The sequence below is a fragment of the Alphaproteobacteria bacterium genome (assembly GCA_004295055.1).
Taxonomy (GTDB): Bacteria; Pseudomonadota; Alphaproteobacteria; order SHNJ01; family SHNJ01; genus SHNJ01.
The window spans coordinates 8,628-65,912 of the sequence record SHNJ01000020.1; the positions used below are offsets into that span (position 1 = coordinate 8,628).

Annotated in this window: 58 protein-coding genes, 1 tRNA gene and 1 pseudogene (2 of these 60 running past the window's edge); 24 read left to right on the plus strand and 36 right to left on the minus strand. The window is 50.4% G+C overall.

The features are described 5' to 3' along the window. A pseudogene (gene glmS / locus EYC62_05090) lies at positions 1-1,415 on the minus strand (glutamine--fructose-6-phosphate transaminase (isomerizing)) (it extends 399 nt beyond the left edge of the window). Between the two features lie 14 nt (positions 1,416-1,429). Then, complete coding sequence (gene glmU / locus EYC62_05095; protein ID TAH34732.1) at positions 1,430-2,770, minus strand: bifunctional UDP-N-acetylglucosamine diphosphorylase/glucosamine-1-phosphate N-acetyltransferase GlmU; 1,341 nt, start codon at positions 2,768-2,770, stop codon at positions 1,430-1,432. 128 nt (positions 2,771-2,898) lie between these two features. Here glmU and EYC62_05100 point away from each other — a divergent pair, with 128 nt between their 5' ends. Genes EYC62_05100 through EYC62_05110 form a run of 3 tightly spaced genes read left to right on the plus strand, consistent with a single transcriptional unit; the run spans position 2,899 to position 7,010 of the window. Then, positions 2,899-3,765 carry a hypothetical protein gene (locus EYC62_05100; protein ID TAH34733.1) on the plus strand — a complete coding sequence of 289 codons (867 nt, stop codon included), beginning with the start codon at positions 2,899-2,901 and terminating at the stop codon, positions 3,763-3,765. Further along, the gene (locus EYC62_05105; protein TAH34734.1) at positions 3,766-4,545 is read left to right on the plus strand and encodes a 3'(2'),5'-bisphosphate nucleotidase CysQ; all 780 of its coding nucleotides are present in this window, start codon (positions 3,766-3,768) and stop codon (positions 4,543-4,545) included. Then, positions 4,545-7,010 (plus strand): disulfide oxidoreductase, encoded by a 2,466-nt coding sequence (locus EYC62_05110; protein TAH34735.1) that lies wholly within the window; start codon positions 4,545-4,547, stop codon positions 7,008-7,010. Before EYC62_05105 ends, EYC62_05110 begins: the two co-directional genes overlap by 1 nt. On the opposite strand, the gene EYC62_05115 is transcribed toward EYC62_05110, so the two are convergent. Next, a complete protein-coding gene (locus EYC62_05115) occupies positions 7,007-7,270 on the minus strand; it encodes a hypothetical protein (GenBank protein TAH34736.1) in 264 nt (87 codons plus the stop codon). The two genes, EYC62_05110 and EYC62_05115, sit on opposite strands and share 4 nt — an antisense overlap. A gap of 194 nt (positions 7,271-7,464) precedes the next feature. On the opposite strand from EYC62_05115, the gene EYC62_05120 reads away from it, so the two are divergent. Further along, a complete protein-coding gene (locus tag EYC62_05120; protein TAH34737.1) occupies positions 7,465-7,797 on the plus strand; it encodes a ferredoxin family protein in 333 nt (110 codons plus the stop codon). A 66-nt stretch (positions 7,798-7,863) separates the two neighbouring features. Continuing rightward, on the plus strand, positions 7,864-8,742 hold the full coding sequence (locus EYC62_05125) for a hypothetical protein (GenBank protein ID TAH34738.1): 879 nt from the start codon (positions 7,864-7,866) through the stop codon (positions 8,740-8,742). Here the strand turns inward: EYC62_05125 and EYC62_05130 are convergent. Further along, the gene (locus EYC62_05130) at positions 8,739-8,933 is read right to left on the minus strand and encodes a hypothetical protein (GenBank protein ID TAH34739.1); all 195 of its coding nucleotides are present in this window, start codon (positions 8,931-8,933) and stop codon (positions 8,739-8,741) included. The genes EYC62_05125 and EYC62_05130 overlap by 4 nt on opposite strands. Before the next feature lie 193 nt (positions 8,934-9,126). On the opposite strand from EYC62_05130, the gene EYC62_05135 reads away from it, so the two are divergent. Beyond that, on the plus strand, positions 9,127-9,906 hold the full coding sequence (locus EYC62_05135; GenBank protein TAH34740.1) for a CarD family transcriptional regulator: 780 nt from the start codon (positions 9,127-9,129) through the stop codon (positions 9,904-9,906). A 224-nt stretch (positions 9,907-10,130) separates the two neighbouring features. After that, positions 10,131-11,012, plus strand: coding sequence for an RNA polymerase factor sigma-32 (locus EYC62_05140; GenBank protein TAH34741.1), 882 nt, complete (start codon positions 10,131-10,133; stop codon positions 11,010-11,012). On the opposite strand, the gene EYC62_05145 is transcribed toward EYC62_05140, so the two are convergent. Continuing rightward, on the minus strand, positions 11,013-11,870 hold the full coding sequence (locus tag EYC62_05145) for a thermonuclease family protein (protein ID TAH34742.1): 858 nt from the start codon (positions 11,868-11,870) through the stop codon (positions 11,013-11,015). A gap of 38 nt (positions 11,871-11,908) precedes the next feature. On the opposite strand from EYC62_05145, the gene pip reads away from it, so the two are divergent. Both pip and EYC62_05155 read left to right on the plus strand, forming a co-directional pair. Beyond that, complete coding sequence (pip, locus tag EYC62_05150) at positions 11,909-12,820, plus strand: prolyl aminopeptidase (protein TAH34743.1); 912 nt, start codon at positions 11,909-11,911, stop codon at positions 12,818-12,820. An 87-nt stretch (positions 12,821-12,907) separates the two neighbouring features. Then, positions 12,908-13,417, plus strand: coding sequence for an acyloxyacyl hydrolase (locus EYC62_05155; protein TAH34744.1), 510 nt, complete (start codon positions 12,908-12,910; stop codon positions 13,415-13,417). A 48-nt stretch (positions 13,418-13,465) separates the two neighbouring features. Here the strand turns inward: EYC62_05155 and EYC62_05160 are convergent, their stop codons facing one another. From EYC62_05160 to EYC62_05195, 8 genes are all read right to left on the minus strand, one after another. Further along, on the minus strand, positions 13,466-14,044 hold the full coding sequence (locus EYC62_05160; GenBank protein TAH34745.1) for a hypothetical protein: 579 nt from the start codon (positions 14,042-14,044) through the stop codon (positions 13,466-13,468). Between the two features lie 236 nt (positions 14,045-14,280). Next, a tRNA-Arg gene (locus EYC62_05165) sits at positions 14,281-14,357 on the minus strand. A 120-nt stretch (positions 14,358-14,477) separates the two neighbouring features. Beyond that, entirely contained in the window at positions 14,478-14,717 is a 240-nt protein-coding gene (locus EYC62_05170) for a hypothetical protein (GenBank protein ID TAH34746.1), read from the minus strand. Between the two features lie 179 nt (positions 14,718-14,896). Next, positions 14,897-15,805, minus strand: coding sequence for a DMT family transporter (locus EYC62_05175; protein TAH34747.1), 909 nt, complete (start codon positions 15,803-15,805; stop codon positions 14,897-14,899). Continuing rightward, positions 15,802-17,874, minus strand: coding sequence for a hypothetical protein (locus EYC62_05180; GenBank protein TAH34748.1), 2,073 nt, complete (start codon positions 17,872-17,874; stop codon positions 15,802-15,804). The genes EYC62_05175 and EYC62_05180 overlap by 4 nt, the downstream gene beginning before the upstream one ends. After that, positions 17,864-20,566 (minus strand): DUF4159 domain-containing protein, encoded by a 2,703-nt coding sequence (locus EYC62_05185; protein ID TAH34749.1) that lies wholly within the window; start codon positions 20,564-20,566, stop codon positions 17,864-17,866. The genes EYC62_05180 and EYC62_05185 overlap by 11 nt, the downstream gene beginning before the upstream one ends. Next, a complete protein-coding gene (locus tag EYC62_05190) occupies positions 20,566-21,450 on the minus strand; it encodes a DUF58 domain-containing protein (protein TAH34750.1) in 885 nt (294 codons plus the stop codon). The genes EYC62_05185 and EYC62_05190 overlap by 1 nt, the downstream gene beginning before the upstream one ends. A gap of 3 nt (positions 21,451-21,453) precedes the next feature. Next, a complete protein-coding gene (locus tag EYC62_05195) occupies positions 21,454-22,371 on the minus strand; it encodes a MoxR family ATPase (GenBank protein TAH34794.1) in 918 nt (305 codons plus the stop codon). 247 nt (positions 22,372-22,618) lie between these two features. Between EYC62_05195 and EYC62_05200 the strand changes: the two genes are divergently transcribed. Further along, positions 22,619-23,614, plus strand: coding sequence for a hypothetical protein (locus tag EYC62_05200; protein ID TAH34751.1), 996 nt, complete (start codon positions 22,619-22,621; stop codon positions 23,612-23,614). 73 nt (positions 23,615-23,687) lie between these two features. After that, entirely contained in the window at positions 23,688-24,905 is a 1,218-nt protein-coding gene (locus EYC62_05205) for a CCA tRNA nucleotidyltransferase (protein TAH34752.1), read from the plus strand. Here EYC62_05205 and EYC62_05210 read toward each other — a convergent pair. Next, positions 24,849-25,322 (minus strand): tRNA (cytidine(34)-2'-O)-methyltransferase, encoded by a 474-nt coding sequence (locus EYC62_05210; protein ID TAH34795.1) that lies wholly within the window; start codon positions 25,320-25,322, stop codon positions 24,849-24,851. The genes EYC62_05205 and EYC62_05210 overlap by 57 nt on opposite strands. A gap of 186 nt (positions 25,323-25,508) precedes the next feature. On the opposite strand from EYC62_05210, the gene petA reads away from it, so the two are divergent. From petA to EYC62_05240, 6 genes are all read left to right on the plus strand, one after another. Continuing rightward, positions 25,509-26,045, plus strand: a complete 537-nt coding sequence (petA, locus tag EYC62_05215; protein ID TAH34753.1) for a ubiquinol-cytochrome c reductase iron-sulfur subunit — start codon at positions 25,509-25,511, stop codon at positions 26,043-26,045. 29 nt (positions 26,046-26,074) lie between these two features. Next, a complete protein-coding gene (locus EYC62_05220) occupies positions 26,075-28,045 on the plus strand; it encodes a cytochrome C (GenBank protein TAH34754.1) in 1,971 nt (656 codons plus the stop codon). 118 nt (positions 28,046-28,163) lie between these two features. After that, positions 28,164-28,718 (plus strand): hypothetical protein, encoded by a 555-nt coding sequence (locus tag EYC62_05225; protein ID TAH34755.1) that lies wholly within the window; start codon positions 28,164-28,166, stop codon positions 28,716-28,718. Between the two features lie 135 nt (positions 28,719-28,853). After that, on the plus strand, positions 28,854-29,594 hold the full coding sequence (locus tag EYC62_05230; GenBank protein TAH34756.1) for a hypothetical protein: 741 nt from the start codon (positions 28,854-28,856) through the stop codon (positions 29,592-29,594). Between the two features lie 193 nt (positions 29,595-29,787). Continuing rightward, a complete protein-coding gene (locus EYC62_05235) occupies positions 29,788-30,369 on the plus strand; it encodes a conjugal transfer protein TraI (protein TAH34796.1) in 582 nt (193 codons plus the stop codon). After that, complete coding sequence (locus EYC62_05240; GenBank protein TAH34757.1) at positions 30,369-30,611, plus strand: hypothetical protein; 243 nt, start codon at positions 30,369-30,371, stop codon at positions 30,609-30,611. Before EYC62_05235 ends, EYC62_05240 begins: the two co-directional genes overlap by 1 nt. Positions 30,612-30,625: 14 nt before the next feature. On the opposite strand, the gene ychF is transcribed toward EYC62_05240, so the two are convergent. The 3 genes from ychF to EYC62_05255 form a co-directional block, all read right to left on the minus strand. Further along, entirely contained in the window at positions 30,626-31,726 is a 1,101-nt protein-coding gene (ychF, locus tag EYC62_05245) for a redox-regulated ATPase YchF (GenBank protein ID TAH34758.1), read from the minus strand. A 65-nt stretch (positions 31,727-31,791) separates the two neighbouring features. Continuing rightward, the gene (locus EYC62_05250) at positions 31,792-32,355 is read right to left on the minus strand and encodes an aminoacyl-tRNA hydrolase (protein ID TAH34759.1); all 564 of its coding nucleotides are present in this window, start codon (positions 32,353-32,355) and stop codon (positions 31,792-31,794) included. 69 nt (positions 32,356-32,424) lie between these two features. After that, positions 32,425-33,150: a 50S ribosomal protein L25/general stress protein Ctc gene (locus EYC62_05255; protein TAH34760.1), complete on the minus strand. Its 726-nt coding sequence runs from the start codon at positions 33,148-33,150 to the stop codon at positions 32,425-32,427. Positions 33,151-33,438: 288 nt separating this feature from the next. Here EYC62_05255 and EYC62_05260 point away from each other — a divergent pair, with 288 nt between their 5' ends. Beyond that, positions 33,439-33,861 carry a hypothetical protein gene (locus tag EYC62_05260; GenBank protein TAH34761.1) on the plus strand — a complete coding sequence of 141 codons (423 nt, stop codon included), beginning with the start codon at positions 33,439-33,441 and terminating at the stop codon, positions 33,859-33,861. Here the strand turns inward: EYC62_05260 and EYC62_05265 are convergent, their stop codons facing one another. The 8 genes from EYC62_05265 to rfaD all read right to left on the minus strand — a co-directional run bounded on the left by EYC62_05265 (position 33,862) and on the right by rfaD (position 42,877). After that, the gene (locus EYC62_05265; GenBank protein ID TAH34762.1) at positions 33,862-34,797 is read right to left on the minus strand and encodes a ribose-phosphate pyrophosphokinase; all 936 of its coding nucleotides are present in this window, start codon (positions 34,795-34,797) and stop codon (positions 33,862-33,864) included. A 98-nt stretch (positions 34,798-34,895) separates the two neighbouring features. After that, positions 34,896-35,687 (minus strand): peptidoglycan editing factor PgeF, encoded by a 792-nt coding sequence (pgeF, locus tag EYC62_05270; protein TAH34763.1) that lies wholly within the window; start codon positions 35,685-35,687, stop codon positions 34,896-34,898. Beyond that, complete coding sequence (locus EYC62_05275) at positions 35,684-36,769, minus strand: class I SAM-dependent methyltransferase (GenBank protein ID TAH34764.1); 1,086 nt, start codon at positions 36,767-36,769, stop codon at positions 35,684-35,686. Before EYC62_05275 ends, pgeF begins: the two co-directional genes overlap by 4 nt. Beyond that, positions 36,735-37,544 carry a prolipoprotein diacylglyceryl transferase gene (locus EYC62_05280; protein TAH34765.1) on the minus strand — a complete coding sequence of 270 codons (810 nt, stop codon included), beginning with the start codon at positions 37,542-37,544 and terminating at the stop codon, positions 36,735-36,737. The genes EYC62_05275 and EYC62_05280 overlap by 35 nt, the downstream gene beginning before the upstream one ends. Positions 37,545-37,606: 62 nt before the next feature. Then, a complete protein-coding gene (locus tag EYC62_05285; GenBank protein ID TAH34766.1) occupies positions 37,607-38,209 on the minus strand; it encodes a peroxiredoxin in 603 nt (200 codons plus the stop codon). Beyond that, positions 38,206-39,201: a hypothetical protein gene (locus EYC62_05290; protein TAH34767.1), complete on the minus strand. Its 996-nt coding sequence runs from the start codon at positions 39,199-39,201 to the stop codon at positions 38,206-38,208. The genes EYC62_05285 and EYC62_05290 overlap by 4 nt, the downstream gene beginning before the upstream one ends. Positions 39,202-39,245: 44 nt before the next feature. Next, positions 39,246-41,759, minus strand: coding sequence for a hypothetical protein (locus EYC62_05295; protein TAH34768.1), 2,514 nt, complete (start codon positions 41,757-41,759; stop codon positions 39,246-39,248). Positions 41,760-41,890: 131 nt separating this feature from the next. Further along, a complete protein-coding gene (rfaD, locus tag EYC62_05300) occupies positions 41,891-42,877 on the minus strand; it encodes an ADP-glyceromanno-heptose 6-epimerase (protein TAH34769.1) in 987 nt (328 codons plus the stop codon). 100 nt (positions 42,878-42,977) lie between these two features. Between rfaD and EYC62_05305 the strand changes: the two genes are divergently transcribed. The 5 genes from EYC62_05305 to EYC62_05325 all read left to right on the plus strand — a co-directional run bounded on the left by EYC62_05305 (position 42,978) and on the right by EYC62_05325 (position 45,948). Continuing rightward, positions 42,978-43,241 carry an accessory factor UbiK family protein gene (locus tag EYC62_05305; GenBank protein TAH34770.1) on the plus strand — a complete coding sequence of 88 codons (264 nt, stop codon included), beginning with the start codon at positions 42,978-42,980 and terminating at the stop codon, positions 43,239-43,241. Positions 43,242-43,454: 213 nt separating this feature from the next. Continuing rightward, positions 43,455-43,964, plus strand: coding sequence for a hypothetical protein (locus EYC62_05310; protein TAH34797.1), 510 nt, complete (start codon positions 43,455-43,457; stop codon positions 43,962-43,964). A gap of 45 nt (positions 43,965-44,009) precedes the next feature. Next, the gene (locus EYC62_05315; protein ID TAH34771.1) at positions 44,010-44,819 is read left to right on the plus strand and encodes a pyrroline-5-carboxylate reductase; all 810 of its coding nucleotides are present in this window, start codon (positions 44,010-44,012) and stop codon (positions 44,817-44,819) included. 2 nt (positions 44,820-44,821) lie between these two features. Beyond that, positions 44,822-45,370 (plus strand): hypothetical protein, encoded by a 549-nt coding sequence (locus EYC62_05320; GenBank protein ID TAH34772.1) that lies wholly within the window; start codon positions 44,822-44,824, stop codon positions 45,368-45,370. Positions 45,371-45,489: 119 nt separating this feature from the next. Next, positions 45,490-45,948, plus strand: coding sequence for a hypothetical protein (locus EYC62_05325; protein TAH34773.1), 459 nt, complete (start codon positions 45,490-45,492; stop codon positions 45,946-45,948). Between the two features lie 10 nt (positions 45,949-45,958). Here EYC62_05325 and EYC62_05330 read toward each other — a convergent pair whose 3' ends face one another. The 6 genes from EYC62_05330 to EYC62_05355 are packed head-to-tail and all read right to left on the minus strand — an operon-like array spanning position 45,959 to position 51,627. Further along, positions 45,959-47,263: a HAMP domain-containing protein gene (locus EYC62_05330; GenBank protein TAH34774.1), complete on the minus strand. Its 1,305-nt coding sequence runs from the start codon at positions 47,261-47,263 to the stop codon at positions 45,959-45,961. 5 nt (positions 47,264-47,268) lie between these two features. After that, the gene (locus EYC62_05335; GenBank protein ID TAH34775.1) at positions 47,269-47,985 is read right to left on the minus strand and encodes a response regulator; all 717 of its coding nucleotides are present in this window, start codon (positions 47,983-47,985) and stop codon (positions 47,269-47,271) included. Then, the gene (gene pgsA / locus EYC62_05340) at positions 47,978-48,556 is read right to left on the minus strand and encodes a CDP-diacylglycerol--glycerol-3-phosphate 3-phosphatidyltransferase (protein ID TAH34776.1); all 579 of its coding nucleotides are present in this window, start codon (positions 48,554-48,556) and stop codon (positions 47,978-47,980) included. The genes EYC62_05335 and pgsA overlap by 8 nt, the downstream gene beginning before the upstream one ends. Before the next feature lie 46 nt (positions 48,557-48,602). After that, positions 48,603-50,501 carry an excinuclease ABC subunit UvrC gene (gene uvrC, locus EYC62_05345; protein ID TAH34777.1) on the minus strand — a complete coding sequence of 633 codons (1,899 nt, stop codon included), beginning with the start codon at positions 50,499-50,501 and terminating at the stop codon, positions 48,603-48,605. Between the two features lie 5 nt (positions 50,502-50,506). Beyond that, entirely contained in the window at positions 50,507-50,863 is a 357-nt protein-coding gene (locus EYC62_05350) for a dihydroneopterin aldolase (GenBank protein TAH34778.1), read from the minus strand. Further along, positions 50,860-51,627 (minus strand): SDR family NAD(P)-dependent oxidoreductase, encoded by a 768-nt coding sequence (locus EYC62_05355; protein ID TAH34779.1) that lies wholly within the window; start codon positions 51,625-51,627, stop codon positions 50,860-50,862. The genes EYC62_05350 and EYC62_05355 overlap by 4 nt, the downstream gene beginning before the upstream one ends. Positions 51,628-51,695: 68 nt before the next feature. On the opposite strand from EYC62_05355, the gene EYC62_05360 reads away from it, so the two are divergent. Then, positions 51,696-53,375: a hypothetical protein gene (locus tag EYC62_05360; GenBank protein ID TAH34780.1), complete on the plus strand. Its 1,680-nt coding sequence runs from the start codon at positions 51,696-51,698 to the stop codon at positions 53,373-53,375. A 5-nt stretch (positions 53,376-53,380) separates the two neighbouring features. On the opposite strand, the gene rpoH is transcribed toward EYC62_05360, so the two are convergent. From rpoH to EYC62_05385, 5 genes are all read right to left on the minus strand, one after another. Continuing rightward, on the minus strand, positions 53,381-54,277 hold the full coding sequence (rpoH, locus tag EYC62_05365; protein TAH34781.1) for an RNA polymerase sigma factor RpoH: 897 nt from the start codon (positions 54,275-54,277) through the stop codon (positions 53,381-53,383). Positions 54,278-54,287: 10 nt separating this feature from the next. Beyond that, complete coding sequence (locus EYC62_05370) at positions 54,288-55,253, minus strand: RluA family pseudouridine synthase (GenBank protein TAH34782.1); 966 nt, start codon at positions 55,251-55,253, stop codon at positions 54,288-54,290. A 413-nt stretch (positions 55,254-55,666) separates the two neighbouring features. Continuing rightward, complete coding sequence (locus tag EYC62_05375) at positions 55,667-55,903, minus strand: hypothetical protein (GenBank protein ID TAH34783.1); 237 nt, start codon at positions 55,901-55,903, stop codon at positions 55,667-55,669. Positions 55,904-56,008: 105 nt separating this feature from the next. Beyond that, entirely contained in the window at positions 56,009-56,737 is a 729-nt protein-coding gene (locus tag EYC62_05380) for an amino acid ABC transporter ATP-binding protein (protein ID TAH34784.1), read from the minus strand. 106 nt (positions 56,738-56,843) lie between these two features. Further along, on the minus strand, positions 56,844-57,285 hold the 3' portion of the coding sequence (locus EYC62_05385) for an ABC transporter permease subunit (protein TAH34785.1). Its footprint extends 230 nt past the window's final position; only the last 442 of its 672 coding nucleotides appear in the window; the start codon falls outside the window, past its right edge; its stop codon occupies positions 56,844-56,846.

Consider the following 57,285-nt stretch of genomic DNA (forward strand, 5'->3'; position numbering starts at 1 on the left):
GACGGTCCGCGGCCCAAATACAAAACGTCGCGCGCTTCGAATACTTTATGGGCGATTTCTAAAATCGCCGAATCCAGTTCCAGTGTTTTTGCGATCAATGATGGCACTTCGGTCAGTGCCTGAATCATCGTATGGCTTTGCGCCAATGTGATCGTGCCGCGTTCGAGCGACGCCGTGACGGTCAGCGCGGCGAGCACCATCAATTGCGTCGTAAATGCCTTGGTCGATGCAACGCCGATTTCCGGGCCAGCCAGGGTTGGAATGGCCACATCCGCTTCGCGGCCCATGGAACTGGTTGGCACGTTGACAATCGCCAATGCGGGCAATTTATTTTGTTTCAAATGCCGCATCGCCGCCAATGTGTCGGCGGTTTCGCCAGATTGCGAAATAAACAGCCCAACCGATTTTGGATGCAACACCGGATCGCGATACCGGAATTCGGATGCGATATCGACATCGACCGCAAGCCGCGCATATTTTTCCAGCCAGTATTTGGCGATCATGCAGGAATGGTATGACGTGCCGCAGGCAATCAAATGCATACGTTCGACATTTTTCCAGGAAAACGGCATTTTCGGCAAATGCAATTCGCGGGTTTGCGGATTCAATAACGCATGCAACGTGTCGCCGATCACCGCGGGCTGTTCGTAAATTTCTTTATGCATGAAATGGGCGTGATTGCCCTTGCCGACCATGCCGCCCGATACGGCCGATTGCACCACCTGGCGTTTCACCGGCTGATTGTCGTTGCTGAAAATATTGGCGTTGCCGCGTTCCAACACCGCCCAATCGCCTTCTTCCAGATAAGACACGCGATCGGTCAGCGGCGCGACGGCCAGCGCATCCGATCCCAGATACATTTCGCCATCGCCATAACCGACAACCAGGGGACTGCCCTTGCGCGCGCCGATCAACATATCGTGGCCTGCGAAAATCATCGCCAATGCAAACGCGCCATGCAAACGGGGGAGAGATTTCGCCACGGCCTGTTGCGGCGATAGGCCTTGTTGCAAATACTGATCCAGCAAATGCACCACCACTTCGGAGTCGGTGTCGGATGCGAATTTATGGCCCAGTTTTTCCAATTCCGCGCGCAGCTCGGCGAAATTTTCGATAATGCCGTTATGGACAACCGCAACGCGCTCGGTCGCGTGCGGATGCGCGTTCGCCTCGTTCGGGACGCCATGCGTGGCCCAGCGCGTGTGGCCAATGCCGGTCATGCCGGCAATTTTTTTGGTTTGCACCAATTGCGCAAGGTTGTTCAGCTTGCCTTCGGCGCGGCGGCGTTCGATCTGGCCATTTTGCAATGTGGCAATGCCGGCGGAATCATAACCGCGATATTCCAGGCGCTTTAACGCATCGACCAATAACGGGGCCGCTTCTTGTTTGCCGATAATGCCGATGATGCCGCACATGGTTGTTCTCTTTCTTACGCCGATTTCTTGTTTTTCTTGCCGAGCAGAAAATCGCGGAATTGTTTCGCCCAGCCCGGTTTATTGACTTGCGGGGCGCGGCCGATCGCCAGCGCGCCGGGATCCACGTTTTCGGTGATTACGCTGCCGGCGCCGACAATCGCCCCAGCGCCAACCGATACCGGCGCAACCAGCGCCGTGTTCGATCCGATAAACGCATTCGACCCGATTTTGGTTTGATGTTTATTGACGCCGTCATAATTGCAAGTGATTGTGCCCGCGCCGATATTGGTATCCGCGCCAATGTCCGCGTCGCCCAAATATGTTAAATGTCCGGCGCTGGCGCCAGCGCCTAAATGCGCGTTCTTGATTTCAACGAAGTTGCCAACCTTCACATTTTCATCCAGCACCGCACCGGGGCGCAGACGGGCAAATGGGCCGATAATAGCGCCGGTTTTTGCGTGCGTTCCTTCGATATGGCTGAACGCCTTGATCGTAACGCCATTTTCGATTTTCACGTTTGGCCCGAAAAATACGTTCGGTTCGATGGTTACATCCGTGCCAATTTGCGTATCCATGCAAAAATATACCGAATTAGGGTCGATCATGCCGACCCCGGCCGTCAGAAATTTCTGCCGCAATCTTTTTTGCATCGTATCTTCCGCCGCCGCCAGTTGCGCGCGGGTATTGATGCCCATAACTTCTTCGACTTCGGCCTCGATCGCCTTGCATGGTAAACCCTTGGCGCGCGCCAAATGCACCAAATCCGTCAAATATAATTCCTTCTGCGCGTTTTTCGGCGTCAATTGCGACAGCAAAACAGGCAGTTGCTTGCCGTCAATCGCCATCAATCCGGCATTGCAAAACGCGATGGTTTTTTGCGCTTCGGTGCAATCGGCGAATTCCACAATGGCTTCCAGTCCGCCTTTTTGATCGGTAACCAGGCGGCCATATTGCGCGGGATCGTCCGGGTAAAATCCGGCAATCGCCACAGCCGCGCCGGCGCGGATTTGATCGATTAATTTTTGCAGCGTGCCGGGATGCAGAAATGGCGTGTCGCCATAAATCACCAAAACCGGACCGTTATGTCCGGCCAAAAATGGCGCGCCGCACTGCACCGCATGGCCGGTGCCGTGGGCAGGGGATTGGATAATGGTATGGATCGGCGCGGCGTAATCGGATACTTCGCCCATGCCTTCGCCCACGATGATTGCCATTTTATCCGGTTTCAGCATCATCGCGGTGTTGATGCAATAACGCAGCATCGGTTGGCCGGCGATTTTATGCAGCACTTTTGGGGTGGTCGAATGCATCCGGGTCGATTTTCCGGCAGCCAGAATTAAACAAGCGAAAGACATAAGAATTCCTTTGACGAGCGAATATATAGCGTGGGCACAGGCCCGTTCCAATTCACCTTTTATTGCAAAAAATTACTGTATTTCCCAGTGTTTTCTGATAGTTTGAAAGGCTTACGGACCGTTTTTCCATGCATTTTTCCATAGCTTTAGTCGTTCTTGTCGCCGCCCTGATGCATGCCAGCTGGAATGCCATCGTGCAAGGCAGCCATCACCGCGCCCTAAGCATGGCGACATTGAACTTTGTCTCCGCCATGGTATGCGTGCCATTCCTGCCGTTTGTCGATTTCCCGGTGCCCGAATCCTGGCCATATCTCGCGTTTTCGGTGATAACGCATGGGCTTTATATCACTTTGCTGATGTTTGCCTATAAATATGGCCCGTTGAATTTGTCTTATCCCATTGCCCGCGGACTGTCGCCCATTTTGCTGACGCTTTTCTCGCTGATATTTCTGCGGGACGGATTATCCTTGCCGATGATTGCCGGAATTGCGGCGATTTCATTCGCCATATTTTCATTGGTCTTTACCGCCAGGCGCACCACGCCCGGCAATGGCGAGCATGTGGAAACCAAGGCGGTGATGTTTGCCGTGATGACCGGCTGCATGATCGCAAGTTACTCAGCCGCCGACGCGATAGGCGCCAGGATGAACGCGAACACATTGTCATACAGTTTATGGCTGATGTTTTTATGCCAATTCCCATTCTGCTGGTATGTTTTTTACCGCTACCGCAATCACTTTCATTTATTTTTTAAAGTTGGTATTGCTAAATCCGCGTTCGCAGGCGCCTTGGCGACGTTCAATTATGCGCTAATTTTATGGTGCATGACCCAGGCTCCGGCGGCATCGGTATCATCCTTGCGCGAAAGCAGCGTCATTTTCGCAAGCCTGATCGGCGCCGTGATATTAAAAGAACCGTTTGGCCGAGCGCGGATTATGGCGGCTTGTTTGTTGGTTGGCGGCGTGGTGGTATTAATTTTAAGCAAGGCGGGATAAATGTTAACCAAAGTCATCGATGTTGCAAAAACGGCCGGCGCGGAAATCATGCGTTTTTATGAAGAAGGCGTTCAGCCTGAAATCAAGCGCGATGGGTCGATGGTAACGCCTGCCGATAGGGCAGCGGAAAAAATCATCCGCGAAGGTCTTGCAAAAATAGCGCCGAACATTCCATTTGTCGGCGAAGAATCGGTCGAGGCCGGCATTGTTCCCGATGTATCGGCTGGAACGTTCTGGTGCGTCGATCCGTTGGACGGTACGCGCAATTTTGTCGAACGTAACGGCAAATTCGGCGTGTTGATCGGTTTGATTGAAAATGGCGCTCCGTCGCTGGGCGTTTTATACGCGCCATTTTTGAATGTTTTGGCGTTTGGCGGATTTGGCCATGGCGCGTTTGTCAATCGCGGCAAAGGCGACGAGAAATTGCATGATTTGCGCGCGGCTGGCGCGAATCCCCGTATCGTTGTGGAGCAGCGGATCAAGGACCGCGATAGCGTAAAAAACTATGCCAAAAAAGTAAATGGGACGGTGATCGGCACATCCAACGCCTGGCCGTTTTTGGAATTCGCGGCTGGCGGATACGATATCTGCGCCGCATTTTCCGCCGCTTATGAATGGGACACGGCGGCTACCCATGCGATTTTGCGCGCGCTGGGCGGCGAAGTTTTCGCGCCCGGAAAAATCCCGCTGCCTTACGGCAAATCGGCGCAGAAATTTAAGAATCCGAATATGCTGGCTTCTCACGCCGCTTTTATTGGCCAAGCGCCGGATTTTGAATAATGACTTATTCCAAAGACCGTATTTCCGCCATTCTTGGTCCCACCAATACCGGCAAAACATACGTTACGATCGAACGGATGTTGACGCACACGTCCGGCATGATCGGGTTTCCGCTGCGCCTTCTGGCGCGCGAAAATTACGATAAGGTTGCGGCGATCAAGGGCGCGGCGCAAGTGGCGCTGATTACCGGCGAAGAACAGATTATTCCAGACAACCCGCGTTATTTCATTTGCACGGTCGAAGCCATGCCGATGGAACGCATGGTCGAATTCATCGCGGTCGACGAAATTCAATTGGCGGCCGATCCGGATCGCGGCCATATTTTCACCGACCGGATTTTCAACGCGCGCGGATTGTCGGAAACGATGTTTATCGGGTCGGACACGATCCGGCATTTGCTGGAAAAAATGATTCCGGAGATTCAGGTCACTTCGCGTCCGCGATTTTCGCAATTGTCCTATGCCGGGTACAAAAAAATCGTCCGCCTGCCGCAACGCAGCGCGGTCGTCGCTTTTTCCGCCGCCGATGTTTATGCGCTGGCCGAATTTATGCGCCGTCAACGCGGCGGTACGGCGGTGGTTATGGGCGCGCTATCGCCCCGCGCGCGCAACGCGCAGGTAGGCATGTATCAGGCGGGAGAGGTCGATTATATCGTCGCAACCGACGCGATCGGCATGGGATTGAATATGGATATCGACCATGTGGCGTTTTCCACCATCCGCAAATTCGACGGGCGCAACGTGCGGCAATTGCGCGCATCGGAAATGGGCCAGATCGCCGGCCGGGCCGGGCGGTATATGCGCGATGGCACGTTCGGCACAACGGCGGACGAAGGATCGTTGCCCGATCATCTGGCCAAAAAAATCGAAGGGCATAAGTTCGATCCGGTGCAAATCGTTTATTGGCGCAACAGCAAATTGGATTTTTCTTCGGTAAAAGAATTGCAATATACGCTGAATGCGCCGCCGCCGCGCGAATTTTGCAAACGCCCGACGGGACTGGAGGATCAAGAAATTCTGGAACGCATGGCCGAAGACCAAGGTATTATGCAATTGGCGCAAGGATACGAATCGGTAAAATTGCTGTGGGAAGTTTGCCAGGTTCCCGATTACCGCAAATTGCTGACTGAAATTCACGCGCGTTTTTTAATGCAGGTTTATATGAATATCGTCACGGGCCATGGCCATATCCCGCACACCTTCATCGAAAAACAAGTCGCGAATCTGGATCGGTATGATGGCGATATGAATGCGATCATGACGCGTTTGGCCCATATTCGCACATGGAATTACATATCGAATCGCGGCGATTGGGTGGAAAATCAGGCGGAATGGAAAGAACGTTGCCGCGATATCGAAGATCGTTTGTCCGATGCGCTGCACCTGGAATTGACCCAACGTTTCGTCGACAAACGCATTGCCGTGTTGATGAAAAAATTGGACGAAAACGCCGAATTCACCGCCGATGTAAACAGTGCGGGCGATGTTTTGGTTGAAGGACAATTTGTTGGGCGTCTGGCCGGTTTTCGGTTCCAACCCGATCAAGATGTTTTGCAAACCGTCAGCAAACCGATCAAGATCGCCGCGCGCAAGGCGATTTTAGGGCATTTACCAAAACAAGTTGAAAAATTGGTATCAGAAGAAAAACCGGCGCTGACATTGGCGCGCAATAACGAGATTTTATGGCATGGCAAGCCGGTGGCAAAATTGAACGCGGGCAAGGATATTTTATCGCCCGCCGTGCATGTGATTGGCGATGAAGAAATGGATGCGGGGCTGCGCGCCAAAGCGGCAGAGCCGATTGAAAAATGGATTAATTCGTATTTGCGCGAACATTTGACCGATTTGTATAATGTAAAACAATTGCCTGCCGAAGGCGCGTTGCGCGGGTTGATATTCCAATTGGTTGAAAATCTGGGCGGCTTGCCGATGAATAAAGTCCGCGCCAGCGTTGGGGAATTGCATAACGATGCCAAAAATATGCTGGAAGAAGCCGGGTTCGATATCGGCCATCATTCGATCCACGGCAAAAATTTGAACGCGCCACGCCAAACGATATTGCGCGCGCAATTATGGGGCCTGTTCCATAACCGTATGCACGGCGCGGCGAATCTCGCTGGAAAAATATTGGCGCAGACCGACGATAAAATTTCCGGCGACGATGCGATAGCGGCCGGATTTATCAAAGTGAATCAGATTTATGTCCGCGCCGATAAATATGAACGTATCGGCGATGTTCTGGCCGATCATTTGCGGCGAAAAAAGCCGGTTAAAATTCGCGATATCAAATCGCTGGCCACAATCAACGCGCATCAATTATGGCAAATCGCCGAGGCGCAGGGGTTTATCGCCAAAAAAATAGATCACGGCGTGATTGTTCAGGGGCGCAGAAAACAATCCGAGAAAAAGAAACAGAAATCCGAAAAGCCGGATGACAAATCGCCTTTTGCAGTTTTAAAAAATTAACGGCTGCCGCGTTCTAATCTGGCTTTATCGGCTGCGTCTGCGGGTTTTGAGGGTGCGTCATTCCCTTCATATCCAATTACTCTTTTGTTGTGCGGTTCTGCCGGGTGTCCGCTAAAATTCATACTGATGGCGCAGACGGTTCCAATAGCTAAGGATAAAACTACAAATGTAACCGCCGCATCTCGAATCGGAGTAGGTAAGCCGCTAGTTTCCGAGCCAAATGTTGGAGTACCAAATGAAGCAGTTGTATTAGCACGCATGAAATCTCTCCCTTATTATTTTCTAAGCGAAACTATGCAATTTCCGGCTATGCCCGTCAATTGGGTTTATATTCTTACAATTTGCCGATTGTGAATATTATTTGGCTTTGCAGCAGAAAATAACCCGGGATTGACTAGAATCAATGATCGCTGTAACTAATACGTATTAAATAGATACAATAATAAGGGATACAATGACTTACGTCGTCACCGAAGCCTGCATTCGTTGCAAATATATGGACTGTATCGAGGTTTGCCCCGTCGATTGTTTTTACGTCGGCGAAAATATGCTGGTGATTCACCCCGATCAATGCATCGATTGCGGCGTGTGCGAACCCGAATGCCCGGCCGAAGCGATTATTCCAGATACCAAACCCGAGGCAGAAAAATGGCTGGAACTAAACCGTGAATATTCCGAAGTCTGGCCGAATATCACCAAAAAGGGCGAAGCCCCTGCGGATGCCGATCAATGGAAAGGCAAACCGGATAAAATGCAGCATTTCGATCCGAAGCCAGGCAAGCCATAAAGCTTGTAGTTTTTCTTAAAAAGATATAATCTTCGCGCTAAGTATATTATTAGCGGGAGATATATTATGGCTAAGCCAACCACCTCCAAACCCTCACCGGCCGTTACGGTTCAAAAGACGCCGCCAAAACCGGTCGGATGGGCGATAACGGCAATTACTGCGATTGGCGGTGTTGCCATTGCCACCTTCTTTGCGATTCATTATCAAAGCGAACTCGGCGATACACGGGCGATGTTGACAGGGGCAAACAAAAATTTGGCGGATGCCGAACATGAAAACTCCAGACTGAAGCTTGTGATAGATTATCAAAAAGCGCGGTTAGAACAGCCTTTGCGGCGCATGACGAATGCGGCAAGTTATATTATATGTCCAGACCCGACAAATCCCGCCGAACAGATTATTTTCGGGATTCGCGGTTATTGGAATGAATCGCAAACCGCATTGGGCGGTGTGTTTTTAGTGCGCGGCCGGCCGATGCAAGATGCCTATGTCGTGGTGCAAGGTCAAAAGCCGCAATCCTTATCATGGATGGAACCGATTTCGCCATATGAAGCAATGACGACACTAGGCTTGTCCCGTGTGCAAAGCTTGCTGGGCAAAGTAACGGCGGACCCGGACAGTTTATCGATTGTTCAATTTCCAACATTTCAGGCACAAGCGCGCGCGATGTTGCAGCAAATTCTAACCGTTCCCGCCGACCAATTGGACAGAGCGCGTCCTCCTGTCACCAGTACTGCGGAAAGTATGCCATTAATCGTTCAACCAATTCAGCCAGAACCGCAATGGAGGCCGCTGCCAAAATCAAAACGGGGATTTCAACCGCAGGACGATGGGCAAGAACCCAAAGATCCAGCAAAACCGTTTTCCTTATTGCCGGGAAAATCGCAATCTGTTCCAGTTTGCGTTTTAGCGGAAATATCCGGATCGTATCGCCGCCGCGCTTAGTGCGTTCTGCCAAGGTGCAATCTATTTCCGATTGCTGCGGCAATTTGTTGGCGGTGTCTCCAGGCGGCGCCGACAATCATGAATGCCATTAATCCTGGCCAGCTGATCAATTCTATTGCCCTGTACAAGGCGCTTGGCGACTCGTTGTCCCAGCCATCCTCTGCGGTTGCCGATCTTTCACTTTCACTCATTATTCCACTCCATCGTACTTTTTTAAATTTTTTGATTAATATTGATTAGGTGCTTATTATATTAATGCACAAATAAAGCAAAGTATATTTGTGGATGCCAATTGCCGTCGCAAATTCACGTTGAAATTAACCAATTTTTCTGCTATATATTTCACGTTCGGAATATAATATTAATTATAATATTACCGAAAACATGGAAAGGTTGGAATTAAATATCATGTCTAAAGCAAAAGCCGCGAAAAAAGCAACTACTGCAAAGAAAAAAGCTCCAGTAGCTAAGAAAGTTGCTAAACCAGTAGCAGGGATTAAGAAGCAAACTGCTAAACTTATCACCAAGAAACCGAGCAATTCGAATACCGCTCCGGCAAATGCCCCGAAAACGGCAAAGCCAGGTACCGCCCCGATGGCGGGTATCAAAATGATCGATACCAAGTCGATCATGGCTAAATCGAAATTGAAACCGGCCCAGGCCGCAAAAATGGCGGAACCCGCCTTCGCCGCTAATGATTTCGTCGTGTACCCAACCCATGGCGTTGGTTTGGTCAAAGGCGTTGAAGTTCAGGAAATCGCCGGCCACAAGCTGAAACTATTTGTGATCGAAATCGAAGGCGCGAAAATGACCATTAAAGTTCCGGTAAACAAAGCCGGCAACGTTGGCCTGCGCCGCTTGTCGTCGCGCAAGGAAATGGGCGTGGCGCTGGAAAAATTGAAAATCAAGGCTCGCGTTCGCCGCACCATGTGGTCGCGCCGCGCCGCCGAATACGAAGCGAAAATCAATTCCGGCGACCCGACTCAAATCGCCGAAGTCGTGCGCGAATTATATCGCAGCTCGACCCAGCCGGATCAGTCCTATTCCGAACGTCAGATTTATCAAAACGCTTTGGAACGCCTGTCCCGTGAAGTCGCTGCCGTGGATCGCAGCAATGAAGCGCAAGCGGTCGAAAAGATTGAAGGCATTTTAAAAGCTGCCTAATTGATTGATTTTAGATGATATCTTCCAAAGGGGCCGGTAGCCAAACCGGCCCCTAAGTGTTTGAAAAAGAAAAATTTATGCACCCCTTGTTATCCACTTATACAATGCTTATGTCTTAAGTTGACAAGACTAGTCAACAATTTACCACAATTCTGCTTAACACTGTTGGCGAAGTTAAATTGTTCCACGTGGAACAATTCTTAGGTCCCAAGTTGGAGGTTCTGATGGGTAGCAATTATCACAATAAATCCAAAGATGCCGACATGCAATTCATTCGCCAGTCGATGCGGATCAGTTTGCTGAGTAAGGAAGAAGAGTTGAAGCTGGCGAAAGCCTGGCAGAAAAAACGCGATCAAGCCAGTTTGCATAAATTGGTCAGCGCCTATATGCGTCTGGTGATCGCCATCGCGCACAAATTCCGCGTCTATGGTTTGCCGGTCAGCGACATGATTCAAGAAGGCAATATCGGCCTGATGCAGGCGGCGATGCGGTTCGATATTGCGCGCAACGTTCGTTTTTCGACTTATGCGTCGTGGTGGATTCGCGCGCAGATTCAGGATTATATTTTACGCAACTGGTCGATCGTCCGCACCGGAACGACGGCGGCGCACAAATCGCTGTTTTTCAATTTCAACCGGCTGCGCGCAAAAATCGACGGTACCGCCTCACGCGGGTTGACCGATCATGACCGTGGGCGGATTGCCAAGGAACTTGGCGTCAATCAAATCGACGTGCATCATATGGAACAGCGATTGTCCGGCGGCGATTATTCGTTATCGAATGTTTTGAACGAAGATTCAGAATCGACCGCCCAGGATTTTCTCGCCGATACGCGTCCGACGCCGGAACAATATGTGACCACCAAATACGATCACATCACCAGATCGCACTGGCTGAACGAGGCGCTGAATACTCTGTCGGAACGGGAGCGTTTTATTATAACCCGCCGCCGCTTGGCGGAAGAAGGCGATACATTGGAAGTCTTAGGCGAAAAAATGGGCGTCAGCAAAGAACGCGTGCGCCAGCTTGAAACCCGCGCGATGCAAAAACTGGAAGTTCATTTGCGCAAATCGGTTCCTTCGCCGCAAGACCTGTTTGAAGAATAATCAGGTTTTCTTTTGCCTTGTCCGTTTGCCTTTAACGGGCTTGGCGGTTGGTGCTGGTTCCAATATTTCCAGCAATTCCGGATGGGTCAGCGTAATGCTTGGCCCATTTTTATTTTCTACGAATCCGCGCACCCGCACGCGGATTCCTTCCAAATCTTTGGGTTTTATTTTCGCGGCGGTAAATAAGGCGCGCGCAGTCGGCGGAATTACCGCAGTGAAATCTTTTTTCCAGTCTATGTCGAAATCCAAGTAAATAGTTTTCTTAACTTCCGCCGTATATAGAACCTTGCCTTCAACAACCTGCACCTGATCCCAATATTTTTTGTCGAGCACTTGTTCCGGCGTCAGCACCTTAAATTCCGGCAGCGCCCAAAGACCGTTGCCGTATCCGCGCGCATCGCGATCAAGGGCCATCAATTCCGCCGCAATGACACGATTGTCCGGCGCGCTAAGCGCACGCGCATGCCCTTGTTGCACGATCGCATGGGCATAAGATAATCCGTCCATGGTAAAAGGGTAGGCGAGGATGCGGCCATACCGGTCCTGTTTCGCCGTGCCATAAAATATTTGCACTTGCGCGGATGGCGAATGATCGAGGCCGGAAAATTCCCCCACATATTTTTTTGCCTGCGCGGCATAGGAATTTGGAATATCGATGCCGAGAATTTTGACCGTGCGGCCATCCTGCAGTTTCAACAAATCCCCGGCCAATACTTCGGTAACGGTTTCCACCGGCCCTTTGATCAGGGCGGGATCAAGCCGCGCTTCATCCGATAATGTGTCCGCATAAATATTGCCGCCGACCATAAGAGCCAGTATAATCGCCAACGACACAAAAATTTTTCCGGAGAATTGCATTGGATCTTTTCCCACCGATTAAGCCATACGACCACGGCATGTTAGCATTAGATTCGACCCATGTCATGTACTGGGAACAATGCGGCAATCCGAATGGGGTTCCGGTTTTATATCTGCATGGCGGCCCGGGCGCCGGCGCGGGCGAAGACGCGCGGCAGTTTTTCAATCCTGAATTTTACCGCATCATTATTTTCGATCAACGCGGATCCGGCCGGTCCAAGCCGCTGGGAGAAGTCAAGGATAACACCACCCCGCATCTGATTGCGGATATCGAAACCTTGCGCAAAATGCTGGATGTAGAGCAATGGCTGGTATTCGGGGGATCGTGGGGCAGCACGTTGGCGTTGATGTATGCCGAAAGTCATCCGCAACCGGTGCTGGGCTTGATATTGCGCGGCATATTTTTGGGCCGGCCGCCGGAAATAAGATGGTTCTTGCATGGCAGCGGCGATTTTTTCAACGAAGCCTGGAAAGAATTGGTTGCCGCGATTCCGGAAAATGAACGCGCCGATTTATTGACGGCTTATCACAAACGGATTCATTCATCCGATCCGGCGGTAATGTTGCCGGCGGTGCGCGCGTTCAGCAAATATGAAGGTTCGTGTTCCAAATTATTGCCGGATTCGGCTTTGATACAGAATTTTGAATCGGATCATATCGCCATCGGCCTTGCGCGGATGGAGACGCATTATTTTCAAAATAATTTATTCATGCCGGACAATTTCATTTTAAACAATATCGCAAAAATCCGCCGCATTCCCGGCATCATCATCCAAGGGCGCTACGATATGGTTTGTCCGCCGGTTTCCGCGTTCGATTTGAAAAATGCCTGGCCGGAGGCGGAATTGCAAATTATCGAAGGCGCCGGCCATTCGCGGTCGGAGCAGGGGATCCGGCACGCGCTTTTGGCCGCAACGCGGCGTTTTGAAGACATTTTACGCCCGAAATAGGCCGATTATCGCCGCGCCTATTGCAAAACCATGGATTCGGATGCTATACAAAGATCCGTATAATCTATTGAAAATCAAAAGGTTCCCATGCGTTTTGTCCGTTTTGCCATTCTTGCCTTTGTTGTGCTTTGCGTCGCTTCTGCTGCTTATGCCGCTCCGATGCCGCGCCGGGAGAATCCTGATCTAGTAACCTTCAGCGCCGGCGAATATGATGTGTTCGACGATAAAAAAGCGGCTGAGTTCGTTTTAGAATATCGCGTCAAATCCTGGAACTGGAATACCATGTCGCCGCTGGTTGGAATTATGGCAACCACCGATGGCGCGGTGTATGGATTCGCCGGTTTGGGTTTCGATTGGTTTATCAATAAAAACTGGGTAGTCAATCCGAATTTCGCCGCTGGCGCTTATCATAACGGATCGGGCAAGGATTTGGGCAGCGCGATTGAATTCCGGTCCGGTCTTGAACTAAATTATGTCATGGAAGACCGCGCCCGTCTGGGTCTTGCATTCAATCATATTTCCAATGCCAGCATCGGCGACGAAAATCCGGGCACGGAATCGTTGCTGCTGACTTATTCCATGCCAATTGGCTGGTAATTTAGCGGTTATAAAAATTAAACCCGGCTTTCGCCGGGTTTTTTATTGTTAACGGACATCGCGCTCTATCGTTCGGCGCGTTACCGCAGGCCGGGAAGAAAGGTTTGCATTGTCCGGTTTCCATTCCACGCCCCTTGGATACCAGGGCACCAGGTCGGTTAATTGCTGTTCTGTAAATCGATTGTTTATAGTCGCTCCGGCTTCATCAATTAAAATGGCGGAAAAGTTCGATTGGCCGGATTGTTTTGACGGTAAGGCAATTATAAAAACCCGCGCCGCCGGAACTTCTTGATCCGTTGGAAGTCCCAGCCAAATTTCCCGGTCCGGCGCCAACAACAAACGCATGCCGGTATGCAAAGGATTATATGCTTTGGCAGCGGCGGCAGTAATGCCTAATGCCGGGTCGGCTTGCAATCTAAAGCGCATATCGTCCGCCATCGAGCTTAGCCGCGACCGATCCTTCATTAATTCAAAATCGGTCTCGCCAATCTGGGTTGCCGCCGTGTCGGCAGAAGTGGGATTCAGGCATAAGCCCAGGCTACAGGCAACAACGAACAAAGCGGTTGCCGCACCCCACTGCATCGTAACGGATAACTTGGAATCTTGCGGTAAAAGAAATTTTGCCAAACAACACCTGATCGTTATTTCTAATTCGAATCAAACCATACTTATATCGTGGCCACAATGGTTTTTCGGATAAGATTCTTGCTTTTTAAGAGAGGCGACAGGCGTAGTTTTAAAGGACGAAGCAAAATGGCGTCCCCGAGATGATGCTTTTTATGTATACGCGCGACGCGCAGTCGCCAGTCGGCTCCGAATTCTTTATGACTCGTCCTGCGTAGCTCCGAAGGAGCGAAGCGGGATGGCGTCCCCGAGATGATTCGAACATCCGACCTAGCGTTTAGGAAACGCTTGCTCTATCCAGCTGAGCTACGGGGACCCTTACACAATTTATTTCCCTGCTGCCTGTCCTCCGAAGCTCGGAACGAGCGAAGGAGGAAGCTACGGGGACTCATATGTAGGCGATTATAGATTTTCTGTGGCGTGTTGGATAGGGTGCTTATTTCCCATTCTTTGCCGGTTTTACGGCATCAATTGGATCCGCATCGTTCGCAACACGCTTGTACCTTCGCAAATTATCGATGATATTTTGCGCATAACCCGCACCGTAACGCATTTCCAGAAACGCATATAATTCCGCCTCGCTGTGATCGTTGCCGATCGGACTTTGCGGAAAATCCTGATTAAATAAATCCGAGGAATTGCGTGACGGGGGAGTACCATCTGTGTGTTGCGTCATATTTAAAGGCCTTCTGAATTGGGCGGGGGTTGATTTGATGGTTAAAATCTTAAACCCAAATGGTTAACGAACGGTAAATTTTGCCTTCCAATACGCTATGATGCATGGTTGTGGCATAAAAAATTGAATTTATGCGTTGTTTATGCCGCGGCGCCGTTAACCTTTTGAAAAAAAACAATTTATGGTTGTATTTCGGTTTTGCCGACGGGTTGGCTTACGGCAAAGATGGCCGATACCACTAAGAATATGCCCAAGTACTGCATAAATTCGATGTGTTCGCCCAAAATCCATATCGCACCTAAAACTGCCGCAACCGGTTCCAGTTTTAAAACCAGGCTGACACGCAGCGCGGTAATTTTTTTAATCGCGACGAAAAAACAAATTTGGCCAAGCAAGGACAGGCACAGGCTGAATACCATTAAGCTCCATCCGGTAGCGTCGCCGATGGGCGGAAGCGCGATTCCATGTACAATCGACAAAACAGAAAACGCAATTGCCGGAATAAAACTGAGATGGACGGTGAATACCAACGGATCCTTGGATTGCAAAATCTTGCCGCTGATAAAAAGATAAGTGGCGATTAAAATTCCGGCGCAAAACGCCATCGTGGCGCCCATCCAATTAAAATCGCTTTGCATAATTTTATCCGGCTGGATCACCAGCGCCAGGCCTGCAAAAGCGGTCAGCAGCGATAACAGGAATGCGCGCGTCAATTGTGTTTTATCCAGCCATATATGCAAAGCCGCCAGAATCAACGGGTATAAAAAGACCAACATGGTCACTGGGGCGATATCGAGATACTGAATCGCACTGTAATGCAGCCAGCTAAAGCTTAGGAAAATAATGCTGATGGCGGCGGCCGGGCGGTAATCCGAGATGCCGGTCCATAATTTGTGACCCAGAAAATGCAGGACGATGCCAACCCCAAAACATTGCACCAGCCGGCCCACAGCCATGAAAGAATAAATATCCATGCCGTGGGTATAAATGGATTTGGCCAGGGGGGCCTGAATGCCAAAACAAATGGCCGCGATAACGGCCAACAAGCAGCCATTCCAGAAATCCTGGCGGGATAATGGGGGGCTCATTTTCCTTCCTTGCGCCAGGCCAGCAAAAGCAGGATCGAGCCCAATAATAAATAAGCCAATGGCGGAATTACGGCGGTTTGTTTGATGCCGGTAATGCTGTAATTGTTGTTTTTCTTGACGCCGATCCAGCGGTGCCCGGACAGGGAACGATTGCCTTCCAAATGGCGGATATCGGGAATGCCGTCTTCGGAAATCCACCGTATCGAACCGTTGGTGGACTCGACAAAATTATTCAATTTGTCTTTGGATGACCGCAAATCGGAATATTCCAGCGGGTTTAAACCGCCGACGCCGACCATGATGGTTTGCTTGTTGTTGGCAATGCGGTAAACGCCGGTTTTGGTGACGTTGATTTTTGTGCGCGCTAGGCCTGGCGATTCTTCGGTCAGAGTCACTTGTTCGGTTTCATTGCCTGGTTTTGTTAGAACGATATTATTATCGCTTTGCATCAGGCTGCGCTGGGTGATTGAAATCGTGTGGCCTTGCACTTCGGCGCTTAGATCGTTTTCTTCCAGTTGCGGTTCTTTCATCAGCCAGTGCGACAGGCGGCGCAGCAATTCCGAATGCGGTCCGCCGCCGGCGTAACCGCGCGCCCATAACCAGATTTGATCGGAAAATAATTGCGCCACGCGTCCTTGGCCGACGCGGTCCAGCACCAATAATGGCCGGTTTCCGGCGCCATCCATAATCACCGTGCCACGGCGGATCTGCGCATCCATTTGCCGCAGCCATGGCCCCCATTTGCTGGTTTTATTGTCTTTGGACAGGCCCGGCAGGCCGGAAGTAACCGGATGGCGTAACCCATCGCCGGTTAATGTGGGAACGAACTCCGCATCGATAGTTTTCTGCGCGGTGGCGGTTGGCAGAATCGTCCCGACCGGCGTATCAAATAAACTTAAAGACACGTCGGGAACCGGGCCTTCGGCATCCAACACCGCGCCGCCTTTTTCGACGAACTCGACAATATTCAGCATATATTCATTCGGCAAAACGCTAAGCCGGCGGTAACGGTCGAAAATAATCAAGTTGAAATCGTATAATTTATCCTCGAACAATTCCTTGGTGGGGAATGCGATCAGCGACAATTCTTCGGTTGGAATCGAATCCTGTTTTTCCGGCGGACGTAAAATAGTGAAATGAACGAGATCCACCGAAGGATCGGATTTCAGGAAATTGCGCCATACCCGCGTGCCGGGATGAGGATCGCCGGAAATCAGCAACACACGCAACCGGTCGCGCACGCCATTGACGGTAACGACCGCATGGTTATTTTCATCGGATAATTCCGATGCGCCTTTTGGAATGGACAATTCGAATATATTCGGGCCGGCATGATTAATAGTCAGCGGAATTTCAACATCCCGCCCGGCGGGGATGGCTTGGTTTTGCACCACGTCGCCATCGCTGCGCAACGATAACATTACGGTGCTTTCGGCATTTAAATCGTCTTCGATATGGACGGTAATTTTTTGCGGCTGGCCGACAATGCCGAATCCAGGGCTGCGAATGATTTTTAAACGCCGGTCGTGTTCGCCGGGACTGCCGGTCAGCAATGCGTGGAAAGGTACGCCATTCAATTCATTCTGTCCGACGGGAACGTCGTGAATTTGCCCGTCCGTAATCAATACCACCGCGCCCAGATGGGTTTTTGGAATATCGCTTAAACCGCGCGCGATCGCGCCAAACAACATCGTGCCGCCCTGATCTTCGGGATTGTCGGCAACGGTGATAACGCGGTAATTGATATTCTCGGCTTCGCCCAATTTATTTTCAATCTCGCGGCGGATTTTTTCTGTCTCCGCGTCGCGGTTATTGATTTGATTGCTGGTCGATTGATCGACCACCACCAAAACCGTGTCGGGCTTGGTTTCGCGGATTTCCTCGACCAGGCTGGGATTGGCCAGCATCAACAGGAACAGCGTAAGCGCCGATACGCGCCAGATCCAGCCGCGCGCGCCTTTGACGATGGCATAAATAGACAAAATGGCAGCCAGCGCGATCAACGCGATCATCAGCCAGTTAGGCATCAGCGGAAAAAACCGGATCAGGAGTTCGGGATTATGGTTCATTGCCCAAACGCTCCAAAATTGCGGGGACGTGGACTTGATCGGATTTGTAATTTCCGGTCAATGCGTACATCACCAAATTCACCCCAAATCGCCGCGCCATTTCCCGCTGCTGCTCGCCGCCCGGCACCACTGGAAACATCGGTTTGCCGGTTTTATCGACCGCCCAGGCGGCTGCCCAGTCTTCTGTGCCGACAATCACCGGCGATACGCCGTCGAAATAACTCGACTCGCTATCGACCAGCCAAAGGGTTTTGTCGTTCCAGCGGCCGGGCCATTCTTTTAATAAATAAAAACTGCGCAGCAGAACGTGATTTTTATCGATGGTATTCAAAATCGGAATATCGATATTCTGAAAATAATTGGCCAGGATATTTTGCGAAATCGATGCGCCGTTGCCGTCGCGCGTGTCGATGACGATCATTCCGCCATTATGCAAATAATTATTGATCCGGTACGTTGCGGTTGGCGACAAAATCGGCGCATTCGGCGCGACCGGCCAGTATAATAGCGGATAAAAAGCCAGCTCGTCCTTGTCCGGATCAAGGCCGATCGGCCCTTCGGCTTCTACCGCCGTGCGGGAACGCAAAACGCGCGATAGGCCGGCAAGTCCGGCCTCGCTGACCCGGTCGATTTCCTGCACATAGGTTTTGATGTACGCCAGACGCAGATGTTTCGCGGCTTCCATTGCGGTTTGATCGGCCATCGCAGGGGACGAGGCGAATAAAATGCCGAGCGCAATCGCGGAAATCCAGGAACGCTGCAATCCCGGCAAAAGACCGCGAATATTGAGGCCAATAATCATATCGATCAGCGCCAGCAACGCGGCGAGCAAATATAATATTGGGCGAACGTCCTTTTCGCGGCTTTTCAGATCGCTCATCAATTCGACGTCTTTTGGCAACGCGGTTACCGGTTCCATCGCGGCGGTATGATCGCTGAGGTTGAACGCTTTTTTATCCGTGTCGGTGCCATAATATCCGGGCGGCAAAATCGGGCTGGCGCGGCGGGTAATCAATTCTTCGGCCTGTATAGTTTTAACATAAGAAGGCGGCGCTTGCAGTTGACCGAATCCATCCAGCATTTGGTGCAAATTCAACCCGCCTTCGTTGCCTTGGGCGATAATGCCTTGGCTGCTCCAGATCAAGCGTTGCAACATTTCAACGAACAGCCCCGATAAAATCAAATTCGACCAATTGTGATTCGCGGCGACATGAAAAAAGGCCAATTGCCCGTCGCCCAATTTATCCCCAGTTACCAGCGGCGTACCGTCTTGCAGCGAAGCCCAAGTCTTGCCGGCCAAATCCGGCGTTGGCGTGGTCAGCAATTGCTTGTTGACCTTGATATCGCCTGGCACTTGCAATCCTGCAAAAGGCCCGATTTCCGGCATAGGCGCCAGCGCCAAAGGTTCCGACCAGGAAAGATTGCCGCTGAGGTTGCGCGGTTTATCGTGAATCGGAACCGGCAGCAATTTGGTATTGGACTGCAAATTGTCTCCCGCAAAACGGATCAGCAATCCGCCTTTTTTGACCCAATCCTCCAATTGCACGGCCTCGGTATCGGTTGGATTGTTGGCATCGGTTAAAATAATCGCGGCGACATTGGCTTTTAATACTTCATCGATATCGCCATGGATAATATCGGCGAATGGCGTGATCGCGCGTTCAATAAAATATAAATCGTCCAGCAACGGCTTGCTGGAATCCATCGCTTGCGTGGTCACAATTCCAACCGGATGCTGGCGGCCCATTTCATCCATCAAATACGTCGTTGCGGCATTGACTTGTTCGGTCAACACCACGCGCGATATTTTATTTTTCACGTCCAGCGGCAAATCCAATTTTGCCTTGGCGGTATTTTTGTCTTTTTCGAACGATATTTCTTTTTGGCCCATGGCGCGGCCATCTTCGTCGAACGCTTGTACCAGAATATTGGCGGGCATTAATGCGGATTCAAATGGCAAGGTGCGGCGCGCGACAAGATCGATCCCGCCCACGGCCCAGGGATCGGCGGATAACATATATATTGGCTGATCGCCGCGCAGAATAAAATGAACCCGGCCGGCGCTGCTTAGTTTGTCCATCAATTCGTAAAAATTCTCGCTCATCAATCCGCCGCTGAACCAGAATATGTCCGGATTCGGCACCAGTTTTTTCGCCGACACATCGCGCATTGCTAAATCGTAACGCGCCGCCCATGGCAGGGGGCGCAATCCTTTGACGATTTGTTGCGCTTCGGCGGCGGCCAGATAATCGGTGGCAAAACCGAATTTGCTGTCGGGGTTTGGCGCGGTCGTGATAATTTGCACCGGTTTGTTTTCCCGCTGAGCTACATCCAGAATTTGTTGAATCTGCTGGCCGGTGGAATTCCAGTTCCGCGCCGCTGACCAACTGTTGTCGATCACCAGTAAAATCGAATTGCGCGTGGTCAATTGCTGTTCCGGATTCAATACCGGATGCGATGCGCCCAGAATGACCAAAACAATTAAAATAATCCGCAGCAATAACAGCCACCATGGCGCGCGGCGCGGGGTGTCTTCCTGCTGCTTTAAGAATTTTAAAAGACGAATTGCCGGAAACTCAATATGTTTTGGGGCTGGCGGCGTAAATCGCACGATCTGCCACAAAATTGGCAGGATAATCAAAGCCAGCAAGTGCCACGGCGATAGAAACGCGATAAAGCCGAGGGAAAACATTACACCACCCGCCGTTCGGACAGAGTCATATATAATTCCATCAATGCTTTTTCAGGGGGCCGGTCGGTGCGGTGGAAACTGTAACTCCATCCGGCTTGCTTGCAAACCAATTCAACGCCCTGGCGGTGCGATTCCGCCCGGCGCGCATACGATTCACGCAACGCATCGGCGCGTTTTACCTCGAGCCAGCCATCGTCTTCTTCCAGGCCTTCGAATATCGCGCGGCCACGGAATGGCAAATCGATTTCCGCCGGATCGAATACCTGTAAAATATGCCCCTTTACGCTGATCGCGGCATAAGATTGGATCAATTTGCGGATATCGCGGATGGGGGACAGAAAATCGCCGATGAAAACCACTTGAGAGTGCCGCGGCAGAATATAATAAGGCGGCAAATTGTCGGTGCGGCGCTTTTCATCGATCATAAATTCCGTGGCGCGGTACAATCCGTGCTTGCCGGTCATTGGCGGCAGTCCCGATGCCAGGATGGCAAACCGTTCGCCGGATCTTGCCAGCAAAGCGATAATCGCCAACAGCAATAACGCGCCGCGGCGAACCTTGGACGGGAATTTCTTTTTCGACCGGTATACCATCGACATGGATGTATCGGCCCATAGCCACAAAGTTTGCGGCGCTTCCCATTCTTTTTGCCGGACGAACAAATCTTCGGCGCGCGCGGAACGGCGCCAATCGATAATCGCCGCCGGATCGCCGGGTAAATAAGGGCGATATTGCCAGAAATTGTCGCCTTGTCCCGCGCGGCGCAAGCCGTGCAAGCCCTGTGCGACCGTGGCGGCAATTTTCTCCGCTTCCAGCAACAGCGGCGGCAGGCGCGAAGCCAAAGCTTCGGCGCGATTTTGAATCTTTAGCGGGTTGACCGGCATGAATTAGCGCAATGGTTCAAGCAAGCGATTGATAATACTGTCGATGGTGACGCCTTCGGCGCGCGCGGCGAAATTAAGCGCCATGCGGTGGCGTAAAATCGGGTGGGCCAGGGCGATGATGTCGTCGACCGACGGCGACAAGCGGCCTTGCAACATGGCGCGGGCGCGGCAGGCCATCATTAATGCCTGGCTGGCGCGTGGGCCAGGACCCCAGGCGACATAGGATGTCACATCGTCGAATTCGCTGTCGTTCGGACGGCCGGCGCGGACCAAGGTTAGAATCGCATTCACGAAATTTTCGCCAACTGGCATGCGGCGCAAGATATTTTGTCCTTGAAGCAACTGATCCGGCGTAATCACGGCTTGCGGCTTGGCTTCGTCCGCGCCAGTGGTGGTCAGCAGCATTTTATGTTCGGCTTCGCGGTCCGGATATCCGACATCGATTTGCAGCAAAAAACGATCCAATTGCGCTTCGGGCAATGGATATGTGCCTTCCTGTTCCAATGGATTTTGCGTCGCCAGCACATGAAACGGCGATGGCAAATCGTAATGTTGTCCGGCAACCGATACGCGGCGTTCCTGCATGGCTTGTAATAAAGCCGATTGCGTGCGTGGGCTGGCGCGGTTGATTTCATCGGCCATCAATAACTGGCAAAATACCGGGCCTTTGATGAACCGGAAAAAACGCTCGCCGGTCTGGGATTCTTCCAAAACTTCGGAACCGATAATATCGGCGGGCATTAAATCGGGCGTACATTGAATACGTTTGTCCAACAATCCCGTGACCTGGGCGATGGTTTCAACCAATTTGGTTTTGGCAAGACCGGGCACGCCAATTAACAATCCATGTCCGCCGGCCAATAAGGTGATCAAAGTTTGCTCGATCACTTCGGCCTGGCCGAAAATGACCCGCGACACCATATCGCGCGCGTGCTGAAACTTCTTTCCTAAATTTTCGATTTCTCGGATGGTTTGCTGAACGTCTTGCGATGGATGGGTCGGTGGAAGATCGGTGGGCACGGATGGCTCCTTAACAGGCTTTGGGGGAAAAGCAATTTATATCAGTATCTTATACGCGCACCAATTCTGCCAGTAAACATTGCAATTGTCATAAAAAATCAACATGATTATGGCATAAAGCCGTTGTTTAATTGGATATAGAGAGAATATGACTAAAGTAACCAGACAGCCGTATAATGCGATCGATTTAAAAGGTTTAATCGGTCGATGCCGATCCATCGTCAACCGCAATGGGGACTTGGGCATCGATGTTGCTCACGCGTTTTATTGGATTCTACGCGGTCGTCCCCTTGCAGAAATTGTGGATCTGCATCCAGCGGCCGATATGGACGGTGTGGTGTTCCCATTTATACGATCTTATCTTTCTGCCATTACGGCGGAAAATTGCGATCAATTAATTGGGAATCGCGCCGAACGATTAAAAATTTTAGAAAAAATAAAAGCAACCCAAGCAGGGGCCACATTTTATAATCTGAACGTTGTCGATAAAGACCCCAATTTGCCGTGGGAAGTTATTGAACAGGTTGATAGTAAATGGAATATAAGAATAGGGGAGCGGAAAGAAGCGAAACCTAAACGGTTCGTTCCAAAAAAAACCGCCGCAACGAATGCCGCCGATCCAACTTGTGTCGGCCATGTTAGTAAAGTGGTTGTTGTCCCTGTATTGCTGCCATTGCCAATGGCGGTGTCACGTCCAAGAGCGATTCGAACAAGTTTCCGAATAGATCTCACGACAACTACGCCAAAACAAAGTTTAACCGAGTTTTTACGATCCAAAGGCTGTAGAAATTTTGCCGATGCGATTAGAGAGGTATGCAGACATATCGGACTTTCTTTGATTTGTGATGATATCTTAGCAAGATTTAGCGTATCACCCCAATCGGGTAGGTTAACTATTCAGAGAAGTGCGGGAAGTAAACAAAGCATGTTGTTATTTAATGGTGGCTTCTCGGAATATTTCACATCCTCCGCTTCGGCCGACGATGCAGCACAAAGAATTTTTAATGTGGTTAATGCGCTAGCCAAACCCGAAACTGTTACTGCTTCAGAAGCTTTAGGTTATACTAGACGATCCATACCATCCGAATTAGCGCCTGGCGGCAAAAGCGTTCATGCAGTCAGAGCTGCTGTTTGCGCGCGGTAATAATTTTTATTCCCGACTTTTTCTTATCAGCCACATAGTTGCGATGATTTTATAAGCGTGATAGGTTCGGGGTATGACCGCGCCGACCATCAATCTTCCGTCCGAAATGAACAATGATTCTATCACCGCCGTGCTGCGCGCGCTGACGGCGGATGGCCAGATAGTGCGTTTTGTCGGTGGGTGCGTGCGCGATGCGATTTTAAACCGTCCGCTGGCGGATATTGATCTGGCCACGCCGGATGTGCCGCAAAAAGTGATCGAGTTGTTGCAACGGGCGCATATTAAATTTGTGCCAACGGGCATCGATCATGGAACCATTACCGCTATTTCCGGCGCCAAGGCATATCAAGTCACCACTTTGCGCCGAGATATCGAAACGGATGGCCGCCATGCGACGGTGACTTTTACGGACAACTGGGCCGAAGATGCGGCGCGGCGCGATTTTACCATGAACGCGATATATTGCGATGGGGCGGGGCATTTGTTCGATCCGCTGGGCGCCGGGATCGAGGATGCGCGCGCGGGACGGGTGCGGTTTGTGGGAAACGCGGCTGACCGGATCGGCGAGGATTATTTACGGATTTTGCGTTTTTTCCGTTTCTACGCGCATTATGGGCAGATGGATTTGAACCGTTCGGAATTGGAAGCCTGCCGCTCTGCGGCGGCGCATCTTCAGCGCCTGTCGGCGGAAAGAGTGCGGGATGAATTTTTAAAATTGCTTGCCGCCCGTCAGGCAGCAAGAATTTTGCAACTGATGCTGGATTACGATGTTTTGCCGCAAATCATATCCGCAGCGCAATTTGCCATGATCAATTCGCTGGCCGGCTTGGAAATGCATTCCGATGCGGTAAGGCGTCTTGCGGCGTTGATGATTGAAAATCATTTGAATGCCGATGACTTGGCGGCGCGATTTAAATTGTCGAATGAACAAAAAGAACGGCTGGAGTTTTTGCAACGCGGTTTTGCGGCGCGGACAACGCCGACTCCGCAGGAATGGCAAAAAATCATATATTATGCCGGGCAGTCCCGCGCGGTTGATTTGGCGTATTTGTGGGCCGCCGAAGGATTGTGGGAAGATTATAAATTCGCGGAAAATCTGCAACTGGCGCTGCAATGGCAAGATCGCCGTTTGCCGGTTGGCGGCGAAGATTTAATCGCGCTGGGCATTCCGCAAGGCCCCAAATTGGGCGAGTATTTGGCGGCGGTGGAAAGCTGGTGGGTGGAAGGAAATTTTTCAGCCGGACGCGAGCAATGTCTGGCCCATCTCCGGCAACTGGCCGGTTTGGCGTAACGCTTCGGACAATGTAATCGCGGCGGCCAGCGCCACATTCAACGACCGGCCTTGCGACTGCGGAATAAAAATAGATTCATCGGCGGCGTCATATACTTCGCGCGGCGTGCCGGCGCTCTCGCGGCCGACAATCAAAACATCGTACGGCGCGAAGGTGAATTTTTGATAAGGCGTTTTGCCGTCCGTTTCGACCAGCACCAGGCGGCCGGTTTTTGCATTCATAAAATTGGAAAAAGAGGCGTGGCGCGTGACGGCCGCAAGGTCGATATAATCCATTCCCGCGCGCCGCAATTTTGAATCCGAAAAGGGGAAGCCGCAGGGTTCAATAATATCCAATCCCACGCCAAAACAGGCGCAAAGACGCATTAACGCACCGGTATTTTGTGGAATATCAGGCTGATACAACGCAAGCCGCATAAAGGGTCCAGGGGGTAAGGCAGGGCGATCACGATTCATGCACAATCCTATAAATGCCCTGATTTTTTTGTGCCTTTTCGATTGTAAATCGGCTAAAAACCATAGGTTATTCAACCATATAATCCAAAAATATCGCAAAGAAAATAAGAATTCTATACCAAGATCACTTTTATATAAGGACGAACGATGGCTCATTCCGCCGATAATGATAATAAAACCCGCCGGGAATTTTTGTATCTAACCACCGCCGCCGTTGCCGGCGTGGGCGTAGTAGGGACGACTTGGAATTTCATCGATTACATGAATCCATCCGCCGATGTTTTGGCGGTATCGACCACCGAAGTGGATTTGGCGCCGATCAAGGAAGGCCAGTCGATCACCGTTATGTGGCGCGGCAAACCGGTATTTATCCGCCGCCGCACGCCAGAAGAAATCAAATCGGCGGAAGCCGACGATAAAGCGGAATTGCGCGATCCGCAATCCGATGAAGCACGCGTGAAAAAACCGGAATGGTTGATCGTCGTTGGCGTTTGCACGCATTTGGGTTGCGTGCCGCTGGGACAAAAAGTCACCGACAGCCGCGGCGATTTCGGCGGCTGGTTCTGCCCGTGCCATGGATCGCATTACGACACGTCCGGCCGCATTCGCAAAGGCCCGGCGCCAAAGAATTTGGAAGTTCCAACCTATTCCTTCTTATCCGACAGCAAAATTTTGATCGGCTAATACGATTTTAATCAGGAGATTTTTTTACTATGGCCAATAATAATCCCGCCAATTTCAGCAACCCGGTCGTCAAATGGATCGATAGCCGTCTGCCGATTTTCAGTTTAATGAGCAAGGAATACGGCGTATTCCCAACCCCGCGCAATTTCAATTACTGGTGGAATTTCGGCGCGATCGCCATGGTGATGCTGGTGGTTATGATCTTAACCGGCATTTTCCTTGCCATGAATTATCAGCCATCGACCGTGATGGCGTTCGATTCGGTCGAACGGATTATGCGCGATGTCAATCATGGCTGGCTGCTGCGTTACATTCACGCCAACGGCGCATCGTTCTTTTTCATCGCCGTATATATTCATATCTTCCGCGGTTTGTATTACGGATCTTATAAAAATCCGCGCGAGTTGTTATGGATTTTGGGCGTCGTTATTTTGCTGTTGATGATGGCAACCGCGTTCATGGGTTATGTATTGCCTTGGGGCCAGATGTCCGGCTGGGGCGCAACCGTCATTACCAATCTGTTCTCGGCATTTCCCGTTGTAGGCAAAAGCATCGTCACTTTATTATGGGGCGGGTTTTCGGTCGATAATCCAACCTTGAACCGCTTCTTCTCGCTGCATTATTTATTGCCGTTCGTCATTGTCGCCGTGGTGTTTTTACACGTTTGGGCATTGCACGTCACGGGTTCGAACAACCCGCTGGGCATTGATGTGAAAACCCCGCAAGATACGGTGCCATTCCATCCGTATTATACGGTCAAGGATATGTTCGGTCTGTCGGTATTTTTAATCATTTATATGGCGTTCGTATTCTTCGCGCCGAATTATTTGGGCCACCCGGATAATTACACGCCATTCGATCCGATGGTTACCCCCGCGCATATCGTGCCGGAATGGTATTTCTTGCCATTCTATGCGATCTTGCGTTCGATCCCGGATAAATTGACCGGCGTTTTGGCCATGTTTGGATCGATTGCGGTTTTGTTTATCGTACCATGGCTGGATACTTCGAAAATTCGCAGCGCGCGTTTCCGCCCGATGTATAAATGGTTCTTCTGGCTGTTGGTGATCGACTGCGTGGCGTTATGCTGGGCAGGCGGCAAACCGCCGGAAGGATTGCCATTGATCGTGGCGCGTGTCGGTACCGCTTATTATTTCGCGCATTTTATTATTATCATGCCGTTGCTGGGCCGGATTGAAAAACCGTTGCCTTTGCCGCAATCGATTGCGGCGGCGGTTTTGAAAAAGGCGGCCATTGTTTTATTCGCGGTGTTGGCGCTTGGCGCGGCATCGCCTGCGATGGCCAACGAAGGCGTTGAAATGCCAAAAATGCAATGGTCGTTCGACGGGCCATTCGGCACGTTCGATCGCGCATCGGCACAACGCGGATTTCAGGTATACAAGGAAGTCTGCGCCGCTGGCCGCTCGATGCATCAAATGTCGTACCGCAATTTGGCCGCGCTTGGATATAACGATGCCGAATTAAAAGCGATTGCCGCCGGCGTTACGGTAAAAGATGGACCTAATGACGAAGGCGATATGTTCGACCGTCCAGGCCGCCCATCGGATAAATTCGTTTCTCCTTATGCCAATAAGCAAGCCGCGCGCGCGGCGAATAACGGCGCCGCGCCGCCGGACTTATCTTTGATTACCAAAGCCCGTGTTGGCGGCGCCGATTATATTCACGCATTGCTGACCGGTTATGGCACGCCGCCAGCCGATATCAAAATCGCGCCAGGCATGAATTACAATAAATATTTCCCTGGCCATCAAATTGCGATGCCTGCGCCATTAAGCGATGGTCAAGTCACCTATGGCGATGGCACCACCGCCAGCGTCGATCAGATGGCGCGCGATGTGGCCACGTTCCTGACCTTTGCGGCGGAGCCGGAAATGGAAGAACGTAAACGCACCGGCATTCGCGTGATGATCTTTCTGGCGGTTATGGCCGGTCTGTTTTATCTAAGCAAACGCAAATTATGGAGCGGGTTGAAAGACTAGCCCCATTAAATACCTAATAAAAAAGGGTCTTTTTAGACCCTTTTTTTATGCAATAAGCTTGTGCCAGACGAATATTTATGTATTCTTATAAGAAAAGGCACGGAATAAGACCAACAAGATGGCAAGAGAAGTACGAATTAAAACAAAACCCGGCTTTTACGTCGATTGCAATGTGCCGGCTCGATTGAAAACAGTCCTGGAAACTGCGGGTTTGACTTGCGTTGACGCCAGGCCCAAAACCCCGGACCTTGTGGTGGCGCGGGCAGCGTTGCTGGAACGCATGCCATTGGTTACGATCAATATCGTCGATTTTTTGCCTATTGTCGCTACACAAGAATGGCATCCGGGACTTATTGCATTTTCTTCGGTGCGGGAAGGTTATACAAGCCAGCATCAAATCGTTACTTTTCGTAAATTTGCGGAATGGGTTGGTGAAAGACCCGGATATAATTTCGCCAATCAATTGATTGTTGTTCCGCCGGAACAACCGATCACTGTATTTCAATTTAGCGCAAAAGGTATCTATCAAACAGAATATTCGCGGCGCGGGGATTTAAATGGGTTGTTAAGGCATTGGCATTATACAGTGCGCCGCCAACTCACCACCGAACAACAGCGGAAAATAAGGCGCGCAAAATGGCCTTCCGTCGGACAAACCAGCAAGGTTAGATAGAGAGTCGGTTTTGGAAATTGTGGTTTCTGAGAAATAAAAACCAACAGAAAATAGCATTTCATACAATAGTATGGAGTTTAAAATTTAAATTCATCGCACAATAGCGGACGCAACTGTAAGTTGTCTGTATAGCGAATGAAGCCAATTATTATTGATTTTATAACCAAGCTGCAGACCATTAATACGGTGGAAGAGCTGGATCAACTATTTGCAACCTGTGTCGGGCATATGGGTTTCCATCGCTATGCCTATCAATTGTCCAGAGCCATCGGCCACGATCCAAACAAGCCCGTTATTGTCGCATCTTATCCAAAAGAATGGGTCGATTATTATTTATCCAGCGAATATCATTTGATCGATCCGATCGTTACGCAAAGCCCGAAAGAACGGCAGCCATTTCAATGGAGCTCGGTGCTGCAAACGATGGATTTGGATAAAAAGCAGAAACAGTTTTTTAACGAGGCTGATGATTATGGCGTTGCCAATGGCCTTGGTATTCCAATTCACGGCATCAACAATTCTTTTTCCGTTGTCAGTCTGGTCGCGGATACCAACGACAGGGAACTGACAAAGCTGCTAGGCGAAGATTCCGATACGCTGCATATTTTGTCTTTGTATTATCATCAGGCGATGAAAGATTTGCTGCGCCAGCGCGCGTTGGTGGCGAACGACAATACGGTTTTGTGCGAACTAAGTCCGCGCGAGAAAGAATGCTTGCGCTGGTCGGCGCAGGGAAAAACCAGTTGGGAAATCAGCAAGATTCTAAGCATCTCCGAACGGACGGTTATTTTTCATATTGAAAACGCCAAAAATAAATTGGGCGTATGCAATCGCAACCATGCCGTGGTCAAGGCGATTATGTTGAACATTATTTGATAGCGCGCCACAGCATAGAAAACCCTTATTTGTATAAGGGTATTTTGAATCCTCCCCTGTAATTTCTTACAGCAGACGGCGCGGCTTAAAATCGGCAATCCTTGAGCATCGACAATCGCATGCTTGGGGTTTTCTAATGTTCAAAGTTATTACCGCTCAAAATGCCGAAGAAAATTTTAAATACTTAGCGTCTATGCATTACTTGCGATACCGGGTGTTCCGCCGCCGCCTGGAATGGCCGGTCAGCAATTTCAGCTGTATGGAACATGATCAATTCGACACCGAGGATGCGGTTTATATTGTGCATATCGACGAAAAAGACAATGTGGACGCTTGCACCCGCCTGTTGCCAACGACAAAACCGAATTTATTGGCGGATGTGTATCCGCACCTGGTCGATGGTGAAGTTCCAAAGGCGGACGATATTTGGGAAACCACCCGGTTCTGCGCCGATTATGAAACCGCCCCCGCCAATATTACCGGCCTTTTGGTTGCCGCGATGCTGGAATATGGAATTCAATTGGGGTTGCGCCATTACGTATCGGTATCCGATATCCGGATCGAACCGTTATTGCGCCGCGCCGGATGGAACCCGCAACGTTTGGGCGAACCGCAGCCGACCGGTACCGATACCGCTGCGGCGGAAATTTTCGAAGTAAGCGAAGATGCGCTGGCAAAAGTAAGAATGCGTTCAAAAATTCCAAAACAGCTTTTGAACGATACGCCAATATATCATCTGGCCCCAGTTTATTCCGATCTAAGGGCCGCCGCCTAATGCCCGTGCATGTTCTAGATAAATATAGGTTGCGCAAGGACCATCAACGGCAAGGATTCATATATTCGATGCAGGAATGCTTAACCTATCTTGCAGAACAAGCTAGGATAGAAAAATTTTACCTGCTGGAGCATATGCTGAATGTGGCGCTTTATTCCATGGATCATCCTCAGGGTAATGAAGATGAGTTTCGAGATAAAGAGCCTGTTGCGATTAAATCAAAACGAAAACCAGCGAAATAATCATTGGTTGTTGTTTACACGTTAAACCTAAAATGCACCACGTCGCCGTCGGCAACGGTGTATTCCTTGCCTTCAAGGCGCATTTTGCCTGATTCTTTCGCGCCGGTTTCGCCGCCGCCGGCGACATAATCGGGATAGGCGATGGTTTCCGCGCAAATAAATCCTTTTTCAAAATCGGTGTGAATGACGCCTGCCGCGCCAGGGGCCTTGGTGCCCTTGATGATGGTCCAGGCGCGCGCTTCTTTCGGGCCGATGGTGAAATAGGTAATCAGGTCGAGCAGGGCGTAACCCGCGCGAATCACGCGGTTCAAACCCGGTTCCGTCAATCCCATGCTGGACAGGAATTCTTTCTTTTCCTCGTCCGATTCCATCACCGAAATTTCCGATTCGATTTTGGCGGAGATAACCACCGATTGCGCATTCTCGGCCTTGGCGCGCGCGGCGACTTTGGCGGACAACGCATTGCCTTTATCCGCCTCATTTTCTTCGACGTTGCAAACATATAAAACCGGTTTTGCGGTCATCAATTGTAACAATCGCACTAATGGCTTTTTTTCCTTGGAAAATTGCACGCTGCGCGCCGGCTTGCCTTCGCGCAACGCCGCCAGAATCGGATCGACGATTTCGATCATTTCCTTGGATTCCTTATCGCCTTGTTTGGCCTTTTTCGCCAAATTGTCATAACGCTTTTCCAATGACTCCATGTCCGCGATCATTAATTCGGTGTCGATGGTTTCGATATCGCGGATCGGATCGACGCTGCCTTCGACATGGGTGATGTCGCCGCCATCAAAGCAACGGACTACATGTAAAATCGCGTCAACTTCGCGGATATTGGCCAGGAATTGATTGCCCAAACCTTCGCCCTTGGATGCGCCGCGCACAATACCAGCGATGTCGACGAATTCGATAAAAGTCGGAATGATTTTGGCGCTGGATGCTATTTTAGCAAGCTTGTCCAAACGGTCGTCGGGAACCGCTACACGGCCGACATTCGGTTCAATCGTGCAGAATGGATAATTCGCGGCGGCAGCGGCGGCCGATGCCGTCAATGCGTTAAACAAGGTCGATTTACCGACGTTTGGCAGTCCAACAATTCCACAATTGAATCCCATAATTTTCTCACTTCGTTCGTAGGGTATAGGGGTTAGGGTTTAGGGTATAGGAAAGATTCATAATTTTATGCAATTTTAAATGTGCTTAAAAAATTATTATGTTTTCCGCTTAAGAATAAATCAAAAGCATCGGTTAAATGTTCATATATGACTTCGTGAACCAATATATTTTCGCTTTTATCAAAATCATGTAAGACAAATGATGAAACCGCATCTTTATGTCCTGGGTGACCTATGCCAAATCTGAGGCGGTTGTAATTATTTCCTATGCTTGCATCGATTGATCGCAATCCATTATGTCCTGCAGATCCTCCCCCACTTTTAAATCGCAATTCTCCGGGGTCTATATCCAATTCATCATGTATGACGATAATCTTATCCAATGGAATTTTATAGAAGTTCATCGCTTGTTCCACTGCCACCCCTGATACATTCATAAAAGTTTGAGGTTTAATCGCAATAACACGATAGTCTTTGATATTGCCTTCATAAACTTCAGACTCGAACTTTCTTTTCGGACCAGAAAGGTGGTATTTTTTTACCAATGCATCAATAACCATAAAACCGACATTGTGACGGTTGTTTTGGTATTCGGAGCCAGGGTTACCAAGACCAACGATTAAATGCATGGGAATTAGAAATTGCGGGTTAGGGTTTAGGGCTGAATACTAAACCCTAAACCCAAAACCCTACAACCCTTATTTTTTTGCAGGAGCAGCCGGTTTCGCGGCGTCTTTGCCAGCGGCCGGAGCAGCAGCGCCAGCAGCCGGAGCGGCGGCACCAGCAGCGGCACCTTCGGCAGGCGCGGCGCCTTCGGCGGTAGCAGCGGCAGCCGCAACAGGCGTTTCTTCTTTAACGACTGTCGGCGGATTGATCGCCAAAACCGTAAAGTCGCGGTCACGGATGACCGGTTGAACGGTGGATGGCAATTTCAGCGCGCTGATATGCACCGATGTGTTCATTTCCATGCCTTCGATATCGATTTCAAAATATTCAGGGATATCGCTGGCCAAGCAGGTGACTTCGATTTCGTGTTGAACGAGGTTCAAAACGCCGCCTTGTTTCAAGCCAGGGCATTTTGCTTCGTTTTTCACGTGAATCGGCACGCTGACGCGGATGCGGGTTTTATCCGACACGCGCAAGAAATCGGCGTGAATGACGTTATCGGTCAACGGATCGGTTTGCACATCGCGTGGCAAAGTACGAATGGTTTTTCCAGCCACATCCAAATCCAGCAATTTGGTGAAAAAATTGCCGGCATGATAGAGCTTGTTGAACTCCAACGGGTTTACTTGAATGTTTTGGGGATCTTTTTTGTCGCCGTAAATAACGGCAGGAATTTTATCGGCTCGACGTGTCGCGCGGGCGGCCCCTTTACCAGCTCCCTCGCGATTTTCGGCGGCCAGTTTCAAGACTTTCGTCATGATGCTACCTATGATCTAGAGTTGTAATCGCCCGGACCTCCAGGGGTGTCCATGAGCGTCCAAAAGGCCCAAAGGCCCAAAGGAACGGTGTTTATACGCGATTTCCTTCCGAAAACCAAGCGATTAACCCACAAAAACAGTATCTTATATGGAAATTTACTGCTACACATGTATTGATTTTGGATATAAAGCTGATATACTCATCCGGGATTTTCAATCAGGGAGTTTTCATGCAAAAACGCGATTTTTTGAAATGGCTGGACGCGGCTGGCGTTGGTGCGGCGGTGCATGGCTAAAAACCCGGTTCGGATTTTAGCGCCAGGCGGTTGCGCGGCGCAAGACGTGGTGCAGGCCGCGCGCTCGGCGGCGATTGAATCTTTGAAAAAGGCGCGAATATCCCCGGACCAGGCGGAAACGTTAGCGACTAGAATCGCGATGGCTTGTTTCGCCGGGCTGAATAGAAATGGCGAGCAGGCGGTGGCGCGCGCCATTCGAGAAATCGCGGGTCAATATATTGCCGCAAATCAAGGCGCAAAAAAAACCGGCATCGATAATGTTATCGTTCAATATGGGTTGGATATGCCGCCTATATCCCGCTACGGTTCCAGCCCGGGCCGCAATGCGGATTCCCGCGGTAGAAATGCAAATACAGACGCGGCGCATCATTCCCACCCGCGATCACCGCGCCGTCCAAAAACCCACGAAAAATAATTAATCAAACAAACTGGAAACCGATTTTTCTTCGGCAATGCGGCTGATGGCTTCGCCAAGCAAGCCCGCAATATCAATCTGGCGGATATTGTTCGCAACCCGAACCGCTTCGGTCGCTTGGATCGAATTGGTGGTGATCATATGCGAAATTGGCGACGATGTAATGCGCGCCACCGCGCCGCCGGAAAATACGCCGTGGGTGACATAGGCTTGCACGGTTTTCGCGCCAGCTTCCATCAATGCGACGGCGGCGTTGCATAATGTTCCCGCCGAATCGACGATATCGTCGACCAATACGCAATCGCGGCCCTTGACATCGCCAATGATATTCATGACTTCGGATACGCCGGCGCGTTCGCGGCGTTTATCGATAATCGCCAAATCCGCATCGACTTTGCGCGCAAGGGCGCGGGTGCGGCCAACGCCGCCGACATCGGGCGAGACGAATAATAAATTGCTGGCGTCTTTGAATGTGGTCTTGATGTCTTTGACGAACACCGGAAAGGCGATCAGATTGTCGGTCGGAATGTCAAAGAAACCTTGGATTTGCGAGGCGTGCAGATCCAGCGTCAATACGCGGTCGGCCCCGGCGGTGGTAATCAGATTCGCCATCAATTTCGCCGAAATCGGCGTGCGCGGGGATGACTTCCGGTCCTGGCGCGCATAGCCATAATATGGAATCACGGCGGTAATGCGTTTGGCGGATGAACGGCGCAATGCGTCGATCATCACCAATAATTCCATGACGTGATCGTTGGCGGGGTAGGAGGTGGATTGAATGACGAAGACATCTTCGCCGCGCACGTTTTCATGGATTTCGACAAACACTTCCATATCGGTGAAACGTTTGACGCTAGCATTGGTCAGGGGGATTTTCAGATACTCGCCAATCGATTCGGCGAGCGGTCGGTTGCTGTTGCCAGTGACAATTTTCATGCCGCGAAAACCCTACCTTTGTATGCGCATTGTGTGCGGTGCAGTATTGGCGGCAATCTATCAATCTGTCACAATTCTGTAAAGTGAAATGTTAAAAATCAAGGTTTTAACGCTATTGCCGATATTTGGCGCGCATAATCCGGCTCTTTATTTAACGTGGCCCGGCGATGGCTGAAGAAAGTCGCCTGATCCTTGCACGTATCGCCCTGCACATGGCCGATCTGTCCAAGGCGCAGATTCAATAACCGGCCCAGCACATATCCGGCCAAATCGAACCGGTAATGATCGGGTTTGGGATCGGGTTTGAAATAAATTTCATTCAGCTCGCTGTGATCCAGAAAGTTTTTATAATATTCCGCGCCGACCTGGTAAGAATCCTGGCCGATACAAGGACCGACACTGGCAATAATATCGCTACGCTTGCTGCCAAGGTTTTCCATCGCATGAATGGTCGATTCCAGAATGCCATTCACCGCGCCGCGCCATCCGGCATGCGCCGCGCCGACGATTCTGGCATGCGGATCGTAAAATAAAATCGGCGTGCAATCGGCGGTTAAAACGCCGATGGTCAAATTCGGCACATTGGTGACGATCGCATCCATTTTCGCCTGATCCCAGACCGGTGTTTTGCCCATGTTGGTGACGGTCAGGCATTGATTGCTGTGAATTTGGTATAAGGTCAGCAATTTTCCGCCGCCGGTGCCAAAGGCGTTTAATATGCGCGAACGGTTTTCGGCGACCGCTTCCGGCTTGTCTTGCGTGCCCAGTCCGCAATTAAGCGACTGATAAATCCCCGTGCTGACGCCGCCATTGCGGGTAAAAAAACCATGCGCCAGTTGCGCGGAAAAAGATCGCAGATGCGTGTCGGTTAGATATTGGGCTTTGGTCATGCGGCGGCGGTGGAAGAAAAGGATAATACTTTAAACAGGCTGCCCATTTGCGAAGGCAATGTCAACCGGTGCATGCCGGATTGCAACGATTCTTGCTGGGCTGGCGTGGCGGCTTTCATCAATTGCTGCAATCGGGTTTCTATGCCGCATCGTTTTAAAAATTCGCCCTGGGTGGTGTAGTCATGCACATGTAGTCCCGATTTTTTAACAATTTTGCGCAAGGCGGAAAAGTCCACGTGGCAAGTCAAATCCGCGTCGCCAGGATGGGCCAGGGGATCGATTTTTTCATGTTTCATAACCGCCTGAAACGTATCGCCGTATCCCGATTGCAAATGGCCATAATCGATAATCAGCGCGGATCCGCCATAGGTGCGGATCTGATGGATCATTTGATTCGCCCATCGCCAGGATTCGGGGCTATATTCAAAGATATCGCCGGCCATGGGATCATCCGGCGGCAGCATATCGGCAATAGGCGCCGGATCGAAATTTTCCGCCGCCGCCATAAAATGAAAATTCTTATTGTCATTGTTATAGCCTATTTTCCGGGTATGCCATTGTTTGCCGTCATGAATGACTTGTTCGACCGGCAAGGCATCGAAAAACTCGTTGGCTATGAAAATAACCGGCAAATTCGGCAATTGCTTTAAATCTTCGATCCAGGCCGGCGCATAATTTTTAAGAACGATTTTTTGCTTGTCACGCAGCAAAGGGTTGGTTTCGCATAAATATAATTTGGCTTGGGTCAGGGATTTGCTGATTTTCGCGGTGCCGCGCAATGCGTCCGCCATTAAGGTGCCGCGCCCAGGGCCGATTTCACATAAGGCGAATTCCAGCGGATAATTAAGCTTGCGGTATTGATCGACGGCCCACATCCCGATTAACTCGCCGAACATCTGGCTGATTTCCGGCGATGTGGTAAAATCGCCGTCTTTGCCCAGCGGATCGGCGTTGCGTTTGTAATATCCGTGTTCTCCGGTTAGGGCTTCGGTCATAAACGTGGCCAGCGAAACCGGGCCGCCGGTTTCGATCATACGGATTATTTTTTTAACGCACGGATTGGTTTTTTGGAATAGAGGCATAAAGGCACAATATAATTCCGCAAACAAGCATCGGAGCCGACAGCCATTGGCCCATGCTTAGGCCAAGATTCAGCAATCCCAGAAAATCGTCCGGTTCGCGGAAATATTCCATGATAAAGCGGTAGCAGCCATATAAAATCAAAAATACGCCCGAAGCCATGCCAGGTTTTCGCATCATGTTGGTGCTGCGCTGCATGAAGAACATCATTATAAACAGCAATAGGCCTTCGCTTAGGGCCTCGTATATTTGCGATGGGTGGCGCGGCTGACCGTCGGAATTGGGAAAGATAATCGCCCACGGCACATCGGTCGCCCTGCCATATAATTCGCCGTTGATGAAATTGGCAATCCGGCCCAGGAACAGCCCGATCGGGGTAATGCACGCCCCAATATCCAGCAAACACCATGGATTCACGCCGTGTTTGCGCCCGAATATCCAAAGCGCGATCAGTACGCCTAAGAACCCGCCATGGAACGACATGCCGCCATGCCAGACCATAAAAATTTGCAATGGATGTTCCAGATAAAATAACGGTTTATAAAACAGCACATATCCCAACCGTCCGCCGGCGATAATGCCGATCGTGGCCCAGGCGATCGCATCGCCGATTAAATCTTTCGGCCAATGCGGATAATGGCGTTTTTTCAGAATTTCGGCATAGGCCCAGCCCAGCAATATCCCGCCCAAATAGGCAAGCGCATACCAATGAATCGCCAACGGGCCAAGGCGGATTGCAACCGGATCGATATTTGGAAATTGAATATACATAAGAATAAGCGGTAGATGGGATTTAACTACCGCTTATTAGTACTGACTAATTTCCATTTACTCAATATTTAAATCGCGGTCTTATTCCGCTGAATATAATCGATCATGCCGTTGGAATTGGCCGGAATCGCCGGTTCGCCAGCCAGCCAGCCGGGCGGACATAGCTCGCCGGTTGCGTTATGATGGGTCAGGGCATCATGCACCCGGATAATTTCGTCGATATTGCGGCCAATCGGAAAATCATACGTGGCCGAATACCTTACCACAAAATTCCGGTCAATTAAGAAGCTGCCGCGCAGCGCTACGCTGTCGTTTACCAGCATATCGTAACCTTGACAGACAACTTTGGAAATATCGGATACTAGCGGAAAGCTAATAATGCCTGTGCCGCCCGCCTGTGGAGGCAGTTCGCGCAATTTTAAATGCGACATGTGCGAATCGACGGAAATGCCGACCGGCTTAATGCCGCGCGCAAAGAACATGTCCAGACGATTATTGATAGCGGTCAATTCCACCGGACATAAATAAGAAAAATCCAGCGCATAGAAAAATATCAGGCCCGAAGATCCATTTAGATATTGTTTCAAATTGAATTGGCTGTTGATGTTGCCATCCGGCATAACCGCCAGCGCGGTGAAATCCGGCGCTTCGCGTCCTACAAATTTACTCATCGGGAAGCTCCTTGATTGCGATCGCGTCCGGTAGATCCAAAAGGATTAAATACAAACGCGCGCCGCGTTGCCGGCGCAGTCGTTACTATGCCGGTATCTTGAATTCTATCGCCCTTGGGGGTGCCGGCGCTCATCGGTGTCGTTTTGCAACCAACGCAGGCGCTTTGAACCGCAGTAATATCTTGGAAGTTACGCCCACAACCGCCACAACCGCCGCTGGATTGGCCTAAAACAGTTAAGGAAATGCCCATGGGCAATCCCGCCGCTGCGCGTAATAAATTGTCTATTTGCTTGCCCAATAAAAATTTGCCTTCCGAAATCTGGGTTTGCATCATAGCTACCAATTCCTGCGCCTTATCGTTGGTTTGGACGCGGAATGGCGATAATGTTCCAGGATAATATTCATTGTGTACGGCTTCGGTGTATCGAGTGCCGGCCGGTATTGTGGCGGCAAAGTTGCACCCAATTTTTGGCGCGCCATTTTCCAGAAAACGCGATAAAACGCCTACATTGTCTTCCCGGTCAGGGAAACGCTCCAACATGCAGAATTGCGCTTCGCTTCCAGAAATAATGGATGCTTTGCCTGCCGTCATATCCATTATCACTGTAATGGATTGATTGGCCACCGGATTCGGATGACGGCGCCACATAAACACATCATGGGTGGCAGTATTATGGCCCGGCGCGGCAAAGGAAAATTGCGCCGCCAAATGATACAATGGTTTGGTTATTTTATGTTCTTTGCCAAAAAATTTATACATAGCGGCAATAATTTTTGGACATTGCGCCCAACTGCGGCTCAAGGCTTGCTGGGCAACTGGCAACGTAATGCCATTCGGATTAACGTTGTTAACATTGCCGTCTTTTGGGTCTAGCAAACACATATGCTCTTCCGGCAGAACGCCTAAAAATTGCGCGCCGAATTTTTGCTGGCCGCTGCCTATGCGCGCGACCATGCCTTTCGCATCCAAAAAACTTCTGGTAAATGACATACCCGTTACTCCTTTGTATATAATTTAGTGCCGGCTGTTATGCATTAGCGCGTAGCCGGATTTCTGCCTTTAAACAATTTTCCGAACAAATCGCCCAAAAAAGAATTTTTGACCATTGATCCTCCAATGGCTGGGCAAGCGGACGTAAATTCGGCTTTACCTTCTTTGTTTTGCTGTTCGCTTCGCCTGTTGAACGCATTCAGGTCTACGTCCGGTGCTTTATTGACGGCATTAATACCGTTTACCACGGCAACAGGTTGTATTCCACCGTTTGTTTTGCGTATTGCTTCTTCTTGGCCGAGTTCCGCTTGGCGGTTGGTTCCTTTTTCTTGCGGTCTATCGGCGCCATCTATTGCATCCGCTTTTTCCTGGCCATTGGTCGGTTCATATTTCTTGCCCCCGCCACCGCAACAACCTGGTTCACCATTACATGGTCCGCAAGTATTTTGATCAACCGCAGTAACAGCGATTTTATCGCGGATATATTTCTGGCCGCTAGGCATGATTACGCGTTCCCGGTTAGTATCATAAGAAAGCGTTATGCCTAACGATTGTAATACTTTGCCAACCGCGGATTTTTCGTCGACGATTTTGCCTATGGCGGTGGTTTCCCGAATTATTTCAGTTTTAAAGGTATTGGATGCGGCTGATTCAGCCGATGACGCAGGGCGCGGCGATTCTATGGGTACGGCAGCGCGGTCAGCCGGTGCTGGTGCAGATGGTGCCGGGACAGGTTTCGATTCCTGGATAGGCGTTGGCGCGGCCGGTGTAGGAGCAGTTGCGCGCGCCGAAACTTGTGGTTGTTGCGGTGTGGAGGTGTTTGCGGAAGTAGGTGCAGCGCGATCCGACACGGGTTGTGCAACCGGGACTACACGGCTGTCATTGCCGCGAACGGAAACATTGGATGGCGGCGTTACTTGTTGCGGCGCTGTCCACGGCGTTGCGGTTTTTGTGGACGATGTAAAATTGGAATTGGCCGGGATAACAGTTACCGAAGTTCCGGCATGCCAGCCGACATTATTGGTCGATGGACGCAAGCCAAGAACATTGACATTGCTGCGGTTCAAATCGCTAACTATCTGCCTGGTGGTGACGGGTGCGGCTATGGACGAGCCGGCGATATTGCCAGGAACGCGCGTCGCTGCATCCCGCAACTGCAATAAACGGTCCGGTGTAGTAATTGATTTTCGGTCTTGGCCCGCCACAATTTTAAGATCGACTGCTTTGCCTTGGGTAGCTTTGTTGTCATTTACAGGGGCTGGCACTTGTGCTGGATTTTGCCCTGCACGCAATTGGGCAATTTCCCGTACCGCTTGGCGCACTTGGTCACGGATTTCCCGAGCCGGTTCCGGGCGCAGCGCGGTTTGGGTAACGCGCATCGAGGCTTGTTGCTGCCAGAAACGGGTTAGGGATTCGGGTAAACGAATGGTTTGAGTTTGGGCGACGCCGCGCACATCGTTGGTATTTGGCACGCGCAGAATGCCTTGCGCCCATTCGCTTTGCACCCGCAACATCGCGCGCGATACTTGCAATGTTTGGGTCAAAGCCTGCATGGTTGCGGCGGTCATGGCGAATTTTGGCAGGGCGGCGAAGTTGACTTGCGGCGCTTGACCGGGCTGGCCATTGCGCGCCGGGCCATTTTGGGCTTGTCCGGTTTGCGCGGCGATTTGCGCGTTAATCGCGCGGGCATAATCCATCAATGGCTTTAATGCCGGCGATTGGAATGTTTTCACCGTGGCTTGCAATTGCGCGATTTGCATTTGCAATACCTGTACATATTTCATGTTGGTATTGTTTTGCACCGCCTGTTTCAGCATATCCTGCAATTTGGTCAATTGCTGCTGAAATACTTGTTCTAATGGCAGCAATTGCCTTGCCACCACAATCGCGGTCAGTTGCGATAACGGCACTTTGGCCAGGCCTTGTTGCGTCAATTGCTGGCGCAATTCGGTAATCGCGGCGCGTTCGGTTTTAATCAGCGCTTTGAATGCGGCTTCGGGATTTGGGCCATTGGCGGCAATTTTCAATTGCTGATACAATCGCTGAATCATTTCGCTGCGCACCCAATATTGGGCATTCTGCGCATTTAAAGACGCTTGTTGCAGGGCGTAAAAATGCAAAACTTGAATCAATTGCTGCATCCGGCGCACGGATGGTTTTTCAAGGCCTGGAATGTCGCGATCATCCAGTAAATATTCTAAAACCGATTCAATGGTAAAATCGGCCTTGCCCATCTCGGCCATCAATTCGGCCAGAAGTTTCATTTGCAATTCTGGATTGGCAAGATCCGGATCTAGGACATTTTCTTCTTCATTGTCGTTGCCAACGGCGCCGCGCGCATCGCCCGACATACTGACTTTGCCGGCGGGGCCAGCGATAGCGGCGCCTTGTTCATTGCTTTGAAATTGGGCGTCGATAGTGCCGATCGCCGTGGTCTTGCCGCGGGTAATTGCCGCAATGCCGCCGAGCGTGTCATCGGTAAAACGAGCCGTCGCTTCGACGAGTTCGTCGGTGACAGGCGCTTCTGGGTCGAATTCTAATGTGGCAGTGGCGGTCATTTATAATTCCGGTATTTTTATTACCGAAATTATTAACGCTTTTCAGGCATGACGGCAACCTAAACTGCTATAGTTTTAATTTAGAACAATTCTAAATTGGTTGAAAAAAGTCTCAGCTTGCCAAGGCTTTATTAAAGATACGGGTTCGCTTGCGCCAAAAAGTCCTGAACATAGGTTTTTACGCCATCTTCCAGGCTGGTAAATGGTTTGGAATAGCCCACAGCGCGCAGGCGATCCATTTTGGCTTCAGTGAAGTATTGGTACTTTTCCCGAATATTTTCTGGCGTGTCCACAAACTTGATATCCGGCTGTTTGCCCATGGCGGCATAAACTGCGTTGGCAAGATCCAGGAAACTGCGCGCTTTGCCGGTACCCAGATTGAAAATGCCATTTACGCTTTGATTGTCGTACAGCCATAACATCACATCCACGCAATCGCCGACCCATACGAAATCGCGCAACTGTCCGCCATCCGGATATTTTGGATTGTGCGACCGGAACAAAGTCGCGGCTTCGCCTTTTTTAACCTTATCGAAAGTCTGCGCGACAACACTGCGTTGCCCACCTTTGTGGTATTCGTTCGGGCCATAGACATTGAAAAATTTCAATCCAACCCATTGCGGTGGGCGAACCCGGCCAGTGCGCACCACGCGCGCAATCCAGCGGTCAAAAGCATGCTTGCTCCATCCATACGCGTTAAGCGGGTGATAAGTCTCTAAAACATCGGACGAAAAATTATCGTCAAATCCCGATTTGCCATCGCCATAGGTAGCGGCAGAAGACGCATACACAAAACGCGTGCCATGCCGGCAGCACCAGCGCCATAAATGGATCGGCAGTTGGAAATTGCTTTTGACGATCAGATCGGCATCGGTTTCGGTGGTCGCCGATACGCCGCCCAAATGATAAATCATGCTGATTTCGCTGGCGTGATCTTCCAGAAAATCGAACAAATCGTCGGTCATGATGAATTCGGCCAATTCGCGTTTGGCGATATTGCGCCATTTATCGTCCTTGCCCAGCGTGTCGCAAATAATAATATCGTTGTGTCCGCGTTTTTCCAAACCTGCGACCAAATTCGATCCGATAAATCCGGCGCCGCCGGTGACGATAATCATGGGAAATTCCTGCAATAGTCCGTTAAATCTATAGGAAGTATATTTAAACTTATACGGCTTTGTTGTAAATAGGGTGCCTGTTGGTAAAGGGGTATCTGCTATGAATGATTGGAAATTATTGCTGGATGATATGGCGAAACTGGCGACATCGGCTTTTGGCATGGCCGATGAAATGCGCAAAGACGGCGAAAAGAAATTGAAAATGCGCATTGAAAAGTTGGCGAAGAAAATGGATTTCGTCAGCCGTCAGGAGTTTGAAATGGTCAAAGCGATGGCAATCAAGGCGCGTCAGGAACAGGAAGAATTGAAAAAGCAGATTAAAAAAATGCAGGCCGCGCGTCCCGCCGCAAAAAAGAAGAAATAAGGGTTTTATCCCCAACCGCGCTATTTTAGATTCACTGCGCAGAGGAAAAATTCTTGGCAAATAGTTTGGCTATTGTCACTATATATAGTAGGTGGCAAGCTGAGAATAGGTGATGAACCTACCCAAGCAACTGGTTGGGGCTTTGTTATAAGAGTCAGGGTTTTAATGCCCACAACTAGCGGGAATAATTTGCCATCCTTAACCGAACGGGAGATGCAAAATATGGCCGCTTTATCTGACGATTTCCAAGCATCAGAAAATCCTATTGATTTAGTCGAAGAATTGGTTGCCGCCAATTCCTGGCAATTTAGCCGTTTTGACAGCGATGAAATGATGGTCGATGTTCAAGGCAAATGGTGCCAGTACCGGCTGCATTTTTTATGGCGCGAAGATTTAAATGCGCTGTATTTTTCCGCCGCCATCGATACACAGATTCCATCCGAACGAAAAATGCCGGTTTACGAATTACTGGCCCATGTGAACGAAAAAATGTGGATGGGACATTTTGAAATTTGCCATGACGATATGATTCCGATGTTCCGCCAAACCTGCTTGATGCGCGGCCAATTTGCGACTTCTTTCGAACAGATCGAGGATTTGATCGATATCGCCTTGGCTGAATGCGACCGGTTCTTCCCGGCCTTTCAACATGTCATCGGCGGCGGTAAACATGCCGAAGAGGCGTTGTTGATGTCTTTGGTGGATGTCGCTGGCGCGGCTTGATAACCGCTTATTGCAGCTTTACCGGCAATCGGCTATTTTGCCGGTATGAGTAAAACGATAGTCCTTATAGGTTGCGGCCATTTGGGCGCGGCGATGTTGCAAGGCTGGTTGTCCAATTCTGGTCCAGGCTACCAATTTTTTGCCATTGATCCAAAGGCCGATGCGCTGTCCCGTCAATTTTCTGGCGTTCGGTTTGGCGCCGATTCTTCCATCTTGCCGCAAGCCGTCGATGCGATTGTTATCGCGCTAAAACCGGCTAAGTTTAAGGAAATTTTACCGTTATATAAAAATTATATAGGGGCCGGCACATTGGTTATTTCGGTTGCCGCCGGAATGACAATTGGCAAAATCCAGGAATTTTTATCCGCGCCCAATGCCGCCGTGGTGCGCGCCATGCCCAATTTGCCATCGCAGATAGGACAGGGCGTTGCCGGCGCTTTGGCCAACGTGCATGTTACGCCGGTACAAAAACAATTGGCGCAATCGGTTTTATCCAGTCTGGGTTCCGTGATTTGGGTGGATGACGAAAAATATATGGATGCCGTTACCGCCACATCCGGCAGCGGCCCGGCTTATGTTTTCCGGTTATGCGAAGTGATGGCGGAAGCAGGGGTGAAATCCGGCTTGCCGCGCGATGTGGCGATGACATTGGCAAGGCAAACCGTCATCGGCAGCGCCTTGTATATGCAGCAATCCGATAAATCGGTTGCAGATCTGCGTTCGTCGATTGCAACCCCGGGCGGGACCACCGAGGCCGCGCTGAATGTGCTGAATCAGAATAATGCGCTGCAGGATTTATTTGACCTGGCGATTGCCGCCGCCACGGCGCGCGGAAAAATTTTATCGGGCAGTTAACCATGCCGCCGCGCAAAAAAACGTCTCGCCCCAGAAAAAATAAATCGTCGGCGCATTCAACGCCGGAATGGCAAAAACAAATTAAAAAATTCATGCGCGATCAAAATTTATGGGAGACCTATCCGGATAAATCCGGTTTCTTAAAATCTTTTTTCAAGGATGTTTCCACGCGCGCGGCAAAAAAAATGGATTCCGATTCCGGATCGGCGCGCGACAAGATTTTCGATTATCTAATGTTACAGTTCGATGAATTGGAACCGTATAAAAAATTCATAAGAATATTGCGGCACGATACGGCTTCCTGGCCTTTGTTATTGGGGGTTTTATGCCGTTCTTCCGTGTCCTGGATAAATGATTTGGATTTGCAACAATCATCCAAGCTACGCTGCGCCTGGGTTTTAGCGTTATGCGGAATATACCCGTATGGATTGTGGTTGTGGCTTCACGACAATTCCGGCGATCATGCCAATCTAATGGCCGCAATAGACCGCGCCTTGATGCGTATCGATATGATTTTACAGCAAATTACGGCGATGAAGTCGAAAGTTTGATCGCGAGGAGCGCATACAGGATTGCAAAATAGAAATATTTTTACAAAGGCCTTTATTTTTGGTATATTAACGAGTCTTAAATTGATAAGTCTTAAGGCGCTAAATCTTGAGGTGTTGTCATGCGTAAAACCAATGGTCATGCTCCGGATTGGGCAAAACTTTTTCTCTCGTTCTCCGCTAACCCTAATATGTCAGGTATAGATATGAACAAATTTCTGAATTTATATAAACGCAACCTCGAAGCATGGACTGAGGTCAGCCGCGTTGGCGCCAATTGCGCCCAAGCTTTTACCCGCGCGCAAAGCGAAGCGGTGCAACAAGGTCTTCACAATCTGACCACTGTCTTGGAATGCATTGCTGAACAAGGTTCCACCGGCCAGCAAAAAGCGCGCAAGAGCAGCGAGATTTTGCAGGACGCCTGGCAGAATTCCACCGCCAATGCGAAAGAACTGGCTCAAGTTTTAACCCGTTCCAACCGCGAAGCATTCGAAATTTTGAATGCGCGCATGAAAGAATCGGCGTCGGAATTGCAGGATATCGTTCCAGCCGAATTGCGCCGCACTTCCGGTAAACGGTAATTTTTAAAAATTATAACGGTAAATACAGGGTGGCCGAAAGGCCGCCCTGTTTTGCTTTATCGAGGGTGATGTCGCCGCCATGATTGCGGGCAATGTCGCGCGCAATGCTAAGGCCAAGGCCGACACCGCCGGTTTCCGAATTGCGCGAGTCGTCCAGGCGCCGAAATGGTTTGAATACTTCTTCGCGCATTTCCGGCGGGATTCCAGGGCCGTCGTCGCTGACTTCGATGCGGACGCCGCGTGCGCCGATCTCAGCCGTAATCCATACATTTTTCGCGTAACGGCAGGCATTGCCAAGCAGATTGCCGATGCAGCGTTTCAGGGCATTGCGCCGCCCGGATATTTCCACCGCCCCGTCTGGCCTATATTGGATTTGTTTTCCATCGCGCGCAAAATCGCGCACGATTTCATCAAGCAAGTCGGGAATAGATACGGTCTGCGATTCTTCCTCGGCATCGCCGCGGGCAAAATCCAAATATGTTTCGACCATTTGCCGCATTTCATCGACATCGCCCTGCATCGCCTGAATATCCGGCGAAGATGGCAAAAGAGCCAGTTCCAGTTTCAGGCGCGTCAATGGCGTGCGCAAATCATGCGAAATGCCGGACAGCATATCGGTGCGCTGCTGGATCTGGCGGCGGATGCGATCGCGCATGATGCCGAATGCGGCCGTTGCCTGGCGAATCTCGATCGACCCGGATGGTTTTAAATCCCCGGCTTCCTGGCCTTTGCCTAATTTTTCGGCGGCAATGGCCAGCTTGCGGATTGGGCGGATCTGATTGCGCAGAAATATCGCCGCGATGCCCAATAATAGGACGGAGCTTCCCACCATCCAAATAATCACAAGACGGGTGGTATAGGAAAACAGCCTTTTCTTATTGGCGTAAACGATCAAAAATCCATTATCCAATTGCACGATAATTTTAACGCGGTCGGGATCGGCATTGACCGTGGCGTAAAATTGATTGTCCAGACGTTGATCCAGTTCTTCGTACAATAATTGATCGACCAGGCTGTTGATCTGTGGCGCCGTGGGCAATTCCATGGCTTCCAGCGGCACGAAATCGAACTGCATATGCAAATCCTGTTCGGCCTTTTCTAAAATATTTTTTTGCATGCTTATCGGCGCATCGTTCAAGATATGCGCGACATAGGCGATATCGCCGCCTAAACTGCCGGTCAGACGGCGCGCCAGCGTTTCCCAGTGGCGGTCGTAAAACACATAAGTCGTGACGATCTGCACCAGCACCGTTGGAATCAATAGGATCAACAGCGTGCGGGTAAACAGGGAACGGGGAAGGAAACGTTTGATCATCGTCTTTAAGTTACTATTTTTTCCGGCTTTAGCATATAGCCCTTGCCGCGCACCGTTTGCAGGTACCGGGCAAACCCGGGATCGGCCTCGATCTTACGGCGCAAACGCGTGACTTGCACGTCGATGGCGCGCTCGCCGCCCTCGATGGAACAGCGCCGGACCAAATCCTCGCGGCTGCAAGGCAGATGCGCGTTTTCGGCCAGAACCTGCATTAACGACGTTTCGGCAGTGGTCAGATAAATCATTTCGCCGTCGGTCTTTTTCAATTCATTGCGCGACAAATCAAATACGAAATCCCCGAAATGAACAGCCGCCGGCTTTTGTTGTGGCATAACTGGCGCGCCGTTTTGTGCGGCGCGGCGCAAAATAGATTCAATGCGCAGCACCAATTCGCGCGGTTCGAAAGGCTTGGTTAAATAATCATCGGCGCCGACTTCAAATCCATTAATGCGGTCTTCGGCGGTGTCTTTGGCTGTCAGCAGCAAGATGGGCACACGATTTTTAACAGCGCGCAATTTTTGCGTTAATTCAAATCCGGTAATGCCCGGCATCATCACATCCAGCACGATTAAATCGAATTGCATGCTTTTTAAAACATGTTCGGCTTCCGCCGCATCGGCAACCGTCGTAACCAGGAAGTTATTTTGCGATAAATAGCGTTTTAAAAGGTCGCGCAAACGGCGATCGTCGTCGACAACCAGAATATGTTTTTGCTCATTCATTCGCGTCTTTGAACATAACTTGGGCAAAGGCGCGGAAATAATTCCATCCGGTAATAACCGACAGTACCGCCGCCACCCACAATGCCAGATCGGCAAGTTCCATCAGCGGTTCCAGCAATGGCCAGGCCTGGATGGACAGCAATGCAATCAGCGCGCCCATTTGAAATCCGGTTTTCCATTTGGCAAGATTCGATACGGGAATGACCACCGGCGTTTTAGTTTCGCCTAAAAATTCGCGTAAACCCGATACCAGAATTTCCCGGCCAATAATTAAATAGGCCGCGACGACATCGACGCCGGAAATGCGTTGAATCATGATCAGCATCATAATCACCGCCGTGACCGCCAGTTTGTCGGCAATCGGATCGAGAAACCGGCCCAGGGGAGAAGTCATATTATATTTTCGCGCCGCCCAGCCATCCAGATAGTCGGTGATGGCGCCGACCACGAATAAAATCAACGCGGTCCAGTTGGCAACCTCCACCAAAGATTCCGGCGCGTAATAACACGCGATGATCAACGGGACGAGGGCGATGCGGGCAAGGGTCAGAAAATTGGGCAGTTGCAACATGGATATCGGCTCAAATTCTAGAATTGAAAAAGTACCCGAATATGCCCTAATCCGAATCAGAATGGAAGTAGTTGTATAGGCGTTTGGCGGTATGCTTGTTAATGCCCTTAACCATTTCTAGGTCCAATAGGGACGCTTTGCGGATCGATGCGACAGAGCCAAAATGGTTTAAAAGCGCGCGTTTCCGGCTGGCGCCAATGCCCGGAACGGCATCAAGTTCCGATCGTCCCATTTCGCTGATCCGTTTTTTGCGGTGTCCGCCAATGGCGAAACGATGCGCCTCGTCCCGCAGCCTTTGCAGAAAATGCAGCACCGGATCGTTGACGGGCATCTGGAAATCGGGCCGGCCTTCCATAAAAAAACGTTCCCGCCCGGCATTGCGATCAGGCCCCTTGGCAATGCCTAAAATAGGAATATCGATAATTCCGGAATCGGATAAAGATTGCAGCGCGGTATTCAACTGGCCTAGGCCGCCATCAATCAATAGCAAATCCGGTTTGGCGGAACTTGTATCGCCGTCGTCTTTGTTCATGCGCGCAAAACGGCGGCGCAAAACCTGGCGTAGCATGGCATAATCGTCGCCGCCATGATCCGGCATTTTTTCAAGTTCGTCGATGCGGATGTTGAATTTACGGTACGATTTTTTTTGAAAACCTTCCGGCGTTGCGACGATCATTGCACCGATCGCGTTTTTGCCCTGGATATGGCTGTTATCGTAAACTTCTATTCGTTGCGGTATTTTCGGCAAATCCAGCTTTTCCGCCAACAGCCGCAAAGACTCTTCCTGCGCTGTCCGTTCGGCCAATGCGCGATCTAGGGCATTTTCCGCGTTTTTAACCGCATGCAATACCGCCTGGCGGCGCTTGCCGCGATTGGCGGCGCTGATCGAAACTTTGTGTCCGGATTTCAGGCTTAGCGCCTGGGCCAGCAAATTTTGCTCTTGCGCGGATTCACTTAGTAAAATTTCTTTCGGTGCGGGGCGGCTGGCGTAAAACTGCGCGATAAAGGCCGATAAGACGCGCGGCAAATCTTCGTCTTCGCCCGCTTTCGGGAAAAAGGCGTGATTGCCCAAATAACAATCGTCGCGATAGGTAAATACCTGCACGCAAATCTTGCCCGATTTTTGCGCGGCGGCAATCACATCCACATCGCCAATGCCATCGATATGCACCCGCTGTTTTGCCTGGATAATCGTCAGGGCGCGAATGCGGTCGCGATATTGCGCGGCAACTTCGTAATCCTGGCGCCGGCTGGCTTCGTTCATATTGGCGGCAAATTTTTGTTGAATTTCGGTATGCTTGCCGCGCAGGAAATCCTTGGCCTGTTTGATATTGGCGTTGTATTCTTCCGCCGTTACATAATTCACGCATGGCGCGGAACAACGTTTAATATGATATTGCAGGCATGGCCGCGTGCGCGCCGCGAAGAAAGAATCGCTGCAATTGCGGATTAAAAACGCTCGTTGCAATGTGGCGATCGTTTGATCGACCGCGCCGCCGCTGGACATAAAAGGCCCGAAATAATCGCCTTTGTCCTGCTTGGCGCCGCGATGTTTGGCAATGCGCGGAAATTCGTGGTTGCCGGAAATATAAATGAACGGAAAAGATTTATCGTCGCGCAACAAGATATTGTATCGCGGCAAATGTTCCTTGATTAACACCGCTTCCAGCAGCAGTGCCTCGGCTTCGGATTGCGTGGTGGTAAATTCCATTTTCACGGTTTCTGCAATCATCCGTTGCAGCCGGTGCGGCAATTGCGCCGGGCGGGTATAGGCGGCGACGCGCGCGTGCAAATTGCGCGCCTTGCCGACGTATAATACTTCGCCACGCGTGTTCAGCATGCGGTAAACGCCGGGACCTTTGCCGGCGTGGCGTTGAAAAGATAAAATCGCCTCGGTTCCCGCCGCAAGTCTTGTTTTATGACTGGTTTTGCCGTTGCTGGACATGATTTTTATATAGTTTGACGGCGCGTTATTTCCACGCCGACTTGGCAATCGGGAAACACATCCAACTTTTCAATGCGTATGGTCGCGGCAGCGGCACGTTTATCGGCCAGACAAAGTTTGGCGATATTTTCCGCGGCCGTTTCCAGCAATTCGGTATGCTGGCCAGTCAGCAGATGTATAATATTCTGCCGCACGGTATCGTACCGGATCGTATCGGTGATATCGTCTTTGCCGGAACGTGTTTGCGGCGCCAGTTCAATAATGCAATGAATACGGATGCGTTGCGGGGTGTTTTTTTCTTCTTCAAAAATCCCGATGCGCGCGGCAACGACTAAATTGCTGATCAAAATCTTATCGTTCATGACGCTCTCCGCCCGGACATGATCGGCGCCGAATCAATATGGCGGCCGGAATCGACGGCGATCATTTGTCCGCTCAACGCCGGATTCAGCAACAAATGCAGGCAAGTATTGACCACGTCGTCGACGGATTCGGAATGAGGCAGGGGGGATGGCGAAAAATCGTTTCGCCAGCTTTGATCGTTTTTACCGGCATTCGGCGGCAAAATAATGCCTGGCGCCACGGCGTTGATACGCAATTTTGGCGCCAATTGCCTGGCCGCAAGCTGCGTTGCGGACCACAAGGCGGATTTGCTGACTACATACGAAGTATAGCCGCGTGGCGATTTTAAAATTGAATGGTCGAGCAGATTGACCACCGCTCCGAAAGCAATGTCTTGTTTGGCCATTTCCTGCATTAAAATCATCGGCGCCAGCGTATTAATGTTCAAATGCCGCTGCATCGTTTCTGGGGTGAAATCGGCGAATGTGTCGCGTTCAAACATTGCCGCATTATTCACCAGCATGGTAATCGGCCCAAATTTCTGTCGGGCTTTCCCGAATAATTTTTGTACAGATTTAGGGTCGGCAAGATCGGCTGCAATCATGGCAGCTTTGCCATTTTTTTTGCCAATTTCCTCAATCAATTCTTCGGCGTCCGGGCGCGATGTGTTATAATGCACAATAACCGCGCAACCTCGTGCCGCCAGCGCCAAACACAAAGCCCGGCCGATCCGCTTGGCGCCGCCAGTTACCAAAGCCACTTGATTGGAAAAAGATTGATTCATTGCCAAAGATTATCCGAACCACCGCCAAAGTACAATAAGCCAGAAAACATAAAAAAGGCCGTAAAAATATGATTGAGACGCATAGTTTAGATTTGACCATCCCCATTATCATGCTGGCGGCGGCAGTATTGATTACCTCGTTCGTGCAACGGTTGCGGGCCAGTCCCATTTTGGGATATTTGCTGGCGGGATTGTTGATCGGGCCATATGGATTCGGCTTTATCGAAAACACGCCCACGACTTCATTCCTGGCCGACTTGGGCGTGGTATTTTTATTGTTTGCGATTGGCCTTGAACTGCCCTTGGAGCGGTTGCGGGTGATGCGGCATCTGGTGTTTGGATTTGGCGGCATAACCACCATTTCTTTGATGCTGATATTCGGCGGCTTGGTTTATTATTCGCGCGAAAATCTGGCGGAGGCGATCATTATCGGCGGGGCGATGGCGTTTTCATCGACCGCGATGCTGGTGCAGTTATTGGCCGAACGCGGTGAATTTTCGACACGCCACGGCAGGGCCAGTTTTGCCGCCGCCTTGTTTCAGGATTTGGCGGTTGTGCCGTTGCTGGTGGTGATTCCGCTGTTAAATCAAAAAGGCGCATTGATAGTCAGCAGTTTGATTGGCGCAGGATTGAAAGCCGTCATAGCGCTTGTATTGATCATGTATGTCGGGCAATTCTTGTTGCGCCCATTTTACCGCCTGGTGATCGGCAATAAGAATCATGAACTGCTGACCGGCCTGACATTATTAATAGTATTGGGTATGGGTTTTTCGACTTTTCATTTCGGCCTCAGCATGGCGCTGGGCGCGTTTCTCGCCGGGGTGATTTTGTCGGAAACCGAATTCCGCCATCAGATTGCCGCCGATATTGAACCGTTCCGTGGCTTGTTCCTGGGCTTGTTTTTTATGACCGTGGGCATGATGATCGATTTGCGCTTTATTGTCGATAATCCGCTGCCTGTTGTGTTGCTATTGTTCACTTTAATCGGCTTAAAACTGGCGGTATTCTACTGTGCAGCGCGATACTATGAATTGCCGTTGTACAAGGCAATGCGTACCGCCATTTTATTGGCGCAAGGCGGCGAATTCGGATTCGTATTGTTCGGTCTTGCGATGCAATCGCGGTTGGTCGACGCTGATTTAGTCAATTTATTTTCCACGGTTGCAATTATCAGCATGGCCATCACTCCGGTCGCGGTGCGGTTTTCCTGGCCGTATTTGGTGCAACCGATCGCGCATATGGACGACGAATCCTTGCCGGCGCCGGAAGAATTTAAGGATAAGCAGAAACATGTGGTAATTTTCGGCTATGGCCGTGTTGGCGAAGTGATCGCCGGCATGTGCCAGGCACAGCAAATTCCGTATGTCGTGATCGATGACGATCATGACCGCATTACGCGCGCCAGGGCGAAAAATCTGCCGGTGTTTTATGGCGATGCGTCCAAAGTGCATGTGTTGCGTTCGGTCGGCACCGATTGGGCGCAAGCGGCGGTGATTGCCGTCAGCCGCGCTAAAAAAGCGACTCAGATAACCCATATATTGCGGGATAATTGGCCGCATGTGCCAATATTCGCCCGCGCGCGCGATTTTGAACATTCCAGAAAGCTGATAGAAACTGGTGTTGCCGCGACCGTGCCGATTACCTTGAACGCCAGCCTGGAATTGGGCAAGACGTTATTGCAAAGCCTGGGTTGCACGCCGCAACAAATCGATGCGGCGCAATCCAGCGTGCAGAAAAATTTCGAATAATTGATTTAATTCTTTTTATGTTCCAAGAATTGCTGTGGCCGCGCATCGACCAGCATTTTCATCTGGGTTTGCAGTTTTTCGAACGCTTTTTCTTCGATTTGCCGGATGCGTTCGCGCGACACATTGTATTTTTGGCTTAATTCATCCAGTGTTTGCGGGGTTTCCTGCAATCGGCGCGCGCGGATGATATCCCGTTCGCGATCGTTTAAAATTTCCATGGCTTGCATCAATAAATGGTGGCGTTCGTTTTCTTCCTGATGCTGCGACAATGTTTCTTCTTGATTGCTGGCGTCATCCACCAGCCAGTCCATCCATTCGCCGCCGCCATCTTCGCCGGTGCGAATTGGCGCGTTCAAGGACTGGTCGCCGCGTAAACGGCGGTTCATATCGATCACGTCTTGTTCGGTTACGTCCAGTTTTTGCGCGATGGCTTCGACATGTTCGGGTTTTAAATCTCCATCTTCTATCGCTTGCATCTGGCTTTTCAATTTGCGCAGATTGAAAAACAATCTTTTCTGCGCGGCGGTCGTGCCCAGTTTAACCAGCGACCAGGATCGTAAAATATATTCCTGGATCGAAGCCCGGATCCACCACATCGCATAAGTGGCCAGGCGAAAACCCTTGTCTGGGTCGAATTTTTTTACCGCCTGCATCATGCCGATATTGCCCTCGGAAATTAATTCGGCGACCGGCAATCCATATCCACGGTATCCAAGCGCGATTTTAGCAACCAATCGCAAATGGCTTGTCACCAGCATATGCGCGGCATCGCGATCGCCATCTTCCCGCCAGCGTTTAGCCAGCATGAATTCTTCTTCCGGCTTGAGCATCGGAATTTTGCGTATTTCCGCAAGATACCTGGAAAGATTGCTGTCGGGGCTAAGGGCGGGTACATTGGCCATGCGGAGGATACTAGCCTATCTTCGACAATTTTTCAGCCAGTATTTCCAAATCTTTGGGCAGATCGGCCTTGAATTGCATGAATTTTCCATTCACCGGATGATGGAATCCAAGCGTTGCGGCATGCAGCGCCTGGCGTGGATAATGATATAGGTAATCCGTTATGTCTTTTTCAAGTCCCTTGATTTTACGGGCGCGGCCGTATGTTTGATCGCCGATCAAAGGATGGCCGATATGGGTCATATGCACCCGTATCTGGTGCGTGCGTCCGGTTTCCAAATTGCATTCGACCAAACTGACAATGCCGGAAAAATTTTTCACGGTGCGATAATGAGTCGCGGCGCGTTTGCCGCCGGATTTTACCACCGCCATCTTTTTACGGTTTTGCGGACTGCGGCCAATATTGCCGGATATGCTGCCTTTGCCAGGATTCGGAATGCCCCAGACAAAAGCCTGATAGGTTCGTTCGATGCTATGATCGGCGAATTGCTTGCTGAGATTTTGATGGGCGATATCGTGTTTGGCGATTACCAAAATGCCGCTGGTGTCTTTGTCGATCCGGTGCACGATACCGGGCCGTTTTTCGCCGCCGATGCCGGATAGGGAATCGCCGCAATGGGCCAGCAGAGCATTGACCAAGGTATGATCGGGATTGCCCGCGGCGGGATGCACTACCAGGCCCGGCGGTTTGTTTAAAACCAAAATATCTTTATCCTCGTATACAATGTCGAGCGGTATGGATTGCGCCGCAATCGGCACATCACGAATTTCAGGAATCGTAATGGTGTATGTCTGGCCCGATTTTACTTTGTGCGCGGGATCGGAAATTATTTTGCCGTTGCCACGCACTTGGTTTTCCTTGATCAGCGCTTGAATTCGCGCGCGGGAAAGATCGGCTAATTTCTGCGACAGAAATTTATCCAGCCGCGCATGATCGTCGGCTGGGCCAGCGGAAAGGGAATGATTTTGTGCAGACATAAAATTATGGCCTGGAATGTCCAACGGCAGCGCCGGTTAGAATCCATAAGCCATAAAGGATGAACAGGCTTAATAGAATAAAACAAATGAATCGAATAACTTTAAAACCCATGGTGGGTATTTTAATAAACTTGCCCCAACATTTGCAAGCCGCCACCACGAAACAGCCATAATACGATTAACAACATAGGAAATATAATTACAAAGCCGACTAAGGCGGCAATATGCTTATCCATGTCATCTTACCTCCTACCATTAATATTGGCATGGTAAGATGGCGTTTCAATGGCGGAAAACCGATGTTATAGCGCGATGCAGCATGGAAAAGCATAGAAAAAAGGGCCGATCCGAAGACCGACCCTTAAGAGCACACCCCAAAATCTAAAATTCACAAGAGTATGCGGGGAACCTGCTTACGGGATATTTTCCCGGCAATCCCATCCCGCATCGCCCACAGGCTGGCAATCCAAGGTTTGGTTAGGATCATGCGGATCATCTTCGCCGCCGTCACCGCCCCCGCCACCATCTGGAGGAGGGTCTTCGCCATCGAATATGGCTTGGTGGGTATAATTCCAATCGGCGTGGGCTATGGAAGGGGCCAATCCTTGGAAGGCCAGAATCATAGCTAAAATCAATAGCTTATACTGCATATTATCCTCTCCCCGGCTAATAAGACCGCGTGAATACAGTTCTATTATGGCAAAGAAAGCCTAATTAACCATTGAATATCGTTAAAATTGTATGGATTTTCGGCGTTAGCTGGCCGCCAGGACATGGGATAAGAAAGTCTTAATCCGTGGGTTCTGCGGGTTTTCCAGGATTTCGGACCCACCTTGTTCAATGGCTCTGCCTTGATCCAGGCAAATGATCTGGTTGGCCGCGCGTTTGGCAAAATTCAAATGGTGCGTGACAATAATCATCCCGCAACCTTTGTCTTTGACCACCAGCAAGAATTCCAGAATTTTGGCAATCTGTTCCACGTCCAGCGCCGAGGTGATTTCATCCAGCAATAAATATTTAGGTTGCAAGGCAATCGCCCGGGCGAGGGCTAGGCGTTGTTTTTGGCCGCCCGATACTTCGCTGGGATAGCGGTCGATGAATTGGCGCATGCCGAAAAAGTCGATCACTTCTTCGACCAATTCCTTGCGCTCTGGCGTTAATTTATCTTCAATAGGTAACAACAGATTTTGCCGCAGGGTGATATGCGGCCATAAAAATAACTGCTGAAACACCACGGTCATTTCCGGCCATGGCGGGGTGAACTGCGCGCCTTCGGCCATTGGGAAATGATATTCTCTGCCATCGATGCTGATCGATCCGGAATCCGGCGTTTCGATCATCGATAAAGAGCGCAATAATGTGGTTTTGCCGCCGCCAGACGGGCCGACAATCGCAGTGATGGTGCCTGGCGCGACCGTCAGGCTGACATCCTGAACGACTGGAAAACCTTGCAGTGATTTGGATATGTTTTTAGCAATGAACATGAAAACTCTGGGTTCTGGGTTTCGGGTAATGGGTATTGGGATTTCTGGCTGAAAAAGAACTATTTAAAATTCCAAACCCCAAAACCCAATCCCCAAATCCCTTTTCTTATCGGTCCGACAAATTCCTCGTATACTTATTCTTGATCCAAACAGCGACGCCGTTGACCGGCAGGCAAACCATCAGGAAAAAGATCCCAAGCGCGGTGTAAATTTCAACGGGTTTATAAATTTGCGCGTTGATGCGCTGCGCCACGCGGAAAATTTCTTCGACTGAAATCAAACTGGAAAACAAGGTTACATGCAGCATCGTGACTTGCAGCATTAACAAACCAGGCAAGACCTGGCGGAATAAAATCGGCAATTGGATTTTAAAAATGGTCTTTTTGTGCGGCAGGCCGCAAACGCGCGCGGCAAATAAATATTGCTGCGGAAAATCTTCGAGCGCAAAGCGCACCAAATCCGCGACGCCAAAAATATTGACGATAGTGAATGTAAAAGCGGCGGTGTAAAACGGGTCAATCACGACTTCAAAAATCGCCTGCACCGGA

Coding starts and splice junctions, on each gene's coding strand:
- EYC62_05255 (TAH34760.1), bottom strand. CDS start 33,150: ATGACGAAAGTCTTGAAACTGGCCGCCGAAAATCGCGAGGGAGCTGGT.
- rfaD (TAH34769.1), bottom strand. CDS start 42,877: ATGATTATCGTCACCGGCGGCGCCGGATTTATCGGATCGAATTTGGTC.
- EYC62_05200 (TAH34751.1), top strand. CDS start 22,619: ATGACTAAAGTAACCAGACAGCCGTATAATGCGATCGATTTAAAAGGT.
- EYC62_05155 (TAH34744.1), top strand. CDS start 12,908: ATGCGTTTTGTCCGTTTTGCCATTCTTGCCTTTGTTGTGCTTTGCGTC.
- EYC62_05360 (TAH34780.1), top strand. CDS start 51,696: ATGATTGAGACGCATAGTTTAGATTTGACCATCCCCATTATCATGCTG.
- pgeF (TAH34763.1), bottom strand. CDS start 35,687: ATGACCAAAGCCCAATATCTAACCGACACGCATCTGCGATCTTTTTCC.
- EYC62_05315 (TAH34771.1), top strand. CDS start 44,010: ATGAGTAAAACGATAGTCCTTATAGGTTGCGGCCATTTGGGCGCGGCG.
- EYC62_05330 (TAH34774.1), bottom strand. CDS start 47,263: ATGATCAAACGTTTCCTTCCCCGTTCCCTGTTTACCCGCACGCTGTTG.
- EYC62_05265 (TAH34762.1), bottom strand. CDS start 34,797: ATGAAAATTGTCACTGGCAACAGCAACCGACCGCTCGCCGAATCGATT.
- EYC62_05190 (TAH34750.1), bottom strand. CDS start 21,450: ATGCCGGTCAACCCGCTAAAGATTCAAAATCGCGCCGAAGCTTTGGCT.
- EYC62_05370 (TAH34782.1), bottom strand. CDS start 55,253: ATGTCTGCACAAAATCATTCCCTTTCCGCTGGCCCAGCCGACGATCAT.
- EYC62_05380 (TAH34784.1), bottom strand. CDS start 56,737: ATGTTCATTGCTAAAAACATATCCAAATCACTGCAAGGTTTTCCAGTC.
- EYC62_05210 (TAH34795.1), bottom strand. CDS start 25,322: ATGCGGCTTGCGTTGTATCAGCCTGATATTCCACAAAATACCGGTGCG.
- EYC62_05375 (TAH34783.1), bottom strand. CDS start 55,903: ATGCAGTATAAGCTATTGATTTTAGCTATGATTCTGGCCTTCCAAGGA.
- EYC62_05225 (TAH34755.1), top strand. CDS start 28,164: ATGGCAAGAGAAGTACGAATTAAAACAAAACCCGGCTTTTACGTCGAT.
- EYC62_05205 (TAH34752.1), top strand. CDS start 23,688: ATGACCGCGCCGACCATCAATCTTCCGTCCGAAATGAACAATGATTCT.
- EYC62_05240 (TAH34757.1), top strand. CDS start 30,369: ATGCCCGTGCATGTTCTAGATAAATATAGGTTGCGCAAGGACCATCAA.
- EYC62_05110 (TAH34735.1), top strand. CDS start 4,545: ATGACTTATTCCAAAGACCGTATTTCCGCCATTCTTGGTCCCACCAAT.
- glmU (TAH34732.1), bottom strand. CDS start 2,770: ATGTCTTTCGCTTGTTTAATTCTGGCTGCCGGAAAATCGACCCGGATG.
- EYC62_05350 (TAH34778.1), bottom strand. CDS start 50,863: ATGAACGATAAGATTTTGATCAGCAATTTAGTCGTTGCCGCGCGCATC.
- EYC62_05230 (TAH34756.1), top strand. CDS start 28,854: ATGAAGCCAATTATTATTGATTTTATAACCAAGCTGCAGACCATTAAT.
- EYC62_05250 (TAH34759.1), bottom strand. CDS start 32,355: ATGCATTTAATCGTTGGTCTTGGTAACCCTGGCTCCGAATACCAAAAC.
- EYC62_05140 (TAH34741.1), top strand. CDS start 10,131: ATGGGTAGCAATTATCACAATAAATCCAAAGATGCCGACATGCAATTC.
- EYC62_05175 (TAH34747.1), bottom strand. CDS start 15,805: ATGAGCCCCCCATTATCCCGCCAGGATTTCTGGAATGGCTGCTTGTTG.
- uvrC (TAH34777.1), bottom strand. CDS start 50,501: ATGTCCAGCAACGGCAAAACCAGTCATAAAACAAGACTTGCGGCGGGA.
- pip (TAH34743.1), top strand. CDS start 11,909: ATGTTAGCATTAGATTCGACCCATGTCATGTACTGGGAACAATGCGGC.
- EYC62_05235 (TAH34796.1), top strand. CDS start 29,788: ATGCATTACTTGCGATACCGGGTGTTCCGCCGCCGCCTGGAATGGCCG.
- EYC62_05290 (TAH34767.1), bottom strand. CDS start 39,201: ATGTCATTTACCAGAAGTTTTTTGGATGCGAAAGGCATGGTCGCGCGC.
- EYC62_05260 (TAH34761.1), top strand. CDS start 33,439: ATGGCTAAAAACCCGGTTCGGATTTTAGCGCCAGGCGGTTGCGCGGCG.
- EYC62_05335 (TAH34775.1), bottom strand. CDS start 47,985: ATGAATGAGCAAAAACATATTCTGGTTGTCGACGACGATCGCCGTTTG.
- ychF (TAH34758.1), bottom strand. CDS start 31,726: ATGGGATTCAATTGTGGAATTGTTGGACTGCCAAACGTCGGTAAATCG.
- EYC62_05135 (TAH34740.1), top strand. CDS start 9,127: ATGGAAAGGTTGGAATTAAATATCATGTCTAAAGCAAAAGCCGCGAAA.
- rpoH (TAH34781.1), bottom strand. CDS start 54,277: ATGGCCAATGTACCCGCCCTTAGCCCCGACAGCAATCTTTCCAGGTAT.
- pgsA (TAH34776.1), bottom strand. CDS start 48,556: ATGTTGCAACTGCCCAATTTTCTGACCCTTGCCCGCATCGCCCTCGTC.
- EYC62_05295 (TAH34768.1), bottom strand. CDS start 41,759: ATGACCGCCACTGCCACATTAGAATTCGACCCAGAAGCGCCTGTCACC.
- EYC62_05180 (TAH34748.1), bottom strand. CDS start 17,874: ATGAACCATAATCCCGAACTCCTGATCCGGTTTTTTCCGCTGATGCCT.
- EYC62_05355 (TAH34779.1), bottom strand. CDS start 51,627: ATGAATCAATCTTTTTCCAATCAAGTGGCTTTGGTAACTGGCGGCGCC.
- EYC62_05275 (TAH34764.1), bottom strand. CDS start 36,769: ATGCCTCTATTCCAAAAAACCAATCCGTGCGTTAAAAAAATAATCCGT.
- EYC62_05185 (TAH34749.1), bottom strand. CDS start 20,566: ATGTTTTCCCTCGGCTTTATCGCGTTTCTATCGCCGTGGCACTTGCTG.
- EYC62_05145 (TAH34742.1), bottom strand. CDS start 11,870: ATGCAATTCTCCGGAAAAATTTTTGTGTCGTTGGCGATTATACTGGCT.
- EYC62_05305 (TAH34770.1), top strand. CDS start 42,978: ATGAATGATTGGAAATTATTGCTGGATGATATGGCGAAACTGGCGACA.
- EYC62_05170 (TAH34746.1), bottom strand. CDS start 14,717: ATGACGCAACACACAGATGGTACTCCCCCGTCACGCAATTCCTCGGAT.
- EYC62_05130 (TAH34739.1), bottom strand. CDS start 8,933: ATGAGTGAAAGTGAAAGATCGGCAACCGCAGAGGATGGCTGGGACAAC.
- EYC62_05195 (TAH34794.1), bottom strand. CDS start 22,371: ATGGTGTCGCGGGTCATTTTCGGCCAGGCCGAAGTGATCGAGCAAACT.
- EYC62_05320 (TAH34772.1), top strand. CDS start 44,822: ATGCCGCCGCGCAAAAAAACGTCTCGCCCCAGAAAAAATAAATCGTCG.
- EYC62_05285 (TAH34766.1), bottom strand. CDS start 38,209: ATGAGTAAATTTGTAGGACGCGAAGCGCCGGATTTCACCGCGCTGGCG.
- EYC62_05125 (TAH34738.1), top strand. CDS start 7,864: ATGGCTAAGCCAACCACCTCCAAACCCTCACCGGCCGTTACGGTTCAA.
- EYC62_05325 (TAH34773.1), top strand. CDS start 45,490: ATGCGTAAAACCAATGGTCATGCTCCGGATTGGGCAAAACTTTTTCTC.
- EYC62_05310 (TAH34797.1), top strand. CDS start 43,455: ATGCAAAATATGGCCGCTTTATCTGACGATTTCCAAGCATCAGAAAAT.
- petA (TAH34753.1), top strand. CDS start 25,509: ATGGCTCATTCCGCCGATAATGATAATAAAACCCGCCGGGAATTTTTG.
- EYC62_05115 (TAH34736.1), bottom strand. CDS start 7,270: ATGCGTGCTAATACAACTGCTTCATTTGGTACTCCAACATTTGGCTCG.
- EYC62_05120 (TAH34737.1), top strand. CDS start 7,465: ATGACTTACGTCGTCACCGAAGCCTGCATTCGTTGCAAATATATGGAC.
- EYC62_05100 (TAH34733.1), top strand. CDS start 2,899: ATGCATTTTTCCATAGCTTTAGTCGTTCTTGTCGCCGCCCTGATGCAT.
- EYC62_05220 (TAH34754.1), top strand. CDS start 26,075: ATGGCCAATAATAATCCCGCCAATTTCAGCAACCCGGTCGTCAAATGG.
- EYC62_05105 (TAH34734.1), top strand. CDS start 3,766: ATGTTAACCAAAGTCATCGATGTTGCAAAAACGGCCGGCGCGGAAATC.